The 53,981-nt window shown below is 70.2% G+C and carries 63 protein-coding genes and 1 pseudogene (1 of these 64 running past the window's edge); 38 read left to right on the top strand and 26 right to left on the bottom strand.

Going from position 1 to position 53,981, the window contains the following annotated elements:
- From VLK66_RS12375 to VLK66_RS12355, 5 genes are all read left to right on the top strand, one after another.
- Positions 1-2,582, top strand: the 3' portion of a protein-coding gene (locus VLK66_RS12375; RefSeq protein WP_325309733.1) for a 2-oxoglutarate dehydrogenase E1 component. 262 nt of this gene lie to the left of the window's left edge; only the last 2,582 of its 2,844 coding nucleotides appear in the window; the start codon falls outside the window, past its left edge; it ends in the stop codon at positions 2,580-2,582.
- Between the two features lie 220 nt (positions 2,583-2,802).
- Positions 2,803-4,122 carry a 2-oxoglutarate dehydrogenase complex dihydrolipoyllysine-residue succinyltransferase gene (odhB, locus tag VLK66_RS12370; RefSeq protein WP_325309732.1) on the top strand — a complete coding sequence of 440 codons (1,320 nt, stop codon included), beginning with the start codon at positions 2,803-2,805 and terminating at the stop codon, positions 4,120-4,122.
- A gap of 328 nt (positions 4,123-4,450) precedes the next feature.
- A complete protein-coding gene (locus tag VLK66_RS12365) occupies positions 4,451-5,074 on the top strand; it encodes a hypothetical protein (protein WP_325309731.1) in 624 nt (207 codons plus the stop codon).
- Positions 5,075-5,122: 48 nt separating this feature from the next.
- Positions 5,123-6,517: a dihydrolipoyl dehydrogenase gene (gene lpdA, locus VLK66_RS12360; protein WP_325309730.1), complete on the top strand. Its 1,395-nt coding sequence runs from the start codon at positions 5,123-5,125 to the stop codon at positions 6,515-6,517.
- Between the two features lie 146 nt (positions 6,518-6,663).
- Complete coding sequence (locus VLK66_RS12355) at positions 6,664-6,843, top strand: hypothetical protein (RefSeq protein ID WP_325309729.1); 180 nt, start codon at positions 6,664-6,666, stop codon at positions 6,841-6,843.
- A 211-nt stretch (positions 6,844-7,054) separates the two neighbouring features.
- Here VLK66_RS12355 and VLK66_RS12350 read toward each other — a convergent pair whose 3' ends face one another.
- Positions 7,055-7,282 carry a hypothetical protein gene (locus VLK66_RS12350; protein WP_325309728.1) on the bottom strand — a complete coding sequence of 76 codons (228 nt, stop codon included), beginning with the start codon at positions 7,280-7,282 and terminating at the stop codon, positions 7,055-7,057.
- A 60-nt stretch (positions 7,283-7,342) separates the two neighbouring features.
- A complete protein-coding gene (locus VLK66_RS12345) occupies positions 7,343-7,693 on the bottom strand; it encodes a hypothetical protein (protein WP_325309727.1) in 351 nt (116 codons plus the stop codon).
- Positions 7,694-7,884: 191 nt separating this feature from the next.
- Between VLK66_RS12345 and VLK66_RS12340 the strand changes: the two genes are divergently transcribed.
- From VLK66_RS12340 to VLK66_RS12330, 3 genes are all read left to right on the top strand, one after another.
- Entirely contained in the window at positions 7,885-8,145 is a 261-nt protein-coding gene (locus VLK66_RS12340) for a hypothetical protein (RefSeq protein WP_325309726.1), read from the top strand.
- Positions 8,129-8,695 carry a hypothetical protein gene (locus tag VLK66_RS12335; RefSeq protein WP_325309725.1) on the top strand — a complete coding sequence of 189 codons (567 nt, stop codon included), beginning with the start codon at positions 8,129-8,131 and terminating at the stop codon, positions 8,693-8,695. The genes VLK66_RS12340 and VLK66_RS12335 overlap by 17 nt, the downstream gene beginning before the upstream one ends.
- Positions 8,696-8,803: 108 nt before the next feature.
- Positions 8,804-10,906 carry a M28 family peptidase gene (locus VLK66_RS12330; RefSeq protein WP_325309739.1) on the top strand — a complete coding sequence of 701 codons (2,103 nt, stop codon included), beginning with the start codon at positions 8,804-8,806 and terminating at the stop codon, positions 10,904-10,906.
- Between the two features lie 58 nt (positions 10,907-10,964).
- Here the strand turns inward: VLK66_RS12330 and VLK66_RS12325 are convergent, their stop codons facing one another.
- On the bottom strand, positions 10,965-11,174 hold the full coding sequence (locus VLK66_RS12325; RefSeq protein ID WP_325309724.1) for a hypothetical protein: 210 nt from the start codon (positions 11,172-11,174) through the stop codon (positions 10,965-10,967).
- A 181-nt stretch (positions 11,175-11,355) separates the two neighbouring features.
- Here VLK66_RS12325 and VLK66_RS12320 point away from each other — a divergent pair, with 181 nt between their 5' ends.
- Positions 11,356-13,389: a M13 family metallopeptidase gene (locus VLK66_RS12320; RefSeq protein ID WP_325309723.1), complete on the top strand. Its 2,034-nt coding sequence runs from the start codon at positions 11,356-11,358 to the stop codon at positions 13,387-13,389.
- 206 nt (positions 13,390-13,595) lie between these two features.
- Here VLK66_RS12320 and mgtE read toward each other — a convergent pair whose 3' ends face one another.
- The 5 genes from mgtE to VLK66_RS12295 all read right to left on the bottom strand — a co-directional run bounded on the left by mgtE (position 13,596) and on the right by VLK66_RS12295 (position 18,241).
- Positions 13,596-14,915 carry a magnesium transporter gene (mgtE, locus tag VLK66_RS12315; RefSeq protein ID WP_325309722.1) on the bottom strand — a complete coding sequence of 440 codons (1,320 nt, stop codon included), beginning with the start codon at positions 14,913-14,915 and terminating at the stop codon, positions 13,596-13,598.
- 99 nt (positions 14,916-15,014) lie between these two features.
- Positions 15,015-16,133: a magnesium/cobalt transporter CorA gene (gene corA / locus VLK66_RS12310; protein ID WP_325309721.1), complete on the bottom strand. Its 1,119-nt coding sequence runs from the start codon at positions 16,131-16,133 to the stop codon at positions 15,015-15,017.
- Entirely contained in the window at positions 16,114-16,473 is a 360-nt protein-coding gene (locus tag VLK66_RS12305) for an SPW repeat domain-containing protein (RefSeq protein ID WP_325309720.1), read from the bottom strand. Before VLK66_RS12305 ends, corA begins: the two co-directional genes overlap by 20 nt.
- Before the next feature lie 122 nt (positions 16,474-16,595).
- Entirely contained in the window at positions 16,596-17,504 is a 909-nt protein-coding gene (locus VLK66_RS12300) for a cobalamin-binding protein (RefSeq protein ID WP_325309719.1), read from the bottom strand.
- A gap of 143 nt (positions 17,505-17,647) precedes the next feature.
- Positions 17,648-18,241 (bottom strand): class I SAM-dependent methyltransferase, encoded by a 594-nt coding sequence (locus VLK66_RS12295; protein WP_325309718.1) that lies wholly within the window; start codon positions 18,239-18,241, stop codon positions 17,648-17,650.
- Between the two features lie 334 nt (positions 18,242-18,575).
- On the opposite strand from VLK66_RS12295, the gene thyX reads away from it, so the two are divergent.
- Positions 18,576-19,358: an FAD-dependent thymidylate synthase gene (gene thyX, locus VLK66_RS12290; protein WP_325309717.1), complete on the top strand. Its 783-nt coding sequence runs from the start codon at positions 18,576-18,578 to the stop codon at positions 19,356-19,358.
- On the top strand, positions 19,318-20,394 hold the full coding sequence (locus VLK66_RS12285) for a DUF4365 domain-containing protein (protein WP_325309716.1): 1,077 nt from the start codon (positions 19,318-19,320) through the stop codon (positions 20,392-20,394). The genes thyX and VLK66_RS12285 overlap by 41 nt, the downstream gene beginning before the upstream one ends.
- Positions 20,395-20,428: 34 nt before the next feature.
- Here the strand turns inward: VLK66_RS12285 and VLK66_RS12280 are convergent, their stop codons facing one another.
- Complete coding sequence (locus tag VLK66_RS12280) at positions 20,429-20,965, bottom strand: hypothetical protein (protein ID WP_325309715.1); 537 nt, start codon at positions 20,963-20,965, stop codon at positions 20,429-20,431.
- Between the two features lie 226 nt (positions 20,966-21,191).
- On the opposite strand from VLK66_RS12280, the gene VLK66_RS12275 reads away from it, so the two are divergent.
- From VLK66_RS12275 to VLK66_RS12240, 8 genes are all read left to right on the top strand, one after another.
- Positions 21,192-21,512 (top strand): hypothetical protein, encoded by a 321-nt coding sequence (locus VLK66_RS12275; protein ID WP_325309714.1) that lies wholly within the window; start codon positions 21,192-21,194, stop codon positions 21,510-21,512.
- Between the two features lie 439 nt (positions 21,513-21,951).
- A complete protein-coding gene (locus tag VLK66_RS12270; protein WP_325309713.1) occupies positions 21,952-22,896 on the top strand; it encodes a Phenylacetic acid catabolic protein in 945 nt (314 codons plus the stop codon).
- Entirely contained in the window at positions 22,896-23,303 is a 408-nt protein-coding gene (locus VLK66_RS12265; RefSeq protein ID WP_325309712.1) for a metal-sulfur cluster assembly factor, read from the top strand. The genes VLK66_RS12270 and VLK66_RS12265 overlap by 1 nt, the downstream gene beginning before the upstream one ends.
- A gap of 113 nt (positions 23,304-23,416) precedes the next feature.
- Positions 23,417-23,713: a hypothetical protein gene (locus tag VLK66_RS12260; RefSeq protein WP_325309711.1), complete on the top strand. Its 297-nt coding sequence runs from the start codon at positions 23,417-23,419 to the stop codon at positions 23,711-23,713.
- A complete protein-coding gene (locus VLK66_RS12255) occupies positions 23,710-24,561 on the top strand; it encodes a 1,2-phenylacetyl-CoA epoxidase subunit PaaC (protein WP_325309710.1) in 852 nt (283 codons plus the stop codon). Before VLK66_RS12260 ends, VLK66_RS12255 begins: the two co-directional genes overlap by 4 nt.
- Positions 24,561-24,755, top strand: a complete 195-nt coding sequence (locus VLK66_RS12250; protein ID WP_325309709.1) for a hypothetical protein — start codon at positions 24,561-24,563, stop codon at positions 24,753-24,755. The genes VLK66_RS12255 and VLK66_RS12250 overlap by 1 nt, the downstream gene beginning before the upstream one ends.
- A 529-nt stretch (positions 24,756-25,284) precedes the next feature.
- The gene (locus tag VLK66_RS12245) at positions 25,285-26,433 is read left to right on the top strand and encodes a GRAS family protein (protein ID WP_325309708.1); all 1,149 of its coding nucleotides are present in this window, start codon (positions 25,285-25,287) and stop codon (positions 26,431-26,433) included.
- A gap of 378 nt (positions 26,434-26,811) precedes the next feature.
- Entirely contained in the window at positions 26,812-27,351 is a 540-nt protein-coding gene (locus VLK66_RS12240; RefSeq protein ID WP_325309707.1) for a hypothetical protein, read from the top strand.
- Between the two features lie 369 nt (positions 27,352-27,720).
- Here VLK66_RS12240 and VLK66_RS12235 read toward each other — a convergent pair whose 3' ends face one another.
- Complete coding sequence (locus tag VLK66_RS12235) at positions 27,721-28,707, bottom strand: lipid A deacylase LpxR family protein (RefSeq protein ID WP_325309706.1); 987 nt, start codon at positions 28,705-28,707, stop codon at positions 27,721-27,723.
- Between the two features lie 284 nt (positions 28,708-28,991).
- Here VLK66_RS12235 and VLK66_RS12230 point away from each other — a divergent pair, with 284 nt between their 5' ends.
- From VLK66_RS12230 to VLK66_RS12195, 8 genes are all read left to right on the top strand, one after another.
- Positions 28,992-29,288 carry a hypothetical protein gene (locus VLK66_RS12230; protein WP_325309705.1) on the top strand — a complete coding sequence of 99 codons (297 nt, stop codon included), beginning with the start codon at positions 28,992-28,994 and terminating at the stop codon, positions 29,286-29,288.
- Positions 29,289-29,502: 214 nt separating this feature from the next.
- Positions 29,503-30,303, top strand: coding sequence for a hydrogen peroxide-dependent heme synthase (hemQ, locus tag VLK66_RS12225; RefSeq protein ID WP_325309704.1), 801 nt, complete (start codon positions 29,503-29,505; stop codon positions 30,301-30,303).
- A gap of 142 nt (positions 30,304-30,445) precedes the next feature.
- A complete protein-coding gene (locus tag VLK66_RS12220; RefSeq protein ID WP_325309703.1) occupies positions 30,446-31,228 on the top strand; it encodes an ABC transporter permease in 783 nt (260 codons plus the stop codon).
- Complete coding sequence (locus tag VLK66_RS12215) at positions 31,225-32,016, top strand: ABC transporter ATP-binding protein (RefSeq protein WP_325309702.1); 792 nt, start codon at positions 31,225-31,227, stop codon at positions 32,014-32,016. The genes VLK66_RS12220 and VLK66_RS12215 overlap by 4 nt, the downstream gene beginning before the upstream one ends.
- On the top strand, positions 32,013-33,110 hold the full coding sequence (locus VLK66_RS12210; protein WP_325309701.1) for an MlaD family protein: 1,098 nt from the start codon (positions 32,013-32,015) through the stop codon (positions 33,108-33,110). Before VLK66_RS12215 ends, VLK66_RS12210 begins: the two co-directional genes overlap by 4 nt.
- A gap of 152 nt (positions 33,111-33,262) precedes the next feature.
- Entirely contained in the window at positions 33,263-34,543 is a 1,281-nt protein-coding gene (locus VLK66_RS12205) for an aspartate kinase (protein ID WP_325309700.1), read from the top strand.
- Between the two features lie 248 nt (positions 34,544-34,791).
- Positions 34,792-35,799, top strand: coding sequence for an aspartate-semialdehyde dehydrogenase (locus VLK66_RS12200; protein ID WP_325309699.1), 1,008 nt, complete (start codon positions 34,792-34,794; stop codon positions 35,797-35,799).
- Positions 35,792-36,340: an NUDIX hydrolase gene (locus tag VLK66_RS12195; protein ID WP_325309698.1), complete on the top strand. Its 549-nt coding sequence runs from the start codon at positions 35,792-35,794 to the stop codon at positions 36,338-36,340. Before VLK66_RS12200 ends, VLK66_RS12195 begins: the two co-directional genes overlap by 8 nt.
- A gap of 91 nt (positions 36,341-36,431) precedes the next feature.
- Here the strand turns inward: VLK66_RS12195 and VLK66_RS12190 are convergent, their stop codons facing one another.
- Together VLK66_RS12190 and VLK66_RS12185 are read right to left on the bottom strand one after the other, a co-directional pair.
- The gene (locus tag VLK66_RS12190; RefSeq protein ID WP_325309697.1) at positions 36,432-36,575 is read right to left on the bottom strand and encodes a hypothetical protein; all 144 of its coding nucleotides are present in this window, start codon (positions 36,573-36,575) and stop codon (positions 36,432-36,434) included.
- A gap of 250 nt (positions 36,576-36,825) precedes the next feature.
- Positions 36,826-37,047, bottom strand: coding sequence for a hypothetical protein (locus VLK66_RS12185; RefSeq protein WP_325309696.1), 222 nt, complete (start codon positions 37,045-37,047; stop codon positions 36,826-36,828).
- Between the two features lie 316 nt (positions 37,048-37,363).
- Between VLK66_RS12185 and VLK66_RS12180 the strand changes: the two genes are divergently transcribed.
- The 10 genes from VLK66_RS12180 (at position 37,364) to VLK66_RS12135 (ending at position 41,016) form a co-directional block, all read left to right on the top strand.
- Complete coding sequence (locus VLK66_RS12180) at positions 37,364-38,041, top strand: 3D domain-containing protein (protein ID WP_325309695.1); 678 nt, start codon at positions 37,364-37,366, stop codon at positions 38,039-38,041.
- A gap of 129 nt (positions 38,042-38,170) precedes the next feature.
- Positions 38,171-38,554, top strand: coding sequence for a hypothetical protein (locus tag VLK66_RS12175; protein ID WP_325309694.1), 384 nt, complete (start codon positions 38,171-38,173; stop codon positions 38,552-38,554).
- Positions 38,555-39,106: 552 nt separating this feature from the next.
- Entirely contained in the window at positions 39,107-39,310 is a 204-nt protein-coding gene (locus VLK66_RS12170) for a hypothetical protein (RefSeq protein ID WP_325309693.1), read from the top strand.
- A gap of 29 nt (positions 39,311-39,339) precedes the next feature.
- Complete coding sequence (locus tag VLK66_RS12165) at positions 39,340-39,534, top strand: hypothetical protein (protein ID WP_325309692.1); 195 nt, start codon at positions 39,340-39,342, stop codon at positions 39,532-39,534.
- Positions 39,535-39,571: 37 nt separating this feature from the next.
- Entirely contained in the window at positions 39,572-39,805 is a 234-nt protein-coding gene (locus tag VLK66_RS12160) for a hypothetical protein (protein WP_325309691.1), read from the top strand.
- 38 nt (positions 39,806-39,843) lie between these two features.
- Positions 39,844-40,056 carry a hypothetical protein gene (locus VLK66_RS12155; protein WP_325309690.1) on the top strand — a complete coding sequence of 71 codons (213 nt, stop codon included), beginning with the start codon at positions 39,844-39,846 and terminating at the stop codon, positions 40,054-40,056.
- Between the two features lie 29 nt (positions 40,057-40,085).
- Entirely contained in the window at positions 40,086-40,286 is a 201-nt protein-coding gene (locus VLK66_RS12150) for a hypothetical protein (RefSeq protein ID WP_325309689.1), read from the top strand.
- Between the two features lie 37 nt (positions 40,287-40,323).
- The gene (locus VLK66_RS12145) at positions 40,324-40,569 is read left to right on the top strand and encodes a hypothetical protein (protein WP_325309688.1); all 246 of its coding nucleotides are present in this window, start codon (positions 40,324-40,326) and stop codon (positions 40,567-40,569) included.
- Positions 40,570-40,609: 40 nt separating this feature from the next.
- Positions 40,610-40,855, top strand: coding sequence for a hypothetical protein (locus VLK66_RS12140; RefSeq protein WP_325309687.1), 246 nt, complete (start codon positions 40,610-40,612; stop codon positions 40,853-40,855).
- Between the two features lie 20 nt (positions 40,856-40,875).
- Complete coding sequence (locus VLK66_RS12135) at positions 40,876-41,016, top strand: hypothetical protein (RefSeq protein WP_325309686.1); 141 nt, start codon at positions 40,876-40,878, stop codon at positions 41,014-41,016.
- A 368-nt stretch (positions 41,017-41,384) separates the two neighbouring features.
- On the opposite strand, the gene VLK66_RS12130 is transcribed toward VLK66_RS12135, so the two are convergent.
- The 12 genes from VLK66_RS12130 to rny form a co-directional block, all read right to left on the bottom strand.
- On the bottom strand, positions 41,385-43,349 hold the full coding sequence (locus VLK66_RS12130) for an HD domain-containing phosphohydrolase (protein ID WP_325309685.1): 1,965 nt from the start codon (positions 43,347-43,349) through the stop codon (positions 41,385-41,387).
- Between the two features lie 23 nt (positions 43,350-43,372).
- Positions 43,373-44,257 (bottom strand): MBL fold metallo-hydrolase, encoded by an 885-nt coding sequence (locus tag VLK66_RS12125; RefSeq protein WP_325309684.1) that lies wholly within the window; start codon positions 44,255-44,257, stop codon positions 43,373-43,375.
- Between the two features lie 129 nt (positions 44,258-44,386).
- Positions 44,387-44,869 (bottom strand): type II toxin-antitoxin system VapC family toxin, encoded by a 483-nt coding sequence (locus tag VLK66_RS12120; RefSeq protein WP_325309683.1) that lies wholly within the window; start codon positions 44,867-44,869, stop codon positions 44,387-44,389.
- Positions 44,866-45,054: a hypothetical protein gene (locus VLK66_RS12115; protein WP_325309682.1), complete on the bottom strand. Its 189-nt coding sequence runs from the start codon at positions 45,052-45,054 to the stop codon at positions 44,866-44,868. The genes VLK66_RS12120 and VLK66_RS12115 overlap by 4 nt, the downstream gene beginning before the upstream one ends.
- Before the next feature lie 52 nt (positions 45,055-45,106).
- Complete coding sequence (locus tag VLK66_RS12110) at positions 45,107-45,325, bottom strand: hypothetical protein (RefSeq protein ID WP_325309681.1); 219 nt, start codon at positions 45,323-45,325, stop codon at positions 45,107-45,109.
- 129 nt (positions 45,326-45,454) lie between these two features.
- On the bottom strand, positions 45,455-46,378 hold the full coding sequence (locus VLK66_RS12105; protein WP_325309680.1) for a farnesyl diphosphate synthase: 924 nt from the start codon (positions 46,376-46,378) through the stop codon (positions 45,455-45,457).
- The gene (gene xseB, locus VLK66_RS12100; RefSeq protein WP_325309679.1) at positions 46,375-46,620 is read right to left on the bottom strand and encodes an exodeoxyribonuclease VII small subunit; all 246 of its coding nucleotides are present in this window, start codon (positions 46,618-46,620) and stop codon (positions 46,375-46,377) included. Before xseB ends, VLK66_RS12105 begins: the two co-directional genes overlap by 4 nt.
- Before the next feature lie 5 nt (positions 46,621-46,625).
- A complete protein-coding gene (xseA, locus tag VLK66_RS12095) occupies positions 46,626-47,759 on the bottom strand; it encodes an exodeoxyribonuclease VII large subunit (protein WP_414676472.1) in 1,134 nt (377 codons plus the stop codon).
- A 549-nt stretch (positions 47,760-48,308) separates the two neighbouring features.
- Complete coding sequence (locus VLK66_RS12090) at positions 48,309-49,223, bottom strand: bifunctional 5,10-methylenetetrahydrofolate dehydrogenase/5,10-methenyltetrahydrofolate cyclohydrolase (protein WP_325309677.1); 915 nt, start codon at positions 49,221-49,223, stop codon at positions 48,309-48,311.
- A 2-nt stretch (positions 49,224-49,225) separates the two neighbouring features.
- Complete coding sequence (locus tag VLK66_RS12085; RefSeq protein ID WP_325309676.1) at positions 49,226-50,065, bottom strand: TIGR00282 family metallophosphoesterase; 840 nt, start codon at positions 50,063-50,065, stop codon at positions 49,226-49,228.
- A gap of 244 nt (positions 50,066-50,309) precedes the next feature.
- Positions 50,310-50,804 carry a hypothetical protein gene (locus tag VLK66_RS12080; protein ID WP_325309675.1) on the bottom strand — a complete coding sequence of 165 codons (495 nt, stop codon included), beginning with the start codon at positions 50,802-50,804 and terminating at the stop codon, positions 50,310-50,312.
- Positions 50,805-51,018: 214 nt separating this feature from the next.
- On the bottom strand, positions 51,019-52,584 hold the full coding sequence (gene rny / locus VLK66_RS12075; protein WP_325309674.1) for a ribonuclease Y: 1,566 nt from the start codon (positions 52,582-52,584) through the stop codon (positions 51,019-51,021).
- A gap of 336 nt (positions 52,585-52,920) precedes the next feature.
- On the opposite strand from rny, the gene VLK66_RS12070 reads away from it, so the two are divergent.
- Positions 52,921-53,085: a hypothetical protein gene (locus VLK66_RS12070; RefSeq protein WP_325309673.1), complete on the top strand. Its 165-nt coding sequence runs from the start codon at positions 52,921-52,923 to the stop codon at positions 53,083-53,085.
- 142 nt (positions 53,086-53,227) lie between these two features.
- Here VLK66_RS12070 and zapA read toward each other — a convergent pair whose 3' ends face one another.
- Together zapA and VLK66_RS28750 are read right to left on the bottom strand one after the other, a co-directional pair.
- A complete protein-coding gene (zapA, locus tag VLK66_RS12065) occupies positions 53,228-53,824 on the bottom strand; it encodes a cell division protein ZapA (RefSeq protein ID WP_325309672.1) in 597 nt (198 codons plus the stop codon).
- Between the two features lie 65 nt (positions 53,825-53,889).
- Positions 53,890-53,981 (bottom strand): annotated as a pseudogene (locus VLK66_RS28750) (helix-turn-helix domain-containing protein); the annotation flags it as partial.

The raw sequence follows: 53,981 nt of genomic DNA, 5'->3' as shown, positions 1-53,981 counted from the left end.
CCGCGCGGCTGGACCCGCTGGGCTCCGAGCCGCGCCCCGACCCGGCACTGGCGCTGGAGAGCTACGGCCTGACCGAGGCGGAGCTGGAGTCGCTCCCCGCGGCGGTCGTGCTGGGCCACGATCCCCGCTCGCCCAACCTGCTGGCCGAGGTCCGCCGCCTCCGGCAGATCTACAGCGGGAGCGTGGGCTACGACTACCACCACATCCCCAACGCGGAAGAGCGCGCCTGGCTGCGCGAGGCCATCGAGTCGGCCCGCTTCGCCCAGCCGCTGCCGGCCGGGCGCAGGAAGGACATCCTCCGCCGGCTGAGCCAGGTGGACGGCTTCGAGCGCTACCTGCACCGCACCTTCTTCGGGCAGAAGCGCTTCAGCATCGAGGGGACCGACGCCATGGTTCCCATGCTCGACGAGGTGGTGCGCGAGGCCGCCGGAAAGGGCGGGCGCGAGGTGCTGATCGGGATGGCGCACCGCGGCCGCCTGAACGTGCTCACCCACGTCCTGGGCAAGCCGTACGCGATGATGCTGGCCGGCTTCCAGAGCGCGCAGCTGGCCCCCGGCGCCGAGGACCAGCAGAACACCGACGAGCCGTCGGGCGACGTGAAGTACCACATGGGGTGGGATTCGGAGACCGAGGTGGACGGCCGCCCGATCCGCGTCACCCTGTCTCCGAACCCCAGCCACCTGGAGTTCGTGAACCCGGTGGTGGTGGGGATGACGCGCGCCTCGCAGGACGACACCACGCACCCGGGCCCGCCCACGCTGGACCACGACGCGGCCATCGCGGTGCTGATCCACGGCGACGCGGCCTTCCCCGGGCAGGGAACGGTGGCCGAGACGCTGAACATGAGCGGGCTGCGCGGCTACGCCGTGGGCGGCACGCTGCACGTGATCGCCAACAACCAGATCGGCTTCACCACCGACCCCGAAGAAGACCGCTCCACGCGCTGGGCCAGCGACCTGGCCAAGGGATTCGAGATCCCCATCGTGCACGTGAACGCCGACGACGTGGAGGCGTGCCTGGCCGTCACCCGCCTGGCCTTCGCCTACCGCGAGACCTTCGGCAAGGACTTCGTCATCGACCTGGTGGGCTACCGGCGCTGGGGGCACAACGAGGGCGACGAGCCGCTCTTCACCCAGCCGGTGATGTACGAGGCCATCCGCACCCACCCCACCGCGCGCGAGGTGTACGCCAGGCGGCTGGTGGACGAGGGGGTGGTGAGCGCGGACGAGGCCGAGGCGATGGCGAAGGCGGTGGCCGACGAGCTGGCCCGCGCGCTGGAGTCGCTGGGCGGCGGCGCGCCGCACCACGAGGAAGACGACGAGCATTCGCGCGAGGGGCACCGCCGCGACCCGCTGCAGACCGGCGTGGCCGCCGAACGCCTGCGCGAGCTGAACGAGGCGCTGCTGCAGCGGCCGGAGGGCTTCGCGCCCAACGCGCGACTCGACAAGAACGTGCTGCAGAAGCGCCGCGACGCGCTGGACGCCGCCCAGCCGGCCATCGACTGGGGGCACGCCGAGGCGCTGGCGTTCGCCTCGCTGGTCAGCGAGGGCGTGCCGATCCGGCTGACCGGGCAGGACGCGGAGCGGGGCACCTTCAGCCACCGCCACGCGGTGCTGCACGACGCGAAGACGGGGGCCAGGCTGAACCCCCTGCAGACGCTGCCGCAGGCCACGGCCAGCTTCGAGATCCACAACTCGCCGCTCTCGGAGATGGCGGTGGTGGGCTTCGAGTACGGCTACTCGGTGCGCGACCCGCAGGCGCTGGTGCTGTGGGAGGCGCAGTTCGGCGACTTCGCCAACGGCGCGCAGGTGATGGTGGACCAGTACCTGGCCGCCAGCTACCAGAAGTGGGGGCAGACGTCGGGGCTCACGCTCCTCCTCCCCCACGGCTACGAAGGGCAGGGGCCGGAGCATTCCAGCGCGCGGCTGGAGCGCTACCTCCAGCTCTGCGCGCAGGACAACATGCGCGTGGTCTACCCCACCACCAGCGCGCAATTCTTCCACCTGCTGCGGCGACAGGCGGCGTTCCTGGGAAGCGAGCCGCGCCCGCTGGTGGTGATGAGCCCCAAGAGCCTGCTCCGCCACCCGTACGCCGCGTCCACGCTGGAGCAGCTCGCGTCCGGCACCTTCAACCCGGTGCTGGTGGACCAGCCGTTCGGCGGCAGCGGCGAAGAGGTGACGCGCCTGGTCCTCTGCAGCGGCAAGGTGTACGTGGACCTGGTCGGCACGGGCGACGAGCAGCGCGCGGACCGGCTGTCGATCGAGGGGGTGGACCGCGTGGCCGTGGCCCGCGTGGAGGAGCTGTATCCCTTCCCCGCCGAGGAGATCGGCGAGGTGCTGGCGCGCTTCCCCGGCGTGCGCGAGGTGGTGTGGGTGCAGGAGGAGCCGCGCAACATGGGCGCGTGGACCTTCGTGGAGCCGCGCCTGCGCGAGGTGCTGGGCGAGCTTCCGCTGCGCTACGAGGGCCGGGCCGAGCGCGCCAGCCCCGCGGAAGGGTACGCGCACCGCCACGCCGCCGAGCAGACGCGCATCGTGCGCGCCGCGCTGTCGGGCGCGCCGCGGCTGGAAGAAGCGAAGAGATAGGGACAGGGGACAGGGGATAGGGACGGCGTCGCGAGACGCGATGGCATTTCCATCTCCATCCCCCTTCCCTGTCCTGTTCCGGCGAGTCCTCTGAAGGATGATGAGGATCGGCGCGTGAGAATCGCGTCGCTGCAGCGAAGTGAGATGAAGGGTCGGGGCGTCCCGCGCGATGAGTTCGTGCTGTCCCTGTTCCCTGTCCCCTGTACCCTGGGTTCTAGAGATGCCGGTTGAGATCCGCGTTCCGCCGCTGGGCGAGTCCGTCGTAGAGGCCACCGTCGGCCGCTGGAGCAAGCAGCAGGGCGACGCCGTGAAGAAGGACGACGTGCTGGTGGAGCTCGAGACCGACAAGATCACGGTCGAGGTGGCCGCCCCCGCCGACGGAACGCTGGGCGCGATCCGCAAGAACGAGGGCGACACCGTGGGCGTGAACGAGCTGCTGGCCGAGATGGAGGCCGGCGCCGCCGCCCCCGCCGCCGCGGAAGAGGGCCACGTGGCCAGCGTCCGCTACGAGGAGAAGGCGGGCGCCGCCGCTCCGGCCGAATCCGCCCCGGCGGCAACCGCCACCGCCACCGCCGAGGCCGGCTCGGCCGACGCGCCGACCTCGCCCGCGGCGCGCGCGATCGCCGCGGAGCACGGGATCGACCTGGCGTCGGTGCGCGGCTCGGGGCCGAACGGCCGGGTGACCAAGGAAGATGTGCTGAAGCGCATCGAGGACGGCCGCACGGCCGCCGGCGCGCCGCAGCGCGAGTCTGCCCCCGCGCAGCCCGCCGCGCCCACGGCCAAGCCGGCGACTCCCGCGCAGCCCGCCGCGGCGACGCCGGCCCCGTCGGTGAACGGCGACCGGCCGGAGGAGCGCCAGCGGATGTCGCGCCGGCGGCAGACCATCGCACGGCGGCTGCTGGACGCGCAGCACTCCACGGCCAGCCTGACGACGTTCAACGAGATCGACCTGCAGCAGGTGATGGAGCTGCGGAAGCGGCGGCAGGACGAGTTCGTGAAGAAGCACGGGGTGAAGCTGGGCTTCATGTCGTTCTTCACCAGGGCGGTGATCGGCGCGCTGAAAACCTTCCCGCGGCTGAACGCCGAGATCCAGGGCGACGAGATCGTCCTCAAGCACTACTACGACATCGGCATCGCGGTAGGCGCGGAGGAAGGGCTCGTCGTTCCCGTCATCCGCAACGCCGACCGCAGGAGCTTCGCGGAGCTGGAGAAGGAGATCGGCGAGCTGGGGAAGAAGGCGCGCGAGGGGAAGCTGACGCTCGACGAGCTGCAGGGCGGCACCTTCACCATCACCAACGGCGGCACCTTCGGCTCCATGCTCTCCACGCCGATCCTGAACCCGCCGCAGGTGGGCATCCTGGGGATGCACAACATCGTGGAGCGCCCGGTGGTGGTGAACGGCGAGATCACGATCCGCCCCATCATGTTCGTGGCCCTCACCTACGACCACCGCATCGTGGACGGCAGCGAGGCGGTGCGCTTCCTGGTCACGGTGAAGCAGCTGCTGGAAGACCCGATCAACATGCTGATCGAGGGGTGAGGCGGGTTTCGGATGGCTTGACGAAGTGCGGGAGTGCCGCTTGCACGCCCGCACTTCTCCGCATCGACCCGAAAGCAAGTCCGGACGAATGGCTGATCGGAACGCGGGCGATGCAGGCCGGGTTCCGGGCGCGCTCCGCCTGCTCTACGCGGTGTTCGGCGTGGGCAGGATGGCGGCGGAGTTCCTGAACACCACAGGGTGGGTATGCGGGCGGCGATCGCGCTGCTGTACATGGCCGTGACGGGCGCGTGCCGGACGGGTGGGAGAAACGACGCGGGCGCGCTCACGCGGACTTCCGTGAGCTAGGAAAGGGGAACCGGAGGGATCGATGCTCTTGCCGGATCGCGACGAGCCAGCTGACGAAATCGTGCCGGGCCTGATCGGGTCCCTGAATCCGCGGCTGCCGTCCACGCGGGACAGTGAGCCGCCGATGCCCGCGCGGACGCCGCCACCGACGCAGGTCGTTTCCCGTGCGGTCGATCCCGAGGTGGGATCGACGCGGCTGGTGTTGTTCCTGGCCTGGTTCGTTTTCGTGGTCGCGCAGGAGCCCGGGATTGTGGAGTCCGCACTCCTGTACCTGGTGGTCTGGATGGTTCCCGCCAAGGTGCTCGACCAGCTGGTTCCCAAGCGCCTGAAGCGAGCCACGACGATCCAGTCGGACTCCGGCGATACGTGGATCACGCGCGTCCCGTCGATCCGCGCGGAAGCCGATCGAAGCCCCGTCCGGCTGCCGTTCCGGGTGATGTCGGCGGTGGTCGCGCTGGTCTTCATGCTGCCGGCGATGATTCCGATCAACGATCTGCAGCTCTTCGAACGGATTGCCTTCTTCCTGGGCGGGATGGTGTTTGGCGGGATCGCGCTGGTGCCGGGTGGGGACCTGAAGCGGATGGTTCCGCGGTTCTCGTCGCACCCGCGGCTTCCCGCCCCGGGTGACGACGCCGGCGCCGGCTGATGGCGGTTGGGCAGGTTCCTGAGAACTCGATCGAGGGATTGAAGATAGATGGCTGACGAGAAGACGTTCGACCTGGTGGTGCTGGGCTCGGGGCCCGGCGGCTACGTCGCGGCGATCCGCGCGGCGCAGCTGGGGTTCAAGACGGCGTGCATCGAGAAGGAGCCGGCGCTGGGCGGCACCTGCCTGCGCATCGGCTGCATTCCCAGCAAGGCCCTGCTGGACAGCTCCGAGCTGTTCGAGCAGATCCGCCACAAGGCAAAGGACCACGGGATCCAGGTGGCCGAGCCCGCCATTGACGTCCCCGCGCTGCACAAGCGCAAGGACGGCGTGGTGAAGGGGCTCACCGACGGCGTGGCGTACCTGTTCAAGAAGAACAGGATCGAGTGGATCCGCGGCTTCGGCCGCCTCACCTCACCCGAGACGATCGAGGTGACCTCGGCCGATGGCGCGGCGACGACGGTCCGGGCGAAGAACATCGTCCTGGCTCCGGGCTCCGTTCCGGTGGAGCTGCCCTTCCTGAAGTTCGACCACGAGCGGATCATCGACTCCACCGGCGCGCTCTCCATCCCCCAGGTCCCCGGCCACCTGGTGGTCGTGGGCGGCGGAGTGATCGGGCTGGAGCTGGGGAGCGTGTGGCTGCGGCTGGGCGCGAAGGTGACGGTGCTCGAGGCCATGCCCAGCATCCTCCCGGGGATGGACGGCGAGGTGGTGAAGACCGCCGACCGCATCCTGCGCAAGCAGGGCTTCGACATCCGCACCGGCCGGCGCGTCTCCGGCGCCGAGCGGAAGGGCGACAAGGTCGTGGTCTCGGTCGAGGGCGCGGAGCCCATCGAGTGCGACTACCTGCTCGTGGCCGTCGGCCGGCGCGCGTACACCGAGGGGATGGGATTCGAGGAGCAGGGAATCCGGATGGAGCGCGGCGTCATCCAGGTGGACGAGCGCTACCACACCGGCGTCGCGAACATCTACGCCATCGGCGACGCGATCGGCGGGCGGATGCTGGCGCACAAGGCCGAGGAGGAGGGCGTTGCCGCCGTCGAGTTCGCGGCCGGCAAGCACGGGCACGTGAACTACGACGCGGTCGCCAACGTCGTCTACACCTGGCCGGAGATCGCCTCGGTGGGGATGAGCGAGGAAGAGGCGAAGGCCGCCGGGCACGAGTACAAGGTGGGCAAGTTCCCCTTTTCCGCGAACGGGCGCGCCAAGGCGATGGCGGAGCAGGACGGCTTCGTGAAGGTGATCGCCGACGCGAAGACGGACCGCATCCTGGGGATGCACCTGCTGGGGCCGCGCGCGTCGGACATGATTGCCGAGGCGGCGCTGGCGGTGGAGTTCCAGGGCTCGGCCGAGGACGTGGCGCGGACGGTGCACGCGCACCCCACGCTTCCCGAGGCGGTGAAGGAGGCGGCGCTGGCGGTGGCGGGGCGCGCCATCCACATTTAGCCGCCGCAGCACAGGCGAGGAGGTTTTCCTGCCCGGTGGGTGGGATTCCGACCGGGATCGCATGGCGCCGCCGCTCGATTGCGGAAGCGACCCTGCGCAGGGGAACCTCCCCATCGCCTGAAATCGACGACCCCGACATCCCGAACATGGAAACCAGTCTCCATCTGACCCAGGAAGACGCGGGCCTCCTCCGCGAGGTCATCGCCCACTACCTGAGCGAGCTCCACAGCGAGATCGCGCACACCGACAACTACGACCTGCGCGAGACGCTGCACGGAAAGCAGCACCGCCTGAACGCGCTCATGGAGCAGCTCGGCAGCTCCTGAGCAGTCCCGCAGCATCAACGGACGAAGACGCCGCGTCCCCAAAGCCGGGAACGCGGCGTTTCGTCGCGAGCGACAATTCGTGCTGGCTTGACGAAGGAACGGAATGTCTGTATTATTCTTGCAACACAAGTTGGTATATGCGGCTGACGACAAGAGCCCCCGGGCTCTGCCAGGTTTACCTGGCTAGTCAGCCGCGATTTTTTTGCCCCGCTCAGTAGTACAGCATCGTACCCCGCCTCCACACATCGAACTCCGACTGGACCTTGTCGCGGACAAGGTCGTACGCGGAGCAGTCGCCCCGCTCCCATTTCCGCGCGATCGCCCAGCAGCAGTAGTCCGCGACCTGCAGGCACGGCTCGCTCTGCGCGCTCCACGACGCGGTGTGGTAGTGGACCGTGGGCGTCACCTGCCTCACCACGTCCTTCACGGCGTCGTGCATCAGTCTCCGCTTCTTCCTGGTCCCGAGCGACGCGCCCACCACCAGCAGCTCGTCATCCTCCTACACGACCTTCGGCGCGAGGTGCTTCAGGTGATAGTCCCACGCGTATCGGTAGAACGTCTCTTCCGAGGCGCGGGTCTGCGGCTGCGCCTTCGCCTTCTCCAGGATCGTGGCGTCGACGCGGAAGTCGTGGCGGCGGAGCAGATCGAACACTTCGGTCCGCACCTCGAGCGAGTCGTCGGTGGCGTGGAACTCCGATTCCACCGCCAGGCCGCGCCACACCATGTCGCGGCGCAACGCCAGCAGCTCGTCGCCCACGGTGAAGTCCGTACAGGTGACGGTGGTGAGGATGAAGTAGCGCGACGCGCCGCTCCTGCGCGAGAAATCGAAATTCCCGCTCTCGTCGGCCATGATGCTGATTCGCGGCATTCGTGGACACAAGTGGACGGAGTAGGAAAAGGGGCGAGCAACGTACACTCCATCAACTTGCCGCGAAAGTCCCTCCCCCCGCCGCTGTAAGGGCGTAGCAGCCGAACGAGTCTTCGCGGTGGACACGCCGGGTATTACATTCCTCACGCCTTGAGCACGGGAAAAGCGAAGCGATGGACAGCGACGACAACCGCACCGGGTTCTTTCACACGATCGACGGGGAGACGCGCGAGATCGTGGTGGAGCTCGCCGACCGCCGGCAGCTCGCCGTCTGGAGCCGCTGGAGTTCGGCGCAGCGCCTTCGCGCGGCGGCCGAGATCGCCATGGTGGCTCGGGAGACGCTCGCGCTGCGGCTGAGATCGCGGCATCCGGAGTGGACCGAGGAGGAGATCAACCGCGAGGTCGCCCGGAGGTTTCTTGAAAAGCGCGTTTGATCTGCTCGACATCGTCGCGCGCGCGTGCGAGGAGCTCGGGATCCCGTACGCGGTCGGCGGGTCGCTGGCGGCGATGATGTATGGCGAGCTGCGGCTGACCACCGATATCGACGTCGTCGTGCACCTGCGGCCGCAGGACGTTCCGCGGCTCCTCGCGCGCTTTCCGCATCCGCGGTACTACCGGGACGAGCACGCGGCGCTGGAGGCCATCCGCACCGGCAGCCAGTTCAACATCATCGACAACGAAACCGGGCTGAAGGCCGACATCTTCATCGCCGGCGACGCGATCTCTCGCCTGCAGGTGGACAATGCGCGCAGGATGGAAACCGCCTTCGGGGGCATGGTGATGGTCTCTCCCCCGGAAGAGCTGATCCTGATGAAGATGAAGTACTACTCCTTCGCCTGGACGGAAAAGCACCTTCGCGACATCTCGGGAATGCTGGACTCGCCACTCCAGGAAATAGACGAGGCCCGGATCCGGTCGCTCGCCGAACGGCACGGCCTCGCCCACGTCTGGGAGGCCGTGCAGTCCCGCCGCGCCCGCGGCTGAATCGATCGTCGCTCCTCCGATTCCCTCCCCCGCTGGTCCGCTCGTCGTGCGACGCGTAGTTTGCCCGCCAGTCCCATCATCATCTCCCCCGAAACGCGAGGGTTGCCCGTGCTCGTTCGCCTGGTCGTTCCGGCGGCGCTGCTGGCGTCCGTCTCCCTTCTCCATGCCCAGCAGGCGATGCCGGGCTACTCGGCCGACGCGGCCGCCCGCGAGCGCCGGGTGGAGGCCGCCGCCATCGCCGCCACCTCGCCGGAGCGGGCGTCGGCGCACTCGCGCGCGCTCTCGGCCGAGACGCACGTGGCGGGCACCCCCGCGCAGGCGCGCACCCGCGACTACGTGATCGGCGAAATGCGGCGGATGGGGCTGGAGACGGAGGTGCGCCACTACCGCGTGTGGCTGCCGCACGCCACCGCCGTCCACCTCTGGCGCATCTCCCCCGACGCGCGCGAGCTGGCGCTGGCCGAGCCGCCCGTGCCCGGCGACAGCACCTCGGTGCTCGCGCAGTACCCCACGGTGAACGGCACCAGCGCGCAGGGCGACGTTCGCGGCGAGGTGGTGTACGTGAACTACGGGCTGGTGGAGGACTACGCGCGGCTGGACTCGCTCGGCGTGTCGGTGCGCGGCAAGATCGCCGTCGCGCGCTACGGGCGGAGCTTCCGGGGGATCAAGGCGCGCGAGGCGGAGCGGCACGGCGCGGTGGGGCTGGTCATCTACAGCGACCCGGCCGACGACGGCTTCGCGCGCGGCGACGTGTACCCCGAGGGGCCCATGCGCCCCGAGCGCGGGGTGCAGCGCGGCAGCATCCTGAACTCCGACGGCGACCCGTCCACCCCCGGATACCCGTCCACCGACAACGCCCGGCGCCTGTCGCCCGCGGAGATGGACATCCCCCGCATCCCCGTGATCCCCGTGTCGTACGCGAACGCGGCGGAGCTGCTGCGCGGGGTGCGGGGGACCGCCGTCCCGCAGGCGTGGCAGGGCGGGCTTCCCTTCCGCTACCACGTGGGCCCCGGCCCCGTGGTCGCCCGCATCGCGGTGGAGACGGACGAGCGGACATCGCCGATGAAGGACATCTGGGACACCTTCGGCGTCATCCGCGGAAGCGAGCTCCCCGACGAGATCGTGATGGTGGGCGGCCACCGCGACGCCTGGGGCCCCGGCGCCGCCGACAACGTGAGCGGCACCACCAGCGTGCTGGAGTCCGCCCGCGCGGTGATGGAGCAGGTGCGCGCCGGGAACCGCCCGCGCCGCACCATCGTCTTCGCCACATGGGACGCGGAGGAGTGGGGGCTGGTGGGCTCGACCGAGTACGTGGAGGAGGACTCGGCGCGGCTGATGCGCGGCGCCGTGGCCTACCTGAACCAGGACGTGGCGGCGCAGGGACGCGCGTTCGACGGCGGCGGCTCGCCCTCGCTGCGGGCGCTGCTGCGCGACGTGGCCGGCCTTGTCCCCGACCCGTCCGGCGGCGGGAGCGTGTACCAGGTGTGGCGGAAGCGGACCAATCTCCCCGATTCCGCCGAGGTGGCGATGGGGAACCCGGGCGGCGGGTCGGACTTCGCCGGCTTCTACAACCACCTGGGGATTCCGATCGCCGAGTGGGGCTTCGGCGGGCCGGGCGGCGTGTACCACTCGCAGTACGACTCGTACGCGTGGATGAGCCGCTTCGGCGACCCCGGCTTCCGCTACCACGCGGCCGCGGCGTCGGTGGGCGCGGCCCTGCTGCTGCGCCTGGCCAACGCCGAGGTGCTGCCGTACGACTACGCCGAGTACGCGCGCACCATGCGCGGCTACCTTCCCGACCTGGAGCAGGCGCTGAAGGCGAAGGGGTGGGACACGGCCGGCACCGCCCCGCTCCGCGCGTCCGTCGACGCGATGGAGGCCGCGGCGCGCGACTTTGCCACGGCGCGCGACCGGGCGCTGGCGGGCGGCGCGCTGGCCCCCGCGCGACGCGACGCGGCGAACCGCGCGCTGCTGGGCGTGGAGCGCGCGCTCACGCGGCCGGAGGGGCTGAAGGACCGCGAGTGGTTCCGCAACCTGATCTACGCCTCGGACCCCGACAACGGCTACTCCGACATGGTGTTCCCCGGCGTGGCCAACGCCGCGCGCCACGGCGACCGTCCGCTCGCCGAGAGCGAGCTGGCCGACCTGGCGCGCCGCTTCGCCGCCGCCACCGCCGCGCTGCGGGAGGCGACGCGGGCGCTGGGCGGGTGATCGTCAGCGGGAGAGATGATGAGAAGAGGCGGCGAGTGAAATTCACTCGCCGCCTCTTCTATTCGGCGAAATAACGTATCAACGCCTTGCGTATCTCGGCTGGCGGGCCATTCGCGCGCCATCCGGGGACGAAGCGCCGGATGCGAACCGTGTCTGGAGCAAGACCGAAACGTCCCTCCTCCAGCGCGCGTTGCAGGCCTGCGAAGGGCACGGGAATCGGATCTCCTTCGCTCACGGCAGGGTGATTGTTCATCGGAAGATCGTCCATCTTGCTCCATGCGGAAGAGGTTCGCCCCGTCTCGCGTATGTTGAACAATAACAGCATCCGGATGCAGCTGTGTCCGGCACAGCAAAACGCGTATGGAGATTCGCATCTGGCGGAACTCCGTGGCTCGCGCTATGTACACGGGAACCAGGATTCCTCCGGACCCCTAAACCAGTATCTCACGATGAGCCGAACCCGATTCGGGCTGGCGACCGCGATGGTCGCCGCAGCGGCCGCGACCACCGCGGCGGTGCGCGCCCCCGCCGTGGCCCGCGCGTCCGACGTCATGTGCGCCGACACCACCGGCCTGGCGTGCCGCGACTTCTTCGCCTTCGCCAACCAGCGCTGGCTGGACAGCACGCAGATCCCCTCTATCTACCCCGCGTGGGGAAGCTTCTACGAGCTGCAGGAGCACAACGAGGGCGTGCTGAAGACGGTGATCGAGGACGCCGCCGCGCGCCGCGCCGACGCCTCCAGCCCGTACGCCAAGCTGGGAACCTACTACGCCACCTGCATGGACTCGGCGGCGATCGAGGCCGCGGGAACGGCACCGCTGCGCCCCGAGCTGGCGCGCATCGCCGCCGCGAGCACGCCGGCCGCGCTGGCGGCCGAGGCCGGGCGCATGCGCCGCATGGGTGCCGGCGCGCTCTTCTCGGTGGGCGCCGGGCCCGACGACAAGGCCGCCACCCGGGTGGTGCTGCAGCTGGGGCAGGGCGGGCTGGGGCTCCCGGACCGCGACTACTACCTGAAGACCGACTCGGCCTCGGTGGCGCTGCGCAACGAGTACGTGGCGCACGTGGGGCGCACGCTGGCGCTGCTGGGCGAGAGCCCGGCGCAGGCGCAGGCCGACGCGCGCAAGGTGCTGGCGATCGAGACCGCGCTGGCGCAGGCGTCCATGCAGCGGGTGCAGATGCGCGACCCCAACGCCATCTACCACAAGCTGTCGATGGCGCAGGTGCGCGCGCTGGCGCCCGGCTTCGACTGGGCCGGCTACCTGCGCGAGGCCGCCATCCCCGCGGTCGACAGCGCGCTGGTGCGCCAGCCCGACTTCATCACCGCCGCGGGGCGCGTGGTGCAGGGCACGCCGGTGGCCGACCTGCAGGCGTACTACCGCTGGCGGCTGGCCGATTCGTACGCGTCGCGGCTGTCGTCGGCGTTCGTGAACGAGAGCTTCGAGTTCGGCAAGCGCTTCACCGGCGCCACCGAGCAGCAGCCGCGCTGGAAGCGGTGCCTGGCCGAGGCCGACGCCGGGCTGGGCGAGATGCTGGGGCAGGCGTACGTGGAGCGCGCCTTCACCCCGCAGTCCAAGGCGCGCGCCGACGAGATGGTGAACAACCTGCGCGCGGCGCTGGGCGAGCGCATCCGCCAGCTGTCGTGGATGTCCGAGGCCACCAAGCAGCAGGCGCTGTCCAAGCTCACGGCATTCCAGCAGAAGATCGGCTACCCGCAGCGCTGGCGCGACTACTCGTCGCTCGAGGTGCGGAACGGGCCGTTCGCGGCCAACGCCATGGCCGCCACCACCTTCGAGTACTCGCGCGAGCTGGGGAAGATCGGGCGGCCGGTGGACCGCGGCGAATGGGGGATGACGCCGCCCACGGTGAACGCGTACTACAACCCCACGTACAACGAGATCGTGTTCCCCGCGGGGATCCTGCAGCCGCCGTTCTTCGACCCCAACGCCGACGACGCCACCAACTACGGGGCGATGGGCGCGGTGATCGGGCACGAGGCCACGCACGGCTTCGACGACGAGGGGCGGCAGTACGACGCGGCCGGCAACCTGCGCGACTGGTGGACCGCCGAGGACGCGGCGCGCTACAACGCGCAGGCCGAGCGCATCGTGGCGCAGTTCAGCGGCTACACCGCGGTCGACACGCTGCACCTGAACGGCAAGCTCACCGCCGGCGAGAACATCGCCGACCTGGGCGGGCTGACCATCGCCTACGCGGCCATGCAGAAGGCGCTGGAAGGAAAGCCGCGCACCGTCATCAACGGCTTCACCCCCGAGCAGCGCTTCTTCCTGGGGTGGGCGCGCGTCTGGCGGGAGCTGCGCCGCCCCGAGTACTCGCGGATGCTGGTGACCATCGACCCGCACTCGCCCAGCCGGTGGCGCGTGAACGGGCCGCTCAGCAACATGCCCGAGTTCGCCCGCGCGTTCGGCTGCAAGCAGGGCGACGAGATGGTGCGCGCCGACTCCGTCCGCGTGACGATCTGGTAAGCTTGGGTTTTCGGTAGATGGCATCGAGGCGGTGGAGAAGCATCTCCGCCGCCTCGATCCATTTTTCCGTCCTTCGACTTTCAGTGCCGCGCCCCAGGCATCGCTGGATCTCACGCGGAGACGCGGAGGCGCGGAGGTGGCTGGGATACACCTCCGCGGCTCCGCGTGAGACCAGCCGATCCGGGAGGAACGGGACCAACGGTTCGTCAGAGCAGGGTGCCGCCCAGGAGCATGCGGGCGATGGAGAAGTAGATCACCAGCCCGGTGACGTCCACCAGCGTGGCCACGAAAGGGGCCGAGGAATTCGCGGGGTCCAGCCCCAGGCGCCGGAGGACGAGCGGGAGCATCGACCCGGTCACCGTGCCCCAGAGCACGATGCCGACCAGGCTGAGCGCGACCACGATGGCGACGAGCATGTAGTGCGGGCCGTACATGTGGCCGACCATCTGCCAGACCAGAATGCGCACGAAGCCGATCACGGCCAGGATGATCCCCAGCGCCAGCCCGGTGGCGAACTCGCGCCGCACCACCCGCCACCAGTCGCGCAGCCGCACCTCGCCCAGCGCCATCGCGCGGATCACCAGCGTGCTGGCCTGGCTCCCGGTGTTGCCGCCGGACGAGATCATCAGCGGAACGAAGGTGGCCAGCACCACGGCGCGCGCGATCTCGTCCTGGAAGTGCGCCATCGCCGTGGCCGTCAGCATCTCGCTGATGAAGAGGACGACCAGCCACACGCCGCGCTTCCGCACCATGTCCGCCAGGCCCACGTCGAAGTAGGGCGCGTCCAGCGCCTCCATCCCGCCGGCCTTCTGGATGTCCTCGGTGGCCTCCTCCTGCACCACGTCCACCACGTCGTCGATCGTGACGATCCCTTTCATCCGCCCCTGCGCGTCCAGCACGGGAAGGGCGAGCAGGTCCATTTCGGCCAGGATCAGCGAGAGCGCCTCCTGGTCCATGTGCTCGGGGACGGTCACCAGCTCCGTCTCCATCACCTCGTGGATCGGCCGGTCGCCGGGAGCCGCGAAGAGCTCGCGGAACGAGACCACGCCCTGCAGCCGCTGCTCGGCGTCGAGCACGTAGGCGTAGTAGATGGTCTCCAGCCGGCGGCGGGCCTGGCGGCGCAGGTAGGTGATGGCCTCGTCCACCGTCATCTCGCGACGCACCCGGGCGAAGCGGGGGCTCATCAATCCGCCCGCCTCGTCCTCCTCGTACGCCAGCAGCGCGCTGACCTCGCGCCGGGTGACGGGGTCCAGCAGGTCGACCACGGCCACGCGGTCTTCCGGCTCCATCTCCTGCACCAGGTCGGCCGCGTCGTCGGGCGGGAGAAGGCGCACCCAGCGGCGGCGGGCCCCCTCGCGCAGCTCCATCAGCAGCTCGGCCTGGTCGCGCGTGCTGAGCGAGAGGAAGAAGTCGTCGGCGTCGTCGGCCGGGAGGAAGGTGAACCCCTCCGCGCGCTCGTCGCGCGACAGGATCGGCCACACGTCCTGCAGCTCATCGGCGGTCAGCGCCTCGGGGGACGTGGTCATCCGGATCGCGGGGTCGTTTCGTGGATCAGGGGCGCGGCGCGGCGGGGGGAATCCTACCCGCCGGGCGGCAGGCGCACCAGCGTTTCGTGGGCCGGGGCGTCAGATCCACTTCAGGCGGCGGAAGTAGTAGTACAGCCCCACGCCGATCGTCACCATCAGCCCCAGGGCCAGGGGGTACCCCAGGCGCCACGAAAGCTCGGGCATGAGGTGGAAGTTCATCCCGTAGATCCCCGCCACCAGCGTGACCGCCATCAGGATGATGGACCACGCCGCCATCAGCCGCATGGTGATGTTCAGCTGGTTGGAGACCACCGAGAGCTGCGCCTCCATCGCCCCCGTCAGCAGGTCGCGCAGCGTGTCCAGCTCCTCCACCACGCGCAGGAGGTGGTCGTACACGTCCTGGAAGTACAGGAGCATGTCGGCGGAGAGGAAGGGGAGGTCGCGCCGGAGCAGGGTGGACAGGAGGTCGCGCTCGGGGCCCAGCACCTTGCGGAAGAGCGTCATCTCCCGGCGCACGTTCAGCAGCCGCTCCAGCCCGCCCTGGTCGGTGCCCTCGAAGATCTGCGCCTCCATCTCCTCCACCCGGTCGGCGAAGTGGTCCACCACGGGAAAGTAGTGGTCCACGATGCTGTCCATGATGGCGTGCCCCAGCACTCCCACGCTATTGAACGCCGCGGGGTTCGCGCGCCAGCGGGCCAGCACCTCGCCGAACTCGGCCACCTTGTGGTCGTGCACCGTCACCAGGTAGCGGTGGCCCAGGAAGATGTGCACCTCGTGCAGCGCCATCCGCTCGCGCCGGGGGTTGAACGCGGCCGAGTACAGGACCAGGAAGTAGTAGCCGGGATACCGGTCCAGCTTGGGGCGCTGCCGCCCGCGCACGCAGTCCTCCACCGCCAGCGGGTGAAAGTGCAGGCGGTTGCGCAGCAGATCCTCTTCCGCGCGCCCCGGGCAGGCGATGTCGATCCACACCAGCGGCGCCTCGGCCTCGGTGGGGCTCTGCGCCTCGCGGCAGCGGTCGAACAGCTTCAGCCCCGCGTCGAGCGGGATGGCGTGCACGCCCTTGCCGTTCTCGGCGTAGCACACCGTGCGCGACTTCGCCGGCGCGTCGGCCTCGGTCAGCTCCTGCGCCTGGAAGTGGCGGTCCAGCGGCGGCCCGGCGGGGCCGGGGTCCAGGTCCAGCGCCTCGCCGCCGCCGAAGTCAGGCTCTGCGTCGGTCATAGCCCGGTACGGTGTCGGTGATCACGGCCACGGCGATCTCCAGCGCGCCCAGCGCCACGTGCGGAATCCACACCTCGGTATCGAAGCCCAGCAGCCAGGGGCTCACCGCCAGCAGCACCCCCGAGATGCCGTCGAGCCACAGGTGCACCGGCATCTGCAGCCGCTTCACCGCGCCCAGCTCGTAGTCGGTGAAGAGCGAGTAGGCGATGGCCGCGCCGCCCAGCGCCACGAAGATCCACGTCTGCGGGCCGGGCCCGAAGCGCAGGATGAACGGCAGCGCGATCATCAGCGCGCCCACCGTGTAGTCCAGCACGCCATGGGTGCGTGTGGGAAGACGCATGGGGGATTCGGCTCCGTTGGGGAGATGGATTTCGCGTGTTTTCCCCGCCGCGCTTGCAAGGGACGCGCCCTTGGCGGAAAGTGCGTGAGTGCGGAAGTGCGGGAGTGCGTTCCCGCGCGGCCTCAGCTCCAGCGCGCGAGGATGGCTTCGTCCGCGCCGCCGGGGAAGGCGTCCGGGTGCAGCCAGGCGGCCAGCGCCTCGATCCCGGCCACCACGCGCGGGCCGGAGCGGCTGAAGTACGCGCTGTGGCCGACCGCCGCGTCCCCGCCCGCGACGGCGCGCGGGGCGAGCGCGTGCAGGCGGCCGCGCGCGCGGTCCGCGTCCTCGCGCGCCTGCTCCAGCGCGTAGCCGCAGGGGACCAGGAGAAGACGATCGGGATCCATCCCCTCGACGTCCGCCCACGGGATCTCGACGGAGTGGCCGCCGGCTGCGCCGATGAGCGACTCGCCGCCGGCGGCCTCTATCATCTCGGGGATCCAGTGGCCCGGCGCGAACGGCGGCTCCAGCCACTCCAGCGCCAGCACGCGCGGCCGCGGGCGATCCGCGACGGCCTCGCGGACGCGGGAGATGCGGGCGCGGAGGCGGGCCGTCGTCTCCTCCCCCCGCGCGGGCTCGCCGGCCGCGTCCGCCACCTGCGCGACCGAGGCGACGATCTCCTCCAGCGTGTGCGCGTCGAGCGAAAGGACGCGCGGCGGATCGCTCAGCCGCGCCACCGCCTCGTGCACCGACGGCGTGGGGACGGCGCACACCTCGCAGACCGCCTGAGTGAGGATCAGGTCCGGGCGCGAATCGGCCAGGGCGCGCGCGTCGATCTCGTACACGCTGCCGAACTCCAGCATGCACCGCCGCACCTCGGCGTCGATCTCGCCGCTGGTGAGTCCCGCCGGGTCGAAGCGCACGCGGCTGAGGCGCGGCAGGCCGAGCGCCTCCGGCGGCCAGTCGCACTCGTGCGAGATGGCCACCAGGCGGTCCTCGAGCCCCAGCTCGTACACGATCTCCGTTGCGCTCGACAGCAGCGACGCGATCCGCAATGCTCCATCCCCCCGATGCCAGGCGTGGTTCCGCGCCACAACCTGCGTCGCCGCGCGGGGATGGGCAAGCTGGCGCGGGGGATGAAGATCACGGATGGGGGGGATGGAGATGCCTCGCCCGGTGCCGCGGACGGTCCGCCGCGTCACCCCGGCTTCCGTGCCGTGACGATGCGGACGGGCGGGAAGATGAGGGGGCTCGGCGCCGAGCGGCGCACCTCGCTCCAGCCGAGCCGCCGCAGCGTCCGCGCGTACAGCGCCGTCCCCGCGAAGTCGGAGATCGCCACGCGGCCGCCGGGCTTCACCACGCGCGCGATCTCGGCGACCGCCGCCGCGCGCCCTTCCGCGCCGGAGATGTTGTGGATCGCGAGGTTCGACACCGCCGCGTTGAAGCTGGCATCGGCGAACGGCATCATCCGCATGTCGCCGGTGTGCACCTCCACGCGGTCGGCCACGCCCTCGGCGCGCGCGTTCGCCAGCGTCCGCTCCGCCGCGTTGCCGCTCAGGTCCTTGGCCTGCCACAGGTCCACGCCCACCGCCCGCCCGCTTGGCAGCCGCCGCGCCGCGCCGACCAGCAGCAGCCCGCGCCCGCACCCCACGTCCAGCACCGCCTCGCCGCCCCGCAGCGCCAGCGCGTCGAGCACGCGGTCGCGCAGCCGCAGCTTCCCCACGCGGCTCCCCCACACCATCCACCCCGCCTCGACCAGGCAGACGGCGGCCATCACGATGGCCGTCCCCACGCAACGCCGGCGCGCGTACGATGCCGGCGCTGCACGCCACCGCCACGGCCGCGGCGAGGGTCGCGCCGAGCAGCAGGTTGCGGATCACCACCGGCGCGTCGATGCCGTAGTCGGCGCGCGCCGGAGCGTCCGCCCGCGGCGTGGGGGGAGAGCTCGTGCTCATGGCGGGGAGGGAAGCGAGGGTAGAGGCGGGAGATCCGGATCGGAACGAAGATGCCCCCGCAGGCGCGTGGAGCAAAGCTTCTCGTCGCGGCCGGCGCGGCGATGGTTGTCCGCGCCGCGGCGGCGGCCTAGTTTCCGCGCCACCCGACCGACCTTCCCGGAGCCGACCCCGATGCAGATCATCCGCCAGCCGCGCGTCACCGTCATCGCCCGCCAGCAGTTCACCCCGCCGCCGCACATCAGCTGGCAGAGCGACAGCGACGTGGCCGGCGAGGCGCTGGCCGAGTTCGCGGGCCGCCTGTGCTACCTCAGCTTCGGCGAGAACGCGGGGCTGGAGGGCGGCCACAAGACGATTCCCGGCCGCACCACGAACCAGGCCTATCTCGCGAACATCCTCAACACGAAGCACGGCTCGGTGCTGGAGCACGCCGTGTGGAGCTTCCTGTTTGAAGGGGTCAGCCGCTCGCTTACCCACGAGCTCATCCGCCACAGAGCCGGCATGGGATACAGCCAGCTAAGTCAGAGGTATGTCGATGAGTCTGCGATCGGCTTCGTGCTCCCGCCGGAGATCGAGGAGGGCACGACCGAGTTCGAGACGTGGCGTCAGGCGTGCGAGAACTCGCTGACGTCGTATCGCGAGTTGCTGGCGGAGGTCACGGAGAAAGTGGGCGAGGCGGGACCCGCGACAATGCGGAAGAAGCGGGCTCGGCAGGCGGCGAGATCCGTTCTCCCGAACTCAGCCGAAACGAAAATCGTGGCGACTGGGAACGCGCGGGCACTGCGTCACTTCTGCGAGATGCGCGGCGCCGGCAATGCGGACCTGGAGATCCGCCGACTGGCAGGTGCCGTCCTGCGTACGCTCCATCAGGAAGCGCCAAACATCTTTGGTGACATGAGGTTGGTTCCAAGTCCGGATGGCATCGACACGATCGAGACGGATTACAGCAAGGTTTAGATATTATTCCCCCAGCCTTCCTAACTTCATGCGTCCGGGTATACCCAATGTCCCAGCGACGCTCTGGATCGAGCGCGCCGGTATAATCAGTGTTGCCGCCGAGGTGAATCGGCTCGGCTTGATCTGGCGAGAGCAACCGTCCCCCGATGTGGGAATCGATGGGCAAATCGAGATGGTCGATGACCAAGGCCGTGCGACCGGCAGGATCGTCGCCGTCCAGGTGAAGAGCGGCGCTTCGTATCTTCTGAGAAGCAGCGAGGATGATTGGCTGTTTTCTCCTGATGAAAAGCATCGTTTCTACTGGGAGGTATTTCCCGTCCCTGTGCTCCTGATGCTGCACTCACCGCTGGACGGACTCACCTACTGGGTCGATGCACGTCAAAGCCTACGCAGTTCGAAGTTAAGGGATTCCAGACCTATAGCGGTTCCGCGAACTAACGTACTTCAGCGCGCAAGCGCATCAGACCTGTTCTACACAGCAGGTGGAGGCGGCCGCGATTTCCTGGGAATCCCAGATGTGCTGAAGCTGCTGTGCGCCACTTCGACCCATTCCAGATCCTTCCCGATAAGCTATTTCGATCTGTTCGCGAATGGCCTGACAAATAACGCGAACTCCGTGTATTACGGGATGGATCTCGTGATGGAGGTGGTGGAAGCGCGGCTACCAGAAGGTGAGAACTGGATAACTTTTGGGTCAGACGAGCACGATTTCCTCTTTGGGTATCTCCGTTTGCTGGTCGAGCAGCACCTGGCTGATGTCGACATCTCAAACTGCTTGGTCGATTGGCATGAACGCGAAAAGCAACCTACGACAATTGCACCACTTACCTCACGTGGCCGGGAATTGGTGCGATTAATCTATGAGCGCCAACGAAAGTTCGAGCAGGCTGGGCGATTGGAGGTGCCTGAATACCTGGGAGTCGCTCAGGAGGATTTTGTACGAATGGCATTCAGGTCGGCTCATTACTCTCGAATCCCGCTGATCGCCGCGTTTCAGGAACTGGTTCTCGAAGACATGGGTTACGGTGCCACGTAGAGTAAGAGCTCGCCCGCCGCTACTCGAATCTGAATCACTCCTCCGGCACCCCCATCTCCCTCGTCATGTCCTCCAGTTCCGCCACGCAGGCCTCCAGCGGGCGCGAGGTGTCGATCACGGGATATCCCAGCGCGTCGGCCTGGCCGCGGAGGTAGGCGGCCCAGCAGTCCATGTCGCGCGTGGCCAGCTCGGGCTGGGCGCGCGGGCCGTGAAGGCGCGCGTTGCGCTCGTCGTGGCCGCAGTCCGCCAGCGCGATCCGCCACCGCCGCGCGCCCAGCCGCTCCAGGTCGGCGCGCAGGGCGCTGGGACGGACCTGACCGTCGAGCACCGCCACGCGCACGTCGTCGTCGTTGCGCATCAGCCGCAGGATCCACTGCTCGGTGGCCGCGGCCTGCCACCGTTCGCGCCCGCCGAAATCGCGCGTCATCTCCTCCGGCGACGGCACGCCGATCGAGTCGAAGTAGTAGCACCCCACGCCAGGGAGATGGAGCTCCTCCAGCGCGTGGACGAGCGTCGTCTTCCCCGCGCCCGAGGCGCCGGTGAGGACGAGAAGCGCGGGCTGGGGATTCATCGCCACTGATCCGAAAGGAAGTGAGTGCGCCCCCGCTTGCGTGGGCCGGCAGGCGTACGACCCGCGCGCCCGCATCGTTTCACGGAGACGCGGAGATCCGCGGAGGGAGGATCGGCCGCCACTCGCCCCGCATCGGAATACTTGCATCTCCAGACATAATATGCTAACGATCACGCGCATCGCCCGCGGACGCGGGGGAGCACTGACGTCCATACGGAGCCTCACCATGCCCAAGCTCAAGCTGGAGTCGCTGCAGGTCGAGTCGTTCGCCACCACCCATTCCGCGCTGGGCGTCCGCGGCACCGTGGCAGGCCGCGCCGAGGCGGCACCGGGCACCACCATCATCGGACCCGGCACCGGCGTTTCGGAGTGTATGGTCTGCGTGCCGCTGTCGCAGTACAACTGCGAGAGCATAAACATCTGCAAGGACACCGAGTACCTGGACTGTACGTACGGCTGCACGCGCAACACGTGCGATCCCCGCATCAACAGCTGCGGCGACGTCTGCTGGATCGACGACAGCGCGGTGAAATGCCAGGTCGGGTGACGTAACCGGGCACCCACGAAGCGAGGGGACGAGGGGACGCCGGCCGCGGCGTCCCCTCGTGATGTTTTCCGGCCTCGCGTCTTTCGCGCCGTCGTGCTCACCGCGCGCGAGACGTGCCGTCCGCGATGAGGGGAAGATGAGGTCAGCTCGCGAGCGCGTGCGCGCCCGGTGTCCGGAGGATAGGTTGATGCGGCGCGCGGCGGAGCTTCGGTACCCCGCTCGCGCCCGCTGCCGGGCGGCTTGACACCCCTGCGGGCGCGGCATAGCTTCCCGCCTCGAACGAGCGTTCGAACGGGAGGGCGTTTCGAGGGTACTGGGCGCGGGCACGGCCTTCGCGGGTTGCCCGCGTCCGCTGTTTCCCCGCCGCGCCGATCGACGCGCGGGGCGTGAGATCGTTCCTGGTTCCGAGCAATCCATCCACCCCGACGGAGACGAGCGGATGGCCCGCTACACCGATGAAGAGCTGAAGGAAAAGGTCCACAACGGCTTCATCGTCGAATACCCCGACGAGATGACCGAGGGATACAAGAGCGCGCTGATCGTGCAGCTGCTGGTGCAGGCCGACACCGAGCTCATCTCGGCCCCGGCCTACTTCGGCGCCGCGAAGGACGCGCCGTCGACGAACACGATGGTCTCGGCCACCGCCATCATCCAGGACGAGCTGGCGCACGCCAACATCGCCTACCGGCTGCTGGAAGACCTGGGGCTGGACAAGGAGCAGCTCGTGTACGGCCGCGAGCCGCACGAGTTCAAGCACCCCTACGGCTTCGACCATCCGCTGGACAACTGGGCGGAGCTGGTGGTGGCCAACGGCCTGTACGACCGCGCCGGCATCACCCTGCTGGGCGACGTGTTCAAGAACACCAGCTACGGCCCGCTGAAGCGCGCGCTGGTGAAGGTGGACCAGGAAGAGACCTTCCATCTGCGCCACGGCGAGATGTGGATGAAGCGCCTCGCCAAGGCCGGCGGCGAGGCCAAGGCGCAGATCCAGCGCGCGGTGGACTGGATGTTCCCCATGGCGGTCGAGTGGTTCGGGCTGCCCGACGACATGAAGCGCCATTCCGGCCAGCTGGAGTACAAGCTGAAGGGGATGACCAACGACGAGCTGCGCCAGACGTGGATGAAGTCCACGGTGCCGCTCTGCGAGGGGATCGGCGTGAGCGTGCCCGCGCACTGGAGCGACGACGAGCAGAAGTTCGTGCTCGACTACCCGTTCCCCTGCGAGTACGACGAGGACGAGAAGCGCTGGCTCTTCGACGAGGGCGAGATCAGCTGGAGCAAGGTCTTCGAGCGCTGGAAGGGACGCGGGCCGGCGAACAAGAAGTTCGTCGAGGCCATCCAGGAGGGCCGCGGCTTCCGGCACCAGCTGGAGATGGCCGCCTGATGGCCGCCTGCGCTTCGGCACCGGCGCGCTTCGGGGCGGACGCGGAGGGGGGGACCGCGCTGCTGGAGGCGCCGTCCGCCCATCCCGTCCCCTTCGGCGAGCGCACCGGCCCGCTGTGGGACGCGCTGCGCGAGGTGATGGACCCCGAGATCCCCATCTCCCTCGTCGACCTGGGCCTAATCTACGACGTGCGCCAGGAGGGAACGTCGGTCGAGGTCGATCTCACCTTCACCGCGACGGCGTGCCCGTGCATGGCCTTCATCCACTTCGACATCCAGGACCGCCTGCAGCAGGTGCCGGGGGTCGACGAGGTGACGGTGAACGAGGTCTGGACCCCGGCGTGGACCAAGGCGCGCATCACCCCGGAGGGCCGCGCTACGCTGCGCACCTTCGGCGTATCGATGTGAGGAAAAACTGAAGTCCTGAGTCCTGAGTCCCAAGTGAGTGAGATCTGCTCAGGGACTCGGCACTCAGGACTTGGGACTTGGGACTCAGGACTAAACTCTCGAACTCCGCTCCGATGAAAGAGCCAGTCTACGAAGTGTTCGCGCGCAAGTCGCGCGAGGAGCCGCTGCGGCACATCGGCTGGGTGAACGCCATGGACGGCGACCTGGCCCGCGTGTACGCGTGGAAGACCTACGACGAGCAGAACTGGGCGGAGATGTGCGTCATCCCCCGCTCCGCCATCATTCCGGTGGACCCGGGCGAGAGCCAGTTCGTGACCGCCGCCCGCGACGACCACGAGGACGAGATCGTGCACAGCCGCGGCACCGGCAGCTACGGCGGCGCCGACGTGGCCGTGAAGGAGGGGAGATGACCGACACGCTGGCCACCGCCGCCGCGTACGAGAAGGCCGACCAGCTTCCCGACGACGTCCGCGCGCCGCTGCGCGAGCTGATCCTGGCGCTGGCCGACAGCAAGCGCGTCCTGGGACTGCGCTACAGCGACCGCATGCTGGGCTCGCCCACCCTCGAGGCGGGGATCGCCGCCTCGTCGATGGCGCAGGACGAGTGGGGGCACGCGCGGCTGACCTACGCGCTGCTGGGCGACTTCGGCGACGACCCCAAGGCGCTGGAGCACGAGCGCGACGCCGCCGAGTACCGCAGCATGAACGCGCTGGACGCGGAGCTGGACGGGTGGCACGGGATGACGGCCGCCGGGCTGCTGCTGGACATGGCGCTGACCGCGCAGTACGCGGCGCTGGCCGAGAGCCGCTACACGCCGCTGCGCAACCGCGTGCAGAAGCTGCTGGACGAGGAGAAGTTCCACTTCCAGTACGCCGCCAGCTGGGCGCGCCGCATCGCGCAGGTGCCGGAGCTGCGCGCCGGGCTGGCGGCCGCGCTGGAGCGGGCGCTGCCGCAGGCGCTGCAGTGGCTGGGGCGCGACGAGGCGCCGGGCGCGCGGCGGATGGTGGACGAGGGCGTGGTCCGCGACCTGCCCTCGGACCGGCGCGCGCGCTTCCTGGCGCGCGTGGCCCCCGTGCTGGAGGAGATCGGCCTGGCGGACCCGCTGGGCGTGAGCCGCGACGCGGGGGAGTGGACGTACACCGGTCGGCTGGACTGGGCGGGGTGGGACGACGCCACGCGCCGCGCCGGCGGCTCGCTGGACGAGGTGACGGCTGCCCGCGCGCGCGGGGACAAGAACCGCGCGCTGCTGATGGACTGATGGCGGAGCCGCACCCGCGCGAGGCCGGCACGCCGCCGGAGCACGCGCCCTGCCCCTTCTGCGAGGGCACCGACACGAAGTTGATCAACCCGTTCGGCGGGCAGCTGTCGATGGCACAGTACTGGTGCAACCGGTGCCGCACGGGGTTCGAGTACATCAAGTGGGAGGACGACGAAGGAGATTCCGAGTCCTGATGTAAACTGTCGTAAATCGTTACGGGCCCGGCGGAAGTGCTTTCCGCCGGGCCTTTCCGCGTCCCGCCACCCCACCGCTCCCATTACGCCAGCGCCGGATCACCATGTAGCGAAGGATTTCCATCATTCAACATTTATCGTCGTGAAAAATGGTTGCACGTAGAAGTAGGCAGCGCGACTCGTAGCAGAATAGCAGTTTCGTAAACCGGTGCACCCATCGATCTATCTACGGCACTGTCCGATAGTTATACACAGCGGCCGGAGAAAAAGCGCACTGCTTGCTCTGACAATCAGTTACAGACACACTTGCGGAATTTGTACATTGTCTTTATTGTTTACGCAGATGTTGCGGCTGAATGGGTGCGCTTGCACCCCAGCCCGCACTTCCGGGTTCCGTGCCGGCCAGCTGGTCCTACCGCGCTGCTGCCACACCAATCCCTGTTGCAACGAAGGCTCTTATCCGCGCTCGCCGGGGCCCCTCCCGCGCGGTGCGGACCACGCGAACGCTCCGCTTCTGAAGGAGGAACGGATGGATCCTCGCAAGTACGCCACCCTGCTCGCGGTCGTCCAGGAGAGCGCCGCAGGCCGCGACGGAAACGCCCGCGCGCTGCTGGACCGCGCCATCGGCGACCACCTGGAGGCGGGCGCCCGCGCGGAGGACCTGCACTTCTACCTGTTCGCCCGCGCGCTGACCAGGCGGCTGGCTTCGGGGCTGGCGGAGGAGATCAACCTGTACCTCCGCCAGTTCCAGGATACGCAGATCTCGCTGTTCAACCTGCTCGCGCGGCACCTGCCCACGGTGGCGCTCACGGCGCCGCTGGCCAACGAGCTGCTGGCGCGCTTCGTGGGCGGCCACGACGAGGTCACGCTGCTGGACATCGGCATCGGCTCGGGGCACCAGGAGGTGGCCATGCTCCGCCGTCTGGGCCAACAGGGCCGCCTGCCGAAGCGGCTGAACGTGATCGCCATCGAGCCCGACGCGGGAAGCCTGATCGAGGCGCAGATGGCGCTGTTCGAGGTGTCGGTGGAGCTGGGGATCGAGCTGGAGTTCGTGCCGATGCACAAGGTGGTGGAGGACATGAGCGAAGCCGACTGGAGCGAGGTGTCGGCGTTCGAGTGCCCGCTGGTGGTGAACGCCTCGTTCGCCGCGCACCACATCCAGTGCACCGAGGGCGACACCCTGCGCGACCGCATCTTCGCGCGCCTCCGCGAGCTGGACCCCGATGCGGTGGTGCTGGCCGAGCCCAGCTCCAACCACCACGCCGCCGACTTCGTGGAGCGCTTCAACGCGGCGTGGCACCACTTCGGAATCACCTTCAAGCTGATCGACCAGCTGGACGTGACGCCCGAGGAGGCCGGGGCCATGAAGATGTTCTTCGCCCGCGAGATCGAGGACATCGTGGCGAACGGCGAGCAGACGCGCTGCGAGCGCCACGAGCCGGTGGAGAGCTGGGTGGCGCGGCTGCGCCGGGCCGGCTTCACCCCGTACGCCGACTTCGGGTTCGCGCGCGAGACGCGGCACGACCTGGTGCGCGTGGCGGCGCACGAGGGGTACGTGGGGCTGGACTACGCCGACGAGACGCTGGTGGCGGTGATCTGCGCCACCTCGGGCGTGCCCGCCGCCAACCGCCCGCGCCGCGTGCGCCGGTTCGCCGGACTGCAGGCCGTGGGCGGCTGACGCGGGCCCGCAGGAGACAGGAACGGGCGCCGCGGCCGGAGATCCGGCCGCGGCGCCCGCGCGTTTACTCCTGTTCTTTCACGGGCCGGGAGGCGCGCTCCGCGTGAGGTCCTGAATCCGTCGCTTTGGCGCCAACGCTCCTTATGTGCCCGATTCGCGACTAAATGGTACCCTTGCAATGTGTTACACTTGACGGTATCAGCACCGTCCGGCATATTGCTCGCTCTATCCGCGACATCGGGTAGCGCCGGAGCTTGCGGCGCCTCCCCGGCCCCATCCCGCCGCCCCACCACCCGCGCGCCCGGACCCGTCGCAGGGCGCCGCCCGGGGCCCGGAATCCCGCCGGGAGCCGGACCTTCAGACCAGGACGCACAGGACTTGAGCAACGCACAGCCCGTGTCCCCCGACGCCACGGTGAGCGGGGGCAACATCCTTTCCATGCTGGCGGCCATGGGGCCGTTCCGGAAGCGCGGCGAGCAGATCCTGGACGAGCACGGGATCCCGCAGGTGGACGTGGAGAAGTGGTATCCGCTTCCCGCGTACGTGGCGGCGCTGCGCACGATCGGCGAGAAGATGGGGCCCAACACGCTGCTGCAGATCGGCAAGCAGATCCCCCACCACGTGCCGCTGCCGCCGGGGCTGGACACCTTCGAGAAGGTGCTGGCCTCGTTCGGGATCGCCTTCGACATGAACCACCGCGGGGTGCCGCCCCGGGCCATCACCTACGACCTGAAGAGCGAGCGCTCGGCCGACATCACCACCGGCACGCCGTATCCGTGCGAGTTCGACCGCGGGGTGATCCAGGGGTTCTTCCAGGTGCTGCTGGGCACGCGCGTGACCGTGCAGCACGACCAGAACGGCTGCAAGAACGACGGCGCGGCGACGTGCACGCATCACGTGGTGGTGCCGCTCGCCTGATAGTGCGGAAGTGCGTGAGTCGTGAGTGCGGAAGTACAAAAATGCGAGGGGGCGGGCGCCGGGTTCGGCGCCCGCCCCATGCTTTTGCGCGAGAGAACTCAGCGCGGGGAGATGATTCGGCTCGTCCGCGACATCGCGCCCTCTCCGGCCGGCTCAGGCCGTCCACCTCTCCCGTACCGGGAGAGGTAGCCTGACTGCATTGGCGCAGACCACAAGCGATTGCGTGTGAAGGAGTTGGCAGAATCGCGAAGATGGTGGAGAGCCACCCTCTCCCGGGACGGGAGAGGGTCGCGCCCTCCGGCGCAGGGTGAGGGCCGCGCGAGGGGGCGGACGCGCACCTGCCTGGGGGATCCCGCTCGTCCAGCCGGTCTACCGCACCCGGTAGGTCAGCTCGAAGCTGCTCCAGGTGTGGGGGCCGGAGGCGGTGCGGTACTGGCGGGCCTGCGTGGTGGCGCGGTACTCCAGCGTGACGCCGGCCACGTGCGCGCCTGCTCCCAGCTCGCGCTGCCAGACGAACGGCTCGCGCCGCACGCGGGGGCTGCCGCCGTGGCCGTCCAGGAACAGGTCGCGGGCCACGGCGTCCTCGCGCACGCCGGCAAGGGCGTAGATGGAGACCGGGCCCGCTCCGGCATCGGCCGCGCGGCTCCACGGGTGCGGCACCGCGTACCCCGCGCGCAGCGCCACGCCCGCGTGCGCGCCCACGTGCACGTTCCCCGCGTCCGCGCCCCACTCCGGCTCCAGCGTGGCCACGCGGACATCGCCCGCGCGCAAGGCGGCGAGGAGGCTCTCGTCGTAGCGGAGGATGACGCCGGGCTCGAAGCGGAGCTGGTTGTCCCACCCCTGCGGCGGGCGGAACCCGGCGATGCGGTGCCATCCCATGTGGACGGCCTTGCCGAGCGACGGTGGGCCGGTGACGCCCACCTCCACCCCGATCGACCGCTGCCTCGCCGTCGTGGCGACGCGGCCCGTCGCCGAGAGGTAGAGCCAGCCCGCGTACGGGCGCTCGCCGGGGACCGGGTCGGGGCCGTCCTGGCGCGGGGTATAGAGCTTCTGGCCGAAGGCGAGGGTCGTGGCGGCGCACGCCGTGTCGGGCGGCCCGGCGCCGGCGCAGCGCGGGGCGTGCGGGGCCACCCTGCGCGCCCAGAGCGGCCCGCCCGCGAGCTCCACCGACATCTCGATGCCGTTGGTGTAGTCCCAGTCCGGCCGCGTGGCGGCGGGGATCCAGAAGTCGTACGCGTCGTTGTCCAGCGCCAGCCGGGTGGCGCGCACCTGCGCCGGGGCGGGCGCGGCGGCCAGCGCCAGCACGAACGCGAGCACCGCGCGCCCGGGGCCGCGCAGCGGGGAGATGCCGTTCATCGTTGGGAAGCGTACGGAGAACCGGTCCAGGTTCGTCTCGGACGTGGGCGCGCGGGGAGCGCGGTGGGACCGCCGGAGCCGCGGGGGAAAGCTAATGCATCGCCCGCCACCGGCCAACGATCGCCATGCGGAAGGGGACACGCGGGCGGCGGATTCCCCCGGTCCACACGGGCCGCGGAGAGGGAGATCGGCCGCGTGTGTGGCATGGTGCTGGCAGAACCGGACGCGATGACGGAGATTACAGGAGTGCGGGAACGGCTCGGACACACCAACGGGAGGCCACGATGCCGCGAGGCTGGAGCGCCAAGGACGAGCGGATGTACGACCACATCAAGGAGCGCGAGCTCGACCGCGGCCTGGACATGGACCGCGCGGAGGAGATCGCCGCGCGTACGGTGAACAAGACGCGGCGCGAGGAAGGCCGTACGCCCAACAAGCGCACGCAGGGCACCGGCAGCCCCACCGAGGGCTACGAGGCCCGCAGCCGCGACGAGCTGTACAACATCGCCAAGGAGAAGGACATCCCCGGGCGCAGCAAGATGGACAAGGAAGAGCTGATCCGGGCGATCCGCGGCAAGTAGCTCGCTCGTCCGCGGCCGCGAAAAAGAAGGTGGATCACGCGGAGGGAACGGAGGAAGCGGAGGAGGTCTCCGCTTTCCCGGCTCCCTCCGCGTGACATTCCGGCCGTTGCATCCCCACGCGGACGACGATGTGCGTTGCTGCGGCACCCGCGGCGCCGTATCTTCGCTCAGGCTCGCGAGATGAGCCGAAAATCCCCCTTGATCGACCCCTACGATGCCGTCCCAGATCGCGCCGGCCACGCTGGAAGGGTGGTACGCGTTGCACCAGATGTTCTCCATCGACTGGCCGATGGGCTCCCGCGCCGGGGGCTTCGCGGAGCAGGCCGCCGAGCTGTTCGAGCAGCTGACTGCCGCCGCCTCGGGCGGGTGGAGCGAGGCCGTCCGCCTGGTGGGGGCCGGCGGCGCAGACTTCATGTTCATCCACTTCCGCCCCACGCTCGAGGAGCTGGCCGAGGTGCAGCGCACCATCGCCACGTCGGAGGTGGGAAGGGCGATGACGCTCACCTTCGAGTACCTCTCCGTTACCGAGGCGGGGCTGTACCACGCCACCGCCGAGGCGGCGAAGGCGGCCGACCCGGGCTCGGAGGAGTTCCGCGCCAAGATCGCCGAGGCGTCGGCCGCGGAAGCCGCGTCGGCGCACGTGCGGAGCCGGCTGTACCCCGAGGTGCCGGAGGGGATGCGCTACGTGTCGTTCTACCCCATGACCAAGCGCCGCGCGGTGGAGCAGAACTGGTACGCGCTGGACGTGCGCGAGCGCAGCCGATTGATGCGCGAGCACGGGATGACGGGGCGGCGCTACGCCGGGCGCATCTTCCAGGTGATCACCGGCAGCGTGGGGCTGGACGACTGGGAATGGGGCGTGACCCTCTTCGCCCGCGACCCGCTGGACTTCAAGCGCATCGTCACCGAGATGCGCTACGACGAGGCCAGCGCCGTGTACGGCGAATTCGGACGTTTCTTCACCGGCATCCGATTTGCTCCCCGGGAGTGGGGCGCCATGCTCGGCGCGGCCTGATGCCGGGCCGAGGGCGCTCTCCCGGACGGACTTTCGACGCCCGGGCCCGGTGGGGCTCGGGCGTTGCTGCACCCGGCGCCGCTCTCCGCCCCGCACGGGCCCGTTCTGGCGTGCCCCTCCGGCCGACCCGTACATTGCGCGCATGGACCTGAACCGCAGCCTCACCAGCCTGGGCGCCGCGACGCTGCGTGCGTTCGGCGGCCTGGGCCAATTCAGCCGCTTCAGCGCCGAGAGCTTCAAGGCGCTGCCGAACGTGGCCACCTGGGGGCCGCTGCTGATCGGACAGATGCGGCGGCTGGGGGTGGACTCGCTTCCCATCGCCCTGTTCCTGGCGGCGTTCACCGGTATCGTGCTGGCGCTGCAGGCCAGCTACACCTTCACCGGCGCCATCCCCCTGTACTTCGTGGGAACGCTGGTGGAGAAGACGATGGTGCTGGAGCTGGGCCCGGTGCTCACGGGGCTGGCGCTCTCCGGCCGCATCGGCGCCAACATCGCGGCCGAGCTGGGAACGATGCGCGTGTCGGAGCAGATCGACGCGCTGGAAACCATGGCGTACGACCCGGTGGCGTACCTGGTGGTGCCGCGCGTGCTGGCCGGGTTCCTGATGTTTCCCGTCATCGTGATCTTCGCCAACGTGGTGGCCATCTTCTTCGGCCTGGTCACCAGCGTGCTGCTGCTGCACATGAGCCCGCAGACGTTCCTGCGCGGCGCGCGGCTCTTCTACCGGCACTTCGACCTGATCTACTCGATCATCAAGGGGTTCTCGTTCGGGCTGGTGATCACCATCATCGGCTGCTACCAGGGGTTCAACACGCGCGGCGGCGCCGAGGGCGTGGGGATCGCCACCACCCGCGCCGTGGTGATCGCGGGGATGCTGATCCTGGTGCTCGACGCCTTCTGGGCCGCCACGATCCTGAAACAGTGAGCATCGAGATCCGCGACATCCACAAGGCGTTCGGCCCCAAGCGGATTTTGCGGGGGCTGACGCTGGACGTGGAGGAGGGAGAGACGGTTTCGCTGGTGGGCTTCAGCGGCGCCGGCAAGTCGGTGACGCTGAAGCACATCAACGGCCTGCTGCGCCCCGACCAGGGCACGGTGTTCGTGGACGGGCTGGAGGTGCCGCGGCTGCCGCGCGACCGGCTGTACGAGCTGCGGCTGAACATCGGCTATGTGTTCCAGTTCGCGGCGCTCTTCGACAGCATGACGGTGTCCGAGAACATCGCCATGGGGCTGGTGAAGAAGGGCGGGCTGACGGCGGGGCAGATGAAGGAGCGCATCTCCGAGAGCCTGGCGCTGGTGGACCTGAACGGGTTCGAGAACCGCTTTCCCGCGGAGCTCAGCGGCGGGCAGCGGAAGCGCGCGGGGCTGGCGCGGGCCATCGCCTACCGCCCCAAGTACCTGCTGTACGACGAGCCGACGAGCGGGCTGGACCCGGTGACCACCACGGTCATCGACCGGCTGATCATGCGGATGAAGGCGGAGCTGGGGGTCACCAGCCTGGTGATCACCCACGACATGAAGAGCGCGTACTCGATCAGCGACCGCATCGCCATGCTGTACGAGGGACGGGTGGTGGAGGTGGGCACGCCGGAGGAGATCCGCGCCAGCGACAACGAGGTGGTCCGCAGCTTCGTGGAGGGGCGCCCGGACCTGGCGCACGACGCCGAGACCCCGCTTCCCGACGACGGCGGGCCGCACGGGAGGAACCGATGAAGATGAAGAACGAGGCGCTGGTGGGGATGGTGGTGCTGGCCGGCATCCTGGTGGCGCTGGTGGGGTCCATCTGGCTGTCGGGCGCCACCTTCGGCGCGCCGCACCGCGAGCTGACCGCGGTGTTCAGCGAGGTGGGGGTGCTGGCCGAGGGCAGCCCCGTGAAGTACCGCGGGGTGAAGGTGGGGAAGGTCACCAAGATCGACCTGGCCCCGCGCGGCGACGGCGTGCTGGTGACGCTGAACGTGGACGACGACGTGGTGCTGCCGCGCGACGCCGGCGTGGTGGTGATGCCCGAGTCGTTCTTCGGCGACTGGCAGGCGGCCATCGTGTCGCGCGCGACGTGGAAGACGCTGGACTTCGTGCAGATGCCGGGGGTGCGCGCGCTTCCCGGCGCCACCATGCCCGACATCACGCAGCTGACCGCGGTGGCCGCCGACATCGCCGGCAACCTGCAGATCCTCTCCGACCGCATCGGGCTGGCGTTCACCGAGCAGACGGCGCTGGACATCCGCCGCACCGTTGGCAACGTGGAGGACATCTCCGGGCAGCTGAAGGGCTTCATCGACCAGCAGACGCGCCTCTACGGGCAGGTCGGGCAGAACGTGCTGGACGCCACGGGGAACATCCGCACGGCCACGAACGAGTTCACGCTGACCGCGCGCGACGTGCGCAGCAACTTCAACTCGGGCGACGTGCAGCAGATCCTGGGGAACGCGCGGCAGGCCAGCGCGAACCTGGCCGCCTTCAGCGCGCAGCTGAACACGGCCGCCTCCGGCGTCCCCGGCCTGGTGGCGCGGACGGACACGACCATCGCGGCATTCGGGCAGACGGCGACCACGCTGAACACCACGATCCAGGGGATGCAGCCCGGCCTCGCGCAGGTCGCCCCCACGCTGCAGCAGGCGCAGCAGGCCATGACCACGCTGAACCAGGCGATCCAGAAGATCAACGAGGGGAACGGCTCGCTGGGCCGCCTGATCGCCGACCCGGCGCTGTACGAGGAAACGCAGCGCGCCATCGCCACGCTGCAGCGGCTGCTGGCCGACATCCAGCAGAACCCGGGGAAGTACATCGGGCAGCTGCAGGTGTTCTAGGGAGTGCGAGAGTAACGGAAGTGCGTGAGTGCGTGAGTGCGGGAGTGCGTCGGAGGGTCGATCCTGGGCGCGGTGGGCCGGCGGGTGAACCGGCCCACTTTCGCACCTTCGCACTCTCGCGCTTTCGCACCCTCAACCCGAGCCTGATCTCCATGCTCCTGGTCCAGAAGTACGGCGGCTCCTCGGTCGGCTCGCCCGAGCGCATCCGGGCGGTGGCGAAGCGCGTGGCCAATGCTCGGCGGCGCGGGCACGACCTCGTGGTCGTGGTGTCGGCGATGGGGGACACGACGGACGACCTGACGACGCTGGCCTCCCTCGTCACCGGGCGCGAGCGGCCGCAGGACGAGCATCCCCGCGAGATGGACATGCTGCTGACGGCGGGCGAGCGCATCGCCGCGGCGCTGCTGACCATGGCCATCCGCGAGCAGGGGTTCGAGGCGCGCTCGTTCACCGGGAGCCAGGCCGCCATCATCACCGACACGAACCACACCGCGGCGCGCATCCGCGAGGTGAAGGCCGGGCGCGTGCGCGAGGCGCTGGACGACGGCTGCATCGCCATCGTGGCCGGCTTCCAGGGGGTGTCGACGGAGCGGGAGATCACCACGCTGGGGCGCGGCGGATCGGACACCACCGCGGTGGCCCTGGCCGCCGCGCTGAAGGCGGACGCGTGCGAGATCTACACCGACGTGGACGGCGTGTACACGGCCGACCCGCGGCGCGTCCCCGGCGCGCGGGTGATCCGCACGCTGACCCACGCGGAGATGATGGAGATGGCGGCCAACGGGGCGCAGGTCATGCATGGCCGCGCGGTGGACATCGGCGACCGCTTCGGCGTGGACATCCGCGTGCTTTCCAGCTTCGTGGACGACGACGCGGCGGACGAAGGCGCCCCGCGCGGTACCCTCATCACCCACAGGACGCAGGCGATGGAAGAGCTGGTGCTGACCGGCGTGGCGCCCAAGGGAGGCCAGGCGAAGCTGGTCCTGCGCGGGCTGGCCCCGGGCATGCGCACGCAGACGGTGCTGCTGGAGGCGCTGGCGGAGAACGGCGTCAGCGTGGACATGGTGAACGAGAGCTTCGGCGGCGACGGGCGGATGCAGATCCAGCTTACCGTCCCCGAAGAGGCCGCGAGCCGAGCCGAGGAGGTGCTGCGCGCCGCGCTGGAGCCGCTGGGCGGCGGCGAGATCGCCGCGCAAACGGGGCTTTCGCGCATCGCGCTGGTGGGGAACGGGATGACGGGGCGGCCCGGGGTGTACGCGAAGGCGTACCGCGCGCTGCTGGACGCGGGGGTGGAGGTGCAGGGGGTGTCGACCTCGTCCATCTCCATCACCGTGCTGGTCCCGGCGGAGCGGGAGACCGAGGCCGTGCAGGCGCTGCACGGCGCGTTCAGGCTGGAGCAAACCGGGGCGGCCGACGGGGTCGCCGAACGCTAAGTGAAGAAGTCCTAAGTCCTGAGTCCCAAGTCCTAAGTTCTTTAGATCGCTGCTCTCGGCACTCAGCACTCAGCACTCAGCACTCAGCACTCAGCACTCAGCACTCAGCACTCAGCACTCAGCACTCAGCACTCAGCACTCAGGACTCAGGACTTAGGACTTAGGACTTAGGACTTAGCACTTGGGACTCCGGGAACTCGACAGAACTGTTGAGCACGGACTGAACGGGCTGAGGAGACGGAACAACCATGCACGTCGCGGTTCTGGGGGCCACGGGGGCGGTGGGGCGGACCATGCTCGACGTCCTGGCCGAGCGGCGGATCAAGGTCGACCGCATCACGGCGCTGGCGTCGGAGCGCTCCGCCGGGAAGACGGTGCGCTTCGCCGGACGCGAGATCCCCGTCGAGGTGCCGCGCCCGGGGATCTTCCGCGGCGTGGACGTGGCCCTCTTCTCCGCCGGCGGCGACCGCTCCAAGGAGTGGGGTCCGCGCGCGGCGGACGAGGGCGCGGTGGTGATCGACAACTCGTCGGCGTGGCGGATGGATCCCGACGTTCCCCTCGTGGTCCCCGAGGTGAACATGCGCGCGGCCGAGAACCGGCCGAAGGGGATCATCGCCAACCCCAACTGCTCCACCATCCAGATGGTGGTGGCGCTGCAGGCGATGCGGCGCGCGGCGGGGCTCACGCGGGTGATCGCGACCACGTTCCAGTCGGTGAGCGGCGCGGGGGAGACGGGACGCGACGCGCTCCGCCGCGAGCTGGGGGGCGAGGGGCTGCAGGCGCTGAAGCTGGGCGCGCCGGCCGACGGATCGCCCTTCTCGCGCCGCATCGCCGGGAACGTGGTGCCGCAGATCGGCGACTTCGACGACGAGGGATGGACGGGCGAGGAGCGGAAGATGATCGGCGAGACGCGCAAGATCCTCGACCTCCCCGACCTTCCCGTGGTCGCCACCTGCGTCCGCGTTCCCGTCGACGTGGGCCACAGCGTGCAGGTGACGGCGGAGACGGAGAAGGAGCTGACGCTGGACTCGCTGCGGCGCGCGCTCGTCGTCTTCCCCGGAATCCTGATGGCGGGCGGCCCGGAGGCCTTTCCCACCCCGTACGAGATCGCCGGGCGCAACGAGGTGTTCGTCGGCCGGCTCCGCAGCGACCCGGAGATCCCGCGCACCTTCCACCTCTGGGTGGTGGCCGACAACCTGCGCAAGGGCGCGGCGACCAACGCCGTGCAGATCCTGGAGCGGCTGGGCAGTGGGTAAGCGGCGGCGCGGACGGGGCGGGCGCGGCGGCGCCGTTCGGCCGGTGGTGGAGACCAGCGCGGGTGGGGTCATCTACCGCTGGAGCGGCGGCACCGCGCACGTGCTCCTGATCCGCGACCGCTACCAGCACTGGGGCTTTCCCAAGGGCCACCTGGAGGGCGAGGAGACCGCGGCCGACGCGGCGCTCCGCGAGGTGGTGGAGGAAACGGGGCTGAGCGAGCTGCGGCTGGGCCCGGAGCTGCGGACCATCGACTGGTTCTTCCGCTTCCGCGGGCGCCTGATCCACAAGTACTGCCACTTCTACCTGATCGAATCGCCCGAGGGCGAGCCCTGCCCGCAGCTGGAGGAGGGGATCACCGAGTGCGTGTGGCTGCCGCTGCACGAGGCCATCGCCAGCATCAGCTACGACAACGCCCGCGAGGTGCTGGAGATCGCCGCCGGCCTGCTTCTGGGCGACCGCCCCGCCGCCACCGCCGGCCGCCACCCTGGCGACGTCCGCGCCGCCGAGGCGCTGGTGGACGAGCTGGTCTCCGGGGAATAACGAGCCGGCTCCGGAGGAGCGCGGAAGCCGCGGAGAAGCGAGACGTTCTCCGCGGCCTCCGCATTCTTTGCGTGAGATCCTGCTCGGCCGGTCAGGGAACGCAGGACGTGGTGCACTGCTCGATGCAGCTCTTCCGCGAGATCAGCTCCTGGATGAAGGCGGTTTCCTCGATCTCCGGCCGGGTCGCGAACGTCTCCACGGCCAGCGCGTCGAGGTCCAGCGTCAGCTTCTTCATGGCTCGCCTCCAGTTGGGAAAGATCGGAGCGCACCCGCGCTCCCGTTACGCACGTCCGGACCATCCGGAACCGCGCGATGGCTCCAAAGCCGCATCAATGATGGGGAGAATCGCCCCGGCCGCCAAGTGACCCCCCTGCGGTGGAAGCCGGTACCGGCGGCTGGCCGGGAGCGGAGATGCCCGAACCGACGAGCAGCGCCGGGAGATTTCGACCCGGCGCCGCTCGTCGTCGGAATCCGTCCCTCGCGCGTCAGACGAAGCGGCGGCGGGCGAAACGGGCGACGGGGACCAGCGCGGCCGCGGTGGTCAGCGCCTGCCCGGTCAGCCGCAGCGTGCGGCGGTCCTTCTGGCGGAGCTTGTTCCCCGCCCAGCGCGTCGCCCCGGCCACGGCGGCGGCCTGCAGCCCCTCGGCCATGAGGAAGGTCAGGCCGGCGCGCTTCGCAAGGTTCAGAAGCTTTCTCCGCTTCGACATCTCGTTGCCTCCGTTGGGGTTACGGGCCATCTCCCGATCCCCGTTCGCTGTGCAGGAACCGTGCGCAAGATGTTTTCGCCTGCTCCGGGAAGATGTTGCAGATCCCCCACTTGCACCCGAAAGCATTGCGTCGGGCACCCGGGCCGCCGTAATATGCGCCCGCTTTCCACCTCCACGCCCGGGCAGACGCGACGACGGACGCGGAGGTGAATTGTTGCCGGTCTGGACATGGTGAGGGGTGCGCCGCGCCGCCCGTGCGTTTCGGGCGGAGGCGCGGTGGGGTGGATCCGAAACCCTGTTCCCGGAGGGGAATGACATGATCGATCGCGTCTCGTACGAGTCCGGGCCGCCGCGACGACGGCTGCACCCCGCGAAGGTGGTCACTCCCGCCGTCATCCTGCTGGTCTCCGCGGCCGCCATTGGCGAATGGGCATGCGCGCCGCGCGTCCGCACCGCCGACCCCGACGCCCGCACGGGCAGCTCCTTCGTCTCCGCCGCGCAGGCCGCCATGGTCCCGGCCGCGCCCCCGCAGCAGCCGGCCGTGCAGCCCGCCGCCGCGACGGTGGCAACGCAGCAGCCCACCACGCTGGCGCAGCTCGACGAGCAGCTGGTGGCCCGCATGCGGCAGCAGATCACGGAAGAGGTGTCGGCGGAGATGCAGGGGCGGGTGGAGCGCGCGTCGGCCGAGGCGTTCCCCGTGCGCCAGCGGATGGAGATGAGCTCGACGATGTACTGCCTGAAGGGGAGCATGCGCACCGGCGTCCGCACCCGCGACGGGATGGCGGCGGGCGACCCGAGCGTGCTGCCGCTGGGCTCCGTGGTGCGCGTGAGCCGGCCGAGCGGCGAGCTGATCGGCATCTTCGTGATCATGGACACCGGCGGCGCCATCCGCGGCAACAAGATCGATCTGTACGTGGACAGCTGCCGCGAGGCCGAGCGGTGGGGCCGCCACCCCGTGGTTGCCGAGGTGCTGGACATCGGCAAGCGCATCTAGCCGCCTTCGGCGGAGTACGAGAGTACGGGGAGTACGGAAGTACGAGGCGGGCCCGGCGACCAGCGCCGGGCCCGCCTTCTGTTTGCGCGGGCGGTTGCGGCACGGCGGCGGGCGGGCGAAGATGGTGGGGTGACGCTCGAATCCGTGATCGCCCACCCCGTCGTGGGGCTCCTGGCCGTGTTCGGCTGCGTGGCGCTGGTCTTCCGCCTGGCGCGCGCCGCGCTCCGGCTGGGGCTCAGCACCCTGGAAAGCGCCTCCGCCGGCGGCCTGGTGGAGGTCAGCATCCGCCACGGCGACCTGACCGGGATGGCCGAGCGGCAGGCGCAGGCCCGCGCCGCCCGCCGCGCACGGCTGCGCGCCATCCTGCTCGTCCTCCTCTGGGCCGCGCTCCTCGTCGCGCCCGTCGTCGCCGGCATCTCCCGCCCCGTCTACGCGCTGGCGGCGCTCCTCTGGCTCCTCCCCCGCAAGCCGGTCCGGCTCGGCGGCATGGGCAAGCGCGTGCGGCGCGCCTGACTTCTCGCGTGCCGGGTGGCGAAAGCGGCTTCCCGAAGTCGCGCCTGGGGCTGCCCTCCCGCCACCTGTGCCGCCAGCGGTGACCGTCACACGCCCGCACTTTTTCACCCGACGTGAACACATCGTGCCTTGCGGCGGCGGAAAAGTTGCGCATTAGTTCATCCGAGCCCACCACTCGATCGAAGACGCCGGACCGGGATCCACCCGCGTAATCCAGCATTGGCGCGGAAGGAATCGCCACCCGGCTGTCGTGATCTCGCCACGGACCGCCATCTCCAAGCTTCGGAGAGAGCGTCCGGTTCCGGTGAGGTCGGAAGCGAGGGCGGCGGAGCGACGGCATCGGGAGGAGCGCGATGCGGGAGCGGAGCGAGGGAACCGGCGGACGGTGCGCGCGCACGGTGTGCGGGCCCGCCTGCGCGTGTCGCGTCCCCCCGCGCGATCGCCGCTGTCCGGCCGCGCGCGAGGACGAGAGCATTCGTTGACCGGGGCGCCGGTGCCGATCGTGGCACCGGCGCCCCGCGTCGTTTCCGCGAACCACGCACAGCAAGGCAGATGGCGATGAAGAAGATGCGGCTGGATCCGGAGGCGCTCGCGGTGACCTCGTTCCCCACCGCCGCCGGGCCGTCGGGGCGCGGAACCGTCGCCGCGAACGAGGCGACCGCGATTGGCCAGCTTTCCTGCGGCGCCACCTGCCAGACGTCGTGCGGCGGCGGCGGCCACTGCACCTGCATCCCGGCCCGCGAGCCGCGCGCGTAGCCAAACCCCGAACCCCGAGGAGGTCCGCGATGCGCAAGCTCACGCTCGATCCCGAATCGCTGTCCGTCGAATCCTTTCCCGTGGCGCCCGGGGTGCCGCACTTCCGCGGCACCGTCCGCGCGGCGGAGATGGCCACGCACGAGCTGTACTGCACCAACGGCGACACCTGCCGCACCTCGTGCGGCCGCGTCGGCAACTGCACCTGCCCGCCGCCGGCGGGTTGAGCGGGCGGCCGGATCCCCATCACCCCGGAGGCGAGCGATGAAGAAGCTGTCGCTGCAGCTCGACCAGCTCGGCGTGGAGTCGTTCCCCACCTCGGCCGCCGATGGCGACGCGCGGGGCACCGTCGACGCGGCCGAGAAGACGCTCAACACCGCCGAGTGCGGCAGCTGCGGCGGCGAAACCTGCGGCGGCGTGAGCTGCTTCACGTCGTGCATCCCGGGGAGCCCGCTCTGCACCTGCCCCGTCGGCGAGGATACCAGCCGCTGCGTGTGAGCAGCCCGGCCGGTCCACCCATCACCCGAGTTGAGCGAATGAGAAAGCTGTCGCTGGAAATCGACGACCTGTCCGTGGAGTCGTTCCCCACCACGGTGCGGGACGAGCAGGTGAAGGGCACGGTCGAGGCCGCCGAGTTCACCGTGAAGACGGACCAGTGCGGAAGCTGCGGCGGGTACACCTGCGCGGGGGTGAGCTGCTTCACCTCGTGCATCCCCGGCGGCCCCGGCTGCACCTGTCCGGTCGCGTAGGACACACCTTTTCAAGGCGTGAGGAACCGATGAACAAGATGCGCCTGAACGTCGACGGGCTTTCCGTGGAAAGCTTCCCCACCGGCGAGCGGCCGGCCGAGTCGCAGGGCACGGTGCACGCCAACTGGGCGCCCACCAACACCGGCGGCAACTGCGCCACCTGTGGCGGCGCCACCTGCTTCACCTCGTGCGCGGGTGCGGGCGGCCACTGCACCTGCCCCATCCTGTGACCCCCGCGGCCCTGGCCGGCCGGCAAAGGAGGCTGCCGTGAAGAAGCTGAAGCTGGACCTGGACTCGCTCGACGTGGAGTCGTTCGCCGCGGCGCCGCCGCCGCCCGACGAGGGAACCGTCGGCGCGGCCGAGCCCACCGAGCTGGACTGCACGCTGGATCCGAGCCTCTGCAAGCCCACCGGGCCCGAGGCGCGCACCTGCCAGCTGTCGTGCACGGGGAGCGGGGTGTGCTTCTGCGACCCGTCCCACGCCACGGCCGCCGGCTGCTGCGTGGGGTGGTGAGCCCGCAGCCGGCGTTTCCCCCCACCCACGTGGAGGCCGCATGAAGAAGCTGAGGCTGGACGTCGATTCGCTGGGCGTGGAGTCGTTCGCCACCGCGCCCGCGCGGGCGGCGGCGGGCACCGTGCGCGGCGCCGGGGCCACCGAGATCTGCTCGGCGGGCCCGGTCACCTGCCACCCCACGTACGACCCGTGCGACACCTGCGCCACCTCGTGCGCGGGCGGGCCGTGGTGCGACTGCCTGCCGTCGGGGTGCCCCAAGGCGTCGGTCTGCTGCCCCACCGCCTGATCACCGCAAGGGAGGACGCGATGCCGAAGAAGACGCTGGACCCCGAGGCGCTCCGGATCGAGACCTTCGCCACCACGGCCGCGGCGTCCGCGCCGACCGCCGGCGAGGCGAAGATGAGCGCGGTCACCTCGTGCCCCAAGCCGCCGTACTGCACCTGCTGACGGGGGCGATGAAACGGCCCGGACGCTCCGAGCGCCCGGGCCGTTTTCGTGTTGGCGAACGATCTTCAACCGCGGAGTTCGAGCGCGTTCCCGAGCAGGTGCGTTTCCGCGGCATCCGCGCCGCCCTCTCCCCGCGCCTGAAAGCGCTCGCCCTCTCCCGTACCGGGCGAGGGGGCTATCCAGCATCGGCGCACCCTGCAACCTCTGGTCGCACCCATGCTTCCGTGTGCCGGAGAGGCCTGCGAGCTACCTCTCCCGGTACGGGAGAGGTGGACGGCCTCGGCCGGCCGGAGAGGGCGCGATGCCGCGGCGGCGCACCGAAGCAAACCCCTCCGCGCTGAGTTTCCCTCGCATCTGCGCCGAGTCCCCTACAGCTCCTTCCAGTCCACCTCCAGCACCTTCCGGTACACCCCGCTCTCGATCAGCATCTGCACGATCGCGGCGTCCAGCAGCCCCTCGCGCGCCTCGGCCGTGAGGATGTCGAGGGCGCGCTCGGGCGGGATCGCGCGCTTGTACGGGCGGTCGCTCGCGGTCAGCGCGTCGAAGATGTCGGCCACCGTCATCATCCGCGTCTGCAGCGGGATATCCCTTCCCGTCACGCCGCGCGGGTAGCCGCAGCCGTTCAGCTTCTCGTGGTGCCCGTACGCGATCTCGGCCACGTTCCGCAGGTCGCCCGTCCACGGGATCTGCACCAGGAAGCGGTACGTCTGCTCCACGTGGCTCTCGATCTCCCGCCGCTCCTCTTCGTCCAGCGTTCCCTTGGGAATGTGCAGGTAGCGCAGCTCCTCCTCGGTCACGTACGGCACCGGCCGGTCGTCCGGCCCGCGGAAGGTCAGCCGCCCGGCCTCGTCCAGCGCCGCGGCCACCCGCTCGGGAAGGATGGTGGGCTCGTTCGACGCCATCACCACCGCGCGCACCCGCTCCAGCTCGTCCAGCTTCGCGCGGAAGCCCGCCTGCAGCTCCGCGCCGGGGCGAAGCCCGCGCTCCAGCAGGTCGGCGCGCTCGCGGTGGAACTCGGCCTCGAGCGTGCGCCGGATCAGGTCGAAGCGCGCCAGCACCCGCTCGTGCAGCAGCGGCGGCAGCTTCTTCGCCTTCACCAGCACCTCCTCGCGCACCCCCACCTTGCCGAAGTCGTGCAGCAGCGCGGCGTAGCGCAGCTCGCGCATCTGCTCGGGGGTGAAGCGAATGCCGCGGTACGGCGGCGGCGCGTGCCGCTCCAGCCCCTCGGCCAGGTCGCACGTGAGCGTGGCCACGCGCACGCTGTGCCCGCTGGTGGTCGGGTCGCGCTGGTCCACCGCCGTCACCGCGGCCTTCACGAAGCTCTCGAAGATGCGCTCGATCTGCCGGTACAGCAGCGAGTTCTCGATGCTCACCGCCGCCTGCCCCGCCAGCGCCTGCACCAGCACCAGCTCGCGGTCGGTGTACGGCAGCACCCAGCGCGCCGCGTCGTCCTCGTCCGTGATCCGCGCCGCCGCGATCTCCTTGCGGTTGATGAGCTGCAGCACGCCCACCGTGGCCCCCGTGTGGTCGATCATGGGGACGACCAGCATGGACTTGGTGCGGTATCCGGTGCGCTGGTCGAACGAGCGGTTCAGCGCGTACGGCGCGCCGGCCGGCAGCGCGTAGGCGTCGTCCACCCGCAGCGTCTCGCCGGTGACGGCCGCGTACCCGGCCAGCGAGGTGGTGTCGAGCGGGAGGGTGAAGGTGGCGAACGGCAGGCCGGGGATGGTGTCGTTGTGCGCCAGCGCGAAGCGCAGCCGGGCGGCGCCGTCGTCGCCCTGCTCCACCAGGTACAGGCTTCCCGCGTCGCTGCGGGTGAGCTGGCGCGCCTTGGCGACGATCTTCTCCAGCAGGCGGTCGGGGTCGCGCTCGGTCATCAGCGCCATCCCCACCGCCGTCAGCTCGCGCAGCTCGCCGCGGGTGCGCGCCAGCTCCGCCTCCAGCCGCGACGCACCCATCCGCGCGGCGGAAAGGCGGAAGGCGGTGCGCAGCGTGGCCGCGGCGGGCTCCGCATCCTTCGGCAGCACGGCCACCACCCGCTCGCACCCGCGCGCCCGCCGCTCCACCGCCGGCGACGCGGCGACGATGGTCACCGCCTCGGGAACGTGCCGCAGCGTGTCGGCCAGCTCCGGCGTGGCGTCGGCCAGCGCGTCGTCCAGCAGCAGCACCGCGGGCGCGCTTTCGGGGATGGCGATCTCCGCCAGCGAGCGCACCGGGCGCCGCTCGATCCCGTCCGCCGCCAGCACCGCGTCCAGCCGCGACAGGTCCGCGCCCGGCCCGTGCAGCAGCGCCGGCCGCGCCTCCCCCCGCGCCGCGAAGCGGGGGGAAGACACTGCGCTTTCCGCCATCTCCGCCTTCATTCCGCGCCCCCGCCGAGCACCATCTCCACCCCCTCCGCGGCCACGAACAGCTCCAGCGCCGATCCCCGGGCCGCCACCTCTTCGCGCAGCTCGGCGGCCACGCGGTCCAGGTCGTCGTCGCTCCGGTCCGGCGCGTGGTGGAAGAGGCCCAGGCGGCGCACGCCCGCGTCCTCCGCCAGCCGCACCGCCTGCCGGAAGGTGCTGTGCCCCCAGGCGCGGAAGCGCTCGTAGTCGCGGTCGTCGTACATCGCGTCGTGAAGCAGCAGGTCGGCGCCCGCGGCGAACTCCACCATCGCGCGGTACCACGCCGGGTCCGGGTCGTCGCCGATCTCGTCGTCGGGCACGTACACCGCCGACGCGCCGCCCGCGGTCACACGGTAGCCGTAGGTCACACCAGGGTGGCGGACGCGGAAGGCGCGCACCTCGACCTCGCCGTCGCGCCACGGCGTCCCGTCGGCCGGCGCGAACTCGATCGTCGCCGCCAGCGCGTCCAGCGGGATGGGGAAGTAGAGCGGCGCCATCTGCCCCGCGATCGCGCGGTCCACCGAGACGTCGCCCTGCCGCGGACCGTGCAGGCAGATGCGGGTGTCGGGGTCGTACAGCTGCGCGAAGAAGGGGAACCCCTGGATGTGGTCCCAGTGGTAGTGGGTGACGAAGAGATGCGCCTCCAGCGGCCCGCCGTTCCGCGCCAGGCTGCGGCTGAGCGCGCGGATCCCCGTTCCCGCGTCGAAGATCAGGCGCCGGCCGTCGGCGGTGCGCATCTCCACGCAGCTGGTGTTGCCGCCGTACCGCACCGTCTGCGGCCCGGGCGCGGGGATGGAGCCGCGCGTCCCCCAGCAGGTCACGCGCAGCGCCGTGCCCGCGATCTCGGTTTGGGTCATGGATATGGAGAGTACCGCGCGCGGGGCGTGGGACGGATGGGAGATGGATCGATGGAGATGACGAAATTTACCCGCGCGGCGGCAAAGCTGGCAACCGCACCCCTGTGAGGGCGAATGCGGCGGAGGGCGTCAGTTCACGGATGCGAGCAGCACCGCGAGGGGATCGAGCACGGGATTGAACGTTTTTACCCCCGCAGCCCGCGCCAGGCTGAGCAATCCGCGGTCGGCCGTCGCAAGGACGACGGTCTTGCGCCGAAACGACGCCTGAAGCTTCAGTGCAGAGGCCACATGCAGAACGTCCAGCGCACCCACGCTGAACTGGCGATGCCGATCCACCAGGTCGTAGGCGGACCAGAACACCGGAGCGCCCACTTCCATGACCGTGTACGTCTCCCCGATGTCGTTGAGAAAGCCCGACCGAGCCTTCCGATAAAGGGTCTTCGTGATGACGTCGGACCGGTGCTGCTTCGCGAACGTGCTGAGCACCTCGATGATTACGTGCGGTGAGAGGAACAACTTTCCCCGCATCCGCGCCAATACGCCCTTGAGCGTACTGGATCCCTGTTCCGTGACATACACCTTCACCATGGCGCTGGCGTCGAGAAAGATCATCTCAGATGCCTGGTGAGGCGGATGAGGAATGCCAGCCACGCAGGGCGCTTCCGCAGCGGAAAATCCCGCGGTTTGAACGCCCCGGTCTTGACCGTCACTCCCCGCGCCGCCATTACCGCTACGATCTCGGGATCAGGCACAAAGGCTTCCTCGTCGTGCTTCGCTTCCTCGAGCTGCGTTCTCATCCATACCTCCTGAGTTCGTGCCCGTAAGACGACTCCTTTCGAAAGCGACTGCTCAATCGCTCTCGTCTGGTTCCCATTTCTCGTATCGAATCAGCCGCAGCAGAAATGCCAGCCATGCTGGGCGCTGCTTCACAGGCTCGAAATCATCAAGCCGCGGCTCGCCAGTCGGGAAGCGGGCACCCCTCGCTTTGAGCGCGGCGATCGTTTCCTCGTCGAGCGGCTCTGAGACCCAGTCATCCGGAATCTCTTCCTGCTGCTTGCGTCGCCACATGATCACGTCCGCACAGGATCAGCATTCCTCTCGCCATGAACGCTTATCGATACGGAGTGAGCATTCAAGATGCTTCTGTGGCCGCTTTTACGTGGGTGGGAAATGGGAGATCGGGAGGGGCGGGGCGATTCAGTGCGTGCGCTCAACTACATACCGCGCAAGCGCTTCCAGCTCCTCGGAGCGGATGCCGGCGGCGTGGAGGGCCACGATCGCGTCGGAGATGAACGCGGCGGCGAGAGATTTGGAGCCTGTGAGGCCGAAAAGGGACGGGTAGGTGGTCTTCCCGGCGGACTCGTCCTTCCCCGCCGTTTTCCCCAGCGCCGCCGCGTCGCCGGTGACGTCGAGCACGTCGTCGACGATCTGGAAGGCGAGGCCCAGGTCGCCGCCGTACGTCGACAGCGCGGCGAGCGCCGCCTCGTCCGCCCCCGCGGCCAGGCCGCCCAGGCAGAGCGAGGCCGCCAGCAGCGCGCCCGTCTTGCGGCGGTGGATGTCCTCGAGCGCGCGGGCGTCCAGCCGCCGCGCCTCGCCGGCCAGGTCCATCAGCTGGCCGCCCACCATCCCTTCGGCGCCGCCGGCGCGGCAGAGCTCCAGCACCAGCGCGCGCCGCACCTCCGCATCCAGCCCCAACGAGCGCGCGGCGACGTCCAGAACGCGCGCGGCGGCGGGGATCAGCGCGGCGCCGGCCAGCATCGCGCGCGTGTTGCCGTAGACGGTGTGCACGGTGGGGCGGCCGCGGCGGAGCGCGTCGTCGTCCATGCACGGCAGGTCGTCGTGCACCAGCGAGTAGGTGTGCACGACCTCCACCGCACAGGCCAGACGGTACACGGCGTCCGGCGCGTCATCCCCCCGCACCGCGCGCCACGCGGCGGCGCAGAGGATGGGGCGCAGGCGCTTCCCCGGCGTGGCGAGCGCGTACCGCATGGGCTCGCGGAGCGCGGGAGGCGCGCCGGCGACGGCGTCCTCCGTCACCTCCGCCAGCGCGGCGTTCACGCGGTCGCGCTCGCGGGCCAGGAACGCCTCGATCTGGAACCCCGCCACGGCCGACGCGGTCACAGCGGGTCGGGGAAGTCGTCCATGCGCACGCCGCCGGCCTCTTCCAGCAGCTGGCGCACGCGGTGGTCGGCGCCGGCCAGCACGGTCTCGGCGAAGCGGAGGAGGCGCACGCCCTCCTCGAAGAGCGCGAGCGAATCGTCCAGCTCCATCCCGTCGCCCTCCAGCGCCTCGGCGATCTCGTTCAGGCGGCCGAGCGCGGCCTCGAAGGTCCACTCCGGCTCGGCGTGCGCGGTCTCCGTCATCTCCGTCAATTCTCCTGGTCTACCCGGCACGGCACCACGCCGTCGGCCACGCGCAGGTCGAAGCGCGCGCCCGCCGCGAAGTCGGCCACGCCGCGCAGCACGCGCCCGCCGCCGCCCAGCGGGACGGCGTAGCCGCGCGCCAGCACGTTCAGCGGCGAGAGCGCCTGCAGCCGCGCCGCGGTCATCGAAAGCGTGTCGCGCCGCGCGCGGAGGCCGCGCTCGGCGGCGGCCTGCAGGTCCAGCCGCGCGTTGAAGACGGCCTCGCGGCCGTCGGCGATGCGGTCGCGGGTGCAGCTCGCCATCCGGCCGCGCAGGTCGTCCAGCTCGCGGCGGACGTGCGATCCGTCGGGCACCGCCGCCTCGGCCGCGGCCGACGGGGTGGGCGCGCGCAGGTCGGCCACGAGGTCGGCGATGGTGAAATCGGTCTCGTGCCCCACGGCCGAGATCACGGGGACGGGCGAGTCGGCGATGGCGCGGGCGACCACTTCCTCGTTGAACGCCCACAGGTCCTCGATCGACCCGCCGCCGCGGCCCACGATCAGCACGTCGGCGCACCCGGCGCGCGCCATCAGCCGCACGGCGCGGGCGATCTCCTCCGCGGCGCCCTCGCCCTGCACGCGTGCGGCGGCCAGCACGATGCGCGTCCACGGCGCGCGGCGGCGAATGACGGTGACGATGTCGCGCAGCGCAGCGCCCGCGGACGAAGTGACCACGCCCACGCACGCCGGATGCGCGGGGATGGGGCGCTTGCGCGCGGGCGAGGTCAGCCCCTCGGCGTCGAGCGTGGCGCGCAGGCGGTCCATCGCCAGCTTGTACAGCCCCTCGCCCTTGGCCTCGAGCTCGAAGCAGACCAGCTGGAACTCGCCGCGCTGCTCGTACAGCGTGAGCCGGCCCAGCGCGCGCACCTGCATCCCCTCCGCCGGCGTCGTCGGCAGCCGCCGCGCCTCGTCGCGCCACATCACGCAGCGGATCTGCGCGTCGGCGTCGCGGAGGGAGAAGTAGCAGTGCCCCGACCGCGCCTTGGTGAAGTTCGCGATCTCGCCGTGCACCCAGAGCGGGGGGAACACGCCCTCGATCAGCTCGCGCGCGGCGGCGTTCACCTCGCCCACGCGCATCCCCTCGGCGGGAACGCGCATCATCGACCGCCCGCCCGATTCCACCTCGCGCGCGGCGACGGCGCGCGCCACGTCCTCGTTGCGCGTCTCGCTGAACAGCGCGGCCGCCGCCGCGATGGGCGCCGGCGGCTCGGCCGCCTTCCGGGCGCGCTTCGCGGCGGGGCGCTTCACCTTGCCGGCGGGCGCCTCGTCGTCCTTCTGCTCCTGCTCGCGCCGGTCGAAATCGGCCGAGGTGAAAAGGTCCCACATAGGATTAGAAGAAGTCCTGAGTGCCAAGTCCCAAGTGCCGAGTGTACTCAGCTCGAGGAAAAGCGGCGGAGCTGGAAGCCGGCATCCTGCCCCTCCGCCCGCTCTGCGGGGGAGGGAGAGAACTCAGTGCCGCACCGGCTTCAGTGCATCACCCGAATGCCCGGTCTGCAGTCCCGGAGGGACTTTGTGCCGTTGTTGCCCCCGAATTCCATTCGGGGTCGCCGCCAGCACTCAGCACTCAGCACTCAGCACTCAGTACTCAGCACTCAGCACTCAGCACTCAGCACTCAGCACTCAGCACTCAGCACTTCCCCTCCGTACACCTCAAACCCCCATCCGCCTCCGCTCGCCCTTCGTCCTCGCGTGGTGCACCCGCATCGCCGCCTCCACGGTGTTGCGGAGGAGCATGGCGATGGTCATGGGGCCCACGCCGCCGGGGACGGGGGTGATCCACCCCGCCTTCTCCGCGACCGCGTCGAAGTCCACGTCGCCCTTGATGACGTAGCCCTTGGCGTGCTTCTCGTCGGGGACGCGCGTGGTGCCCACGTCGAAGACCGCGGCGCCGGGCTTTACCATGTCGGCGGTGATGAGGCCCGGCTTGCCGACGGCGACCACCAGGATGTCGGCCATGCGCGTGTGCTGGGCGAGGTCGACGGTGTGGCGGTGCGTGAGCGTGACCGTGGCGTTCGGGCCCGGCGCCATCAGCAGCGACGCCAGCGGCTTGGAGACGATCAGGCTGCGCCCCACGATCACCACGTGCCGGCCGTGCGTCTCGATCCGCTCGTGGCGGAGCAGCTCCATGATCCCCGCCGGCGTGGCGGGCACGAAGCCGCGCGGATCGCCCACGAAGGCGCGGCCCACGTTCAGCGGGTGGAAGCCGTCCACGTCCTTGGACGGGTGGACGCGCTCCAGCACCGCCTTGGGGTGGATGTGCGGGGGGAGCGGGAGCTGGACCAGGATGCCGTGGATCTCGGGGTCCGCGTTCAGCCCGTCGATGGCGCCGAAGAGCTCGTCCTGCGTGACCGACCCGGGGAGCTGGATGAGCCGGTCGTGCATCCCCGCCTCGTGGCAGGCGCGCGTCTTGGAGCGCACGTACACCTCGCTGGCGGGGTCGGCGCCCACCAGGATCACGGCCAGGCCGGGCGTCGTTCCCTCCGCCGCCAGCCGCGCCGTCTCGGCCGCCACCTCGGCCCGGATCTCGCGGCCGCACGCCGCCCCGTCGATGATCTTCGCAGCCACGGTCAGAGCTTCTTCCCGAACTTTTCCGTGAGCACGCGCTCCATCCCCACCGAAACGCGCTCGATCGACCTCGAAAGCCCCGTCTTCACGTCGATGTCCACCACCACGCCCTGGAGATGGAGATCCTCGTCCGCCGGCTGCATCCGCTCGCCGCGCGTCTGCGTGAGCTGGCGCTCCAGCGAGATCTCCCACTTCATCCCGATGATCCCGCCCAGGCCGCCCGTCATCCCCAGGTCGGTGATGTACGCCGTCCCCTTGGGCAGGCGCCGCTCGTCGGCCGTCTGCACGTGCGTGTGCGTGCCGACGACCGCGGCCACCCGCCCGTCCAGGTAGCGCGCGAACGCCTGCTTCTCGCTGGTGGCCTCGGCGTGGAAGTCCACCACGATCGCGTCGGGCGGCGGCTCCAGCGACTTCAGCTCCTTCAGCAGCGCGTCGGCCTCGCGAAAGGGGTCGTCGATGGGGGCCATGAAGGTGCGCCCCTGCAGGTTGAGCACCGCCAGCCGCGCGTCGCCCACCTGCACCACCACCGAGCCGTGGCCGGGGTTGCCGGACGGCGGCGGGCCCGAGGGATAGTTGGCCGGGCGCAGCAGGCGCGGCTCGCTGTCCAGCATGGGAAGGATCTCCTTCTTGTCCCAGACATGGTTGCCGGTGGTGATCACGGCCACGCCCAGCTCGAAGATCTCCTTCACGATCTCGGGGGTGATGCCGAACCCGCCCGCGCTGTTCTCGCCGTTCACGATCACGGCGTCGGCGCGGGTGTCGGCGCGCACCAGCCGCACCAGCTGGCCCAGCACGCGCCGCCCCGGGCTGCCGATGACGTCGGCGATGAACAGCACCCTCACGGGCGCACCTCCCGCCCCCGCACCGCCCGCGCACCCCCGCTCCCGTTCATCGCCCTCCGCCGCCGTGGACGCGAAAGGGCGACGCACGCGCCGCCCCGTTCTGCTTTCTGCCGCACAATATAGCCTCTCCCCCGCAATCCCGCCGCCCCTCGAAACTTCAAAGTCCCAAGTCCCAAGTCCCAAGTCCCAAGTTACCGCTGTTCACTCTCGCACCTTCGCACTCTCGCACTTTCGCACCATCCGTTCAAGCGTTGCCGCCGGCTTTCGCGATCTCCTCCACCAGCCGCCGGTGCAGCTCGTCGCTCAGGCGGAAGAAGCCGTTGTCGGTAAAGAGCTGGTGTTTGGGATTCGGGAGATACGGCTCGCGCACGACCCCGCCGCCGCGCACCTGGAAGGCGCCGATCACGTCCTCCGCCTGCATCGGCGCACTCGGATCCGGCGTGCGCCCGTCGATCACGTAGACGTATCCGCTCCCCACCCGCCGCGCCTCGTCGCGTAGCGCCGGCTCGTCCGGCCCGTGCCGGGCGACGACGCGGCTCAGCACCTCCACGAACGCGGGGTTGCCGGCGAAGCTCGCCGGCACCGGCTCGCCCTCCACCGTGCGCTCGGTGAAGCCGCCCACGATCGACGCCGCCGGCAGCCCCGCCCGCTGCACCACCCCAGGCGCCAGCACGCTCACATAGTCGCGCATCTCGCCATCCACCGAAACGCGGTAGATGTACACGGGTGTCGGTTCCATCAAACCCCGAATAAAAGCTGGATTCCGAGCACGGCACCGATGCTTCGGCCGCGAGTCCGCGAAGGCGGACTTCGGGCAGTTGTTGCCGCGAATTCCATTCGCCTTCCCGCACCAGACAGCGGAGACGATCCCCCGCACGCACGAACCCTCTCCGATCGCAGCGCCGATGCGGGGAGAGGGTTCGTCTTCCTGCGGGGATGATGCCGGGCCGCGGTTACCGCGCGAAGTCCACCGCGCGGGTCTCGCGGATCACCACCACCTTGATCTGCCCCGGATACTGCAGCTCGCCCTCGATGCGGCGCGCCGTCTCGTCGCTCAGGCGGGCCATGTCCTCGTCGCTGATCTGCTCGGGGATCACCATCATCCGCAGCTCGCGGCCGGCCTGGATGGCGAAGCAGCGCTCCACGCCGGGGAAGCTGGTGGCGATCTCCTCCAGCTTCTCCAGCCGGCGCACGTACGTCTCGAACATCTCGCGCCGCGCGCCCGGGCGGCTGCCGCTGATCGCGTCGGCGGCGGTCACCAGGAAGCTCTCGGGGAAGAGGTGCGGCTCCTCGTCGTGGTGCGCCTTGATGGCGTTCAGCACCTGGGCCGGCTCGCCGAACTTCTTGGCCAGGTTCCACCCCAGCTCCACGTGCGTCCCCTCGTGCTCGTGGGTCATCCCCTTCCCCACGTCGTGCAGCAGCCCCATGCGCTTGGCCAGCGTGGCGTCGAAGCCCATCTCGCCCGCCATGTTCCCGGCCAGGATCGCCACCTCCTTGCTGTGCATCAGCTGGTTCTGGCCGTAGCTGGTGCGGAACTTCAGCCGCCCCAGCACCTTCACCACCTCGGGGTGCACCCCGTGGATGCCGAGCTCGTAGAGGATCTGCTCGGCGGCCTCGCGCATGGAGTTCTCCACCTCCTTGCGGCTCTTGGCCACCACCTCGTCGATGCGCCCGGGGTGGATGCGGCCGTCGGCCACCAGCTTCTCCAGCGCCAGGCGCGCCGTCTCGCGGCGGATGGGGTCGAAGCCGGAGAGCACCACCGCCTCGGGGGTGTCGTCGATGATGACGTCGATCCCCGTGGCCTGCTCGAAGGCGCGGATGTTCCGCCCCTCGCGGCCGATGATGCGCCCCTTCATCTCGTCCGACGGGAGGGCGACGACGGAGACGGTGGTCTCGGCGGTGTGGTCGGCGGCGATGCGCTGGATGGCCAGGGAGATGATCTTCTTGGCCTCGCGGTCGGCGTCGCGGCGCGCCTCCTCCTTGATCTCGCGGATGCGCTGCCCGGCCTCGGCGCGCGCCGCCTCTTCCATGTCGTGGATGAGCTGGCGCCTCGCCTCGTCGGCGCTGAGCCCCGCGAGCGACTCCAGCCGGTGCTGCACCTCGGCGATGCGCTGCCCCAGCTCGGCGTCGCGCGCCTCGATCTGCTTCTCGCGGCGCACCAGCTGCTGGCCGCGCTGCTCCACCTGGTCCTGCTTTTCGTCCAGCAGGTGGAACTTGCGGTCCAGCGACTCCTCGCGCTCCTGCAGGCGGCGCTCCACGCGCTCCACGTCGTCGCGGCGGCGGCTTTCCTCGCGCTCCCACTCCTCGCGGGCGCGGATGGCCTCCTCGCGGCCCTTCAGGATCTCGGCCTTGCGCAGGCGGTCGGCCTCTTCCTGCGCCCCCGAGCGGATGCGCGTGGCCTCGTCTTCGGCCGAGGCGCGCGCCTTCTTCAGGCGCGCCTCGACCGCCGCGCGGCCCGCGGCAAAGCCGGCAATCGCGGCCACCACGGCCACGACGACGGCGATCAGGATCGTGTTCATTATCGGATTTATGTCGGCGCGGGCTGTGAACCCGCGTCGGTATCAAAACGAAACGGTGGCAGGGCTGAACTCACTGCCACCGCGCTGGGTGCGCGCGAAGCGCCCGCGGCAGAGGGCCGCAACTGGAAAATACCTCCGAACGCGCGTTCGACGCAACCCCGTTACATCCGTGTCGCGCCAGAACTTCGCGCCGCAAGGAGAACGGCGGCGACGGAGCCCGCGGTGCGTCTCCGCGGCACGAAACCGCCACCGGCTGCAGAACGACATTTGCAGGCGCATTCCGGCCGCGGCGAGGCGCTGGCCAGCCTCGAATGAACCCCAATCCGGGAGATCGGCATGAAGAAGATCAAGCTGGACATCGAGGCCGTGCGCGTGGTGTCGTTCCCCACCGGGCCGGCCGGGCACGGAACCGCCGTCGCGCGCGGGGCCGAGGCCACGCCGGTGTGCTCGGGGACCACCTGCATCCTCCAGTGCCTGACGGCGCAGCCGCGCTGCTTCTGATCTCCCCGCGCCACGCGCTCGGGAAAAGACAGGCCTGACGCGGAGAAGCAGAGGAGCAGAGGGAGATTTCCCCCTGTTTCTCTGCTTCTCTGCGTGAATCTTGGGGGCAGTTTCGAATCGACGATGGGGATGGAGATCCCGATCAATCCTCCCCGTCCGGCCCGTCCCCGCCCCCGGGGTGATGCTGATGCTCCGCAGGCGGAGGCAGCATCAGCTCGGGCTCGTCGTCGCCCGCATGGGGACGGGGCGGGGTGCGCTGGACCGCATCCTCGATCCACGCGGGAAGTGGCTCGGGGGGCGCGGATGGAGACGGGTTCACCTCGTCCGCCGCAGGGGACGGCGTGGCTGGCTCGGACGCGCGGGGCGGTGAGGCGTCCGCCGGCTTCGCATCTTCCGACGCATCCGTGGTCCACGTGGGGGTAGATGCGGACGACCCCTGCGCGGGGCGGCGGACGGGGCGCTTCTCGGCCGCGGCGGCTTCGGCGGCCTCGAGGATGTCGGCCAGCTCGCCGGTGCGGCGCTCCGCGTCGTCGCGCAGGCGGCGGATCTCCTCGCGTGCGCGGAACAGCTCGTCGGTGATGGAGAGCGCGGCCAGCGTGGCCGCGCGGAACGGCTCCAGCGTCTGGAAGCCGGGAAGCGCGCGGATGGTGGCGTCCACGTGGGCGGCCACGGCACGCGTGTACTCGGGCGGCACGTCGCTGCGCAGCACGTGCTTTTCCCCGGCGATCTCCACCGCCACGGTGTGGCGGGGCGGGGGAGGGCGGCGCGGCGGGCGGCCGAGGCCGCGATGATGCGGGGGAGGCCGGCCGGGTGGAGGGGGTCGATGCCGGTGAGGTCGCGGACGCGGCGGAGGCGGTAGTCGACCGTGTTGGGGTGGACGTGGAGCTGGGCCGCCG

The sequence above is a fragment of the Longimicrobium sp. genome, assembly GCF_035474595.1.
Taxonomy (GTDB): domain Bacteria; phylum Gemmatimonadota; class Gemmatimonadetes; order Longimicrobiales; family Longimicrobiaceae; genus Longimicrobium.
The sequence above is the reverse complement of the archived record's forward strand: the minus strand, read 5'-3'. Positions and strand labels throughout refer to the sequence as shown.

What these genes read in the sequence shown, in the direction of transcription:
- VLK66_RS12285 (WP_325309716.1), top strand. Translation starts at nt 19,318, where the DNA reads ATGGCATCGACACGATCGAGACGGATTACAGCAAGGTTTAGATATTAT.
- VLK66_RS12205 (WP_325309700.1), top strand. Translation starts at nt 33,263, where the DNA reads ATGCTCCTGGTCCAGAAGTACGGCGGCTCCTCGGTCGGCTCGCCCGAG.
- odhB (WP_325309732.1), top strand. Translation starts at nt 2,803, where the DNA reads ATGCCGGTTGAGATCCGCGTTCCGCCGCTGGGCGAGTCCGTCGTAGAG.
- VLK66_RS12365 (WP_325309731.1), top strand. Translation starts at nt 4,451, where the DNA reads ATGCTCTTGCCGGATCGCGACGAGCCAGCTGACGAAATCGTGCCGGGC.
- VLK66_RS12110 (WP_325309681.1), bottom strand. Translation starts at nt 45,325, where the DNA reads ATGTGGCGACGCAAGCAGCAGGAAGAGATTCCGGATGACTGGGTCTCA.
- VLK66_RS12280 (WP_325309715.1), bottom strand. Translation starts at nt 20,965, where the DNA reads ATGAATCCCCAGCCCGCGCTTCTCGTCCTCACCGGCGCCTCGGGCGCG.
- VLK66_RS12355 (WP_325309729.1), top strand. Translation starts at nt 6,664, where the DNA reads ATGGAAACCAGTCTCCATCTGACCCAGGAAGACGCGGGCCTCCTCCGC.
- corA (WP_325309721.1), bottom strand. Translation starts at nt 16,133, where the DNA reads ATGACCGACGCAGAGCCTGACTTCGGCGGCGGCGAGGCGCTGGACCTG.
- VLK66_RS12255 (WP_325309710.1), top strand. Translation starts at nt 23,710, where the DNA reads ATGACCGACACGCTGGCCACCGCCGCCGCGTACGAGAAGGCCGACCAG.
- lpdA (WP_325309730.1), top strand. Translation starts at nt 5,123, where the DNA reads ATGGCTGACGAGAAGACGTTCGACCTGGTGGTGCTGGGCTCGGGGCCC.
- xseA (WP_414676472.1), bottom strand. Translation starts at nt 47,759, where the DNA reads ATGATGCGCGTTCCCGCCGAGGGGATGCGCGTGGGCGAGGTGAACGCC.
- VLK66_RS12180 (WP_325309695.1), top strand. Translation starts at nt 37,364, where the DNA reads ATGATCGATCGCGTCTCGTACGAGTCCGGGCCGCCGCGACGACGGCTG.
- VLK66_RS12210 (WP_325309701.1), top strand. Translation starts at nt 32,013, where the DNA reads ATGAAGATGAAGAACGAGGCGCTGGTGGGGATGGTGGTGCTGGCCGGC.
- VLK66_RS12265 (WP_325309712.1), top strand. Translation starts at nt 22,896, where the DNA reads ATGGCCGCCTGCGCTTCGGCACCGGCGCGCTTCGGGGCGGACGCGGAG.
- VLK66_RS12165 (WP_325309692.1), top strand. Translation starts at nt 39,340, where the DNA reads ATGCGCAAGCTCACGCTCGATCCCGAATCGCTGTCCGTCGAATCCTTT.
- VLK66_RS12140 (WP_325309687.1), top strand. Translation starts at nt 40,610, where the DNA reads ATGAAGAAGCTGAGGCTGGACGTCGATTCGCTGGGCGTGGAGTCGTTC.
- thyX (WP_325309717.1), top strand. Translation starts at nt 18,576, where the DNA reads ATGCAGATCATCCGCCAGCCGCGCGTCACCGTCATCGCCCGCCAGCAG.
- VLK66_RS12120 (WP_325309683.1), bottom strand. Translation starts at nt 44,869, where the DNA reads ATGATCTTTCTCGACGCCAGCGCCATGGTGAAGGTGTATGTCACGGAA.
- VLK66_RS12270 (WP_325309713.1), top strand. Translation starts at nt 21,952, where the DNA reads ATGGCCCGCTACACCGATGAAGAGCTGAAGGAAAAGGTCCACAACGGC.
- VLK66_RS12235 (WP_325309706.1), bottom strand. Translation starts at nt 28,707, where the DNA reads ATGAACGGCATCTCCCCGCTGCGCGGCCCCGGGCGCGCGGTGCTCGCG.
- VLK66_RS12080 (WP_325309675.1), bottom strand. Translation starts at nt 50,804, where the DNA reads ATGGAACCGACACCCGTGTACATCTACCGCGTTTCGGTGGATGGCGAG.
- VLK66_RS12345 (WP_325309727.1), bottom strand. Translation starts at nt 7,693, where the DNA reads ATGGCCGACGAGAGCGGGAATTTCGATTTCTCGCGCAGGAGCGGCGCG.
- hemQ (WP_325309704.1), top strand. Translation starts at nt 29,503, where the DNA reads ATGCCGTCCCAGATCGCGCCGGCCACGCTGGAAGGGTGGTACGCGTTG.
- VLK66_RS12320 (WP_325309723.1), top strand. Translation starts at nt 11,356, where the DNA reads ATGAGCCGAACCCGATTCGGGCTGGCGACCGCGATGGTCGCCGCAGCG.
- VLK66_RS12070 (WP_325309673.1), top strand. Translation starts at nt 52,921, where the DNA reads ATGAAGAAGATCAAGCTGGACATCGAGGCCGTGCGCGTGGTGTCGTTC.
- xseB (WP_325309679.1), bottom strand. Translation starts at nt 46,620, where the DNA reads ATGACGGAGACCGCGCACGCCGAGCCGGAGTGGACCTTCGAGGCCGCG.
- VLK66_RS12220 (WP_325309703.1), top strand. Translation starts at nt 30,446, where the DNA reads ATGGACCTGAACCGCAGCCTCACCAGCCTGGGCGCCGCGACGCTGCGT.
- VLK66_RS12150 (WP_325309689.1), top strand. Translation starts at nt 40,086, where the DNA reads ATGAACAAGATGCGCCTGAACGTCGACGGGCTTTCCGTGGAAAGCTTC.
- VLK66_RS12260 (WP_325309711.1), top strand. Translation starts at nt 23,417, where the DNA reads ATGAAAGAGCCAGTCTACGAAGTGTTCGCGCGCAAGTCGCGCGAGGAG.
- VLK66_RS12305 (WP_325309720.1), bottom strand. Translation starts at nt 16,473, where the DNA reads ATGCGTCTTCCCACACGCACCCATGGCGTGCTGGACTACACGGTGGGC.
- VLK66_RS12135 (WP_325309686.1), top strand. Translation starts at nt 40,876, where the DNA reads ATGCCGAAGAAGACGCTGGACCCCGAGGCGCTCCGGATCGAGACCTTC.
- VLK66_RS12190 (WP_325309697.1), bottom strand. Translation starts at nt 36,575, where the DNA reads ATGAAGAAGCTGACGCTGGACCTCGACGCGCTGGCCGTGGAGACGTTC.
- VLK66_RS12125 (WP_325309684.1), bottom strand. Translation starts at nt 44,257, where the DNA reads ATGACCCAAACCGAGATCGCGGGCACGGCGCTGCGCGTGACCTGCTGG.
- VLK66_RS12115 (WP_325309682.1), bottom strand. Translation starts at nt 45,054, where the DNA reads ATGAGAACGCAGCTCGAGGAAGCGAAGCACGACGAGGAAGCCTTTGTG.
- VLK66_RS12275 (WP_325309714.1), top strand. Translation starts at nt 21,192, where the DNA reads ATGCCCAAGCTCAAGCTGGAGTCGCTGCAGGTCGAGTCGTTCGCCACC.
- VLK66_RS12340 (WP_325309726.1), top strand. Translation starts at nt 7,885, where the DNA reads ATGGACAGCGACGACAACCGCACCGGGTTCTTTCACACGATCGACGGG.
- VLK66_RS12155 (WP_325309690.1), top strand. Translation starts at nt 39,844, where the DNA reads ATGAGAAAGCTGTCGCTGGAAATCGACGACCTGTCCGTGGAGTCGTTC.
- VLK66_RS12230 (WP_325309705.1), top strand. Translation starts at nt 28,992, where the DNA reads ATGCCGCGAGGCTGGAGCGCCAAGGACGAGCGGATGTACGACCACATC.
- VLK66_RS12170 (WP_325309693.1), top strand. Translation starts at nt 39,107, where the DNA reads ATGGCGATGAAGAAGATGCGGCTGGATCCGGAGGCGCTCGCGGTGACC.
- VLK66_RS12200 (WP_325309699.1), top strand. Translation starts at nt 34,792, where the DNA reads ATGCACGTCGCGGTTCTGGGGGCCACGGGGGCGGTGGGGCGGACCATG.
- rny (WP_325309674.1), bottom strand. Translation starts at nt 52,584, where the DNA reads ATGAACACGATCCTGATCGCCGTCGTCGTGGCCGTGGTGGCCGCGATT.
- VLK66_RS12350 (WP_325309728.1), bottom strand. Translation starts at nt 7,282, where the DNA reads ATGCACGACGCCGTGAAGGACGTGGTGAGGCAGGTGACGCCCACGGTC.
- VLK66_RS12185 (WP_325309696.1), bottom strand. Translation starts at nt 37,047, where the DNA reads ATGTCGAAGCGGAGAAAGCTTCTGAACCTTGCGAAGCGCGCCGGCCTG.
- VLK66_RS12325 (WP_325309724.1), bottom strand. Translation starts at nt 11,174, where the DNA reads ATGGACGATCTTCCGATGAACAATCACCCTGCCGTGAGCGAAGGAGAT.
- VLK66_RS12160 (WP_325309691.1), top strand. Translation starts at nt 39,572, where the DNA reads ATGAAGAAGCTGTCGCTGCAGCTCGACCAGCTCGGCGTGGAGTCGTTC.
- mgtE (WP_325309722.1), bottom strand. Translation starts at nt 14,915, where the DNA reads ATGACCACGTCCCCCGAGGCGCTGACCGCCGATGAGCTGCAGGACGTG.
- VLK66_RS12250 (WP_325309709.1), top strand. Translation starts at nt 24,561, where the DNA reads ATGGCGGAGCCGCACCCGCGCGAGGCCGGCACGCCGCCGGAGCACGCG.
- VLK66_RS12245 (WP_325309708.1), top strand. Translation starts at nt 25,285, where the DNA reads ATGGATCCTCGCAAGTACGCCACCCTGCTCGCGGTCGTCCAGGAGAGC.